General features: G+C 59.2%; 54 protein-coding genes (2 of these 54 running past the window's edge). 20 read left to right on the top strand and 34 right to left on the bottom strand.

All coding sequences use genetic code 11. The features are described from left to right. From AC1Q6D_RS17370 to AC1Q6D_RS17355, 4 genes are all read right to left on the bottom strand, one after another. On the bottom strand, positions 1–476 hold the 5' portion of the coding sequence (locus AC1Q6D_RS17370) for a C40 family peptidase (protein WP_047531836.1). The gene continues 172 nt to the left of window position 1, outside the view; only the first 476 of its 648 coding nucleotides appear in the window; the start codon lies at positions 474–476; its stop codon lies beyond the left edge, outside the window. A gap of 228 nt (positions 477–704) precedes the next feature. Beyond that, on the bottom strand, positions 705–1,409 hold the full coding sequence (gene hda / locus AC1Q6D_RS17365; protein WP_007898944.1) for a DnaA regulatory inactivator Hda: 705 nt from the start codon (positions 1,407–1,409) through the stop codon (positions 705–707). 197 nt (positions 1,410–1,606) lie between these two features. Further along, positions 1,607–2,680, bottom strand: coding sequence for an AI-2E family transporter (locus AC1Q6D_RS17360; protein WP_047531846.1), 1,074 nt, complete (start codon positions 2,678–2,680; stop codon positions 1,607–1,609). A 36-nt stretch (positions 2,681–2,716) separates the two neighbouring features. Beyond that, positions 2,717–3,775 carry a DUF2066 domain-containing protein gene (locus tag AC1Q6D_RS17355; protein WP_103402534.1) on the bottom strand — a complete coding sequence of 353 codons (1,059 nt, stop codon included), beginning with the start codon at positions 3,773–3,775 and terminating at the stop codon, positions 2,717–2,719. Between the two features lie 383 nt (positions 3,776–4,158). Here AC1Q6D_RS17355 and purM point away from each other — a divergent pair, with 383 nt between their 5' ends. From purM to AC1Q6D_RS17330, 5 genes are all read left to right on the top strand, one after another. After that, complete coding sequence (gene purM, locus AC1Q6D_RS17350) at positions 4,159–5,217, top strand: phosphoribosylformylglycinamidine cyclo-ligase (protein WP_047531851.1); 1,059 nt, start codon at positions 4,159–4,161, stop codon at positions 5,215–5,217. Then, positions 5,217–5,867, top strand: a complete 651-nt coding sequence (purN, locus tag AC1Q6D_RS17345) for a phosphoribosylglycinamide formyltransferase (RefSeq protein WP_103402533.1) — start codon at positions 5,217–5,219, stop codon at positions 5,865–5,867. Before purM ends, purN begins: the two co-directional genes overlap by 1 nt. Positions 5,868–5,875: 8 nt before the next feature. After that, the gene (locus AC1Q6D_RS17340) at positions 5,876–6,589 is read left to right on the top strand and encodes a DUF3108 domain-containing protein (RefSeq protein WP_047531856.1); all 714 of its coding nucleotides are present in this window, start codon (positions 5,876–5,878) and stop codon (positions 6,587–6,589) included. A gap of 143 nt (positions 6,590–6,732) precedes the next feature. Continuing rightward, entirely contained in the window at positions 6,733–7,149 is a 417-nt protein-coding gene (locus AC1Q6D_RS17335) for an OsmC family protein (protein WP_103402532.1), read from the top strand. A 62-nt stretch (positions 7,150–7,211) separates the two neighbouring features. Continuing rightward, positions 7,212–8,072 (top strand): pirin family protein, encoded by an 861-nt coding sequence (locus tag AC1Q6D_RS17330; RefSeq protein ID WP_103402531.1) that lies wholly within the window; start codon positions 7,212–7,214, stop codon positions 8,070–8,072. Positions 8,073–8,153: 81 nt separating this feature from the next. On the opposite strand, the gene AC1Q6D_RS17325 is transcribed toward AC1Q6D_RS17330, so the two are convergent. From AC1Q6D_RS17325 to AC1Q6D_RS17310, 4 genes are all read right to left on the bottom strand, one after another. Continuing rightward, positions 8,154–8,882 carry a dienelactone hydrolase family protein gene (locus AC1Q6D_RS17325; RefSeq protein WP_090464056.1) on the bottom strand — a complete coding sequence of 243 codons (729 nt, stop codon included), beginning with the start codon at positions 8,880–8,882 and terminating at the stop codon, positions 8,154–8,156. 68 nt (positions 8,883–8,950) lie between these two features. Further along, the gene (gene htpG, locus AC1Q6D_RS17320) at positions 8,951–10,855 is read right to left on the bottom strand and encodes a molecular chaperone HtpG (RefSeq protein ID WP_103402735.1); all 1,905 of its coding nucleotides are present in this window, start codon (positions 10,853–10,855) and stop codon (positions 8,951–8,953) included. An 80-nt stretch (positions 10,856–10,935) separates the two neighbouring features. Beyond that, a complete protein-coding gene (locus AC1Q6D_RS17315; RefSeq protein ID WP_047531865.1) occupies positions 10,936–11,388 on the bottom strand; it encodes a PaaI family thioesterase in 453 nt (150 codons plus the stop codon). Continuing rightward, on the bottom strand, positions 11,385–11,861 hold the full coding sequence (locus AC1Q6D_RS17310) for a PaaI family thioesterase (RefSeq protein ID WP_103402734.1): 477 nt from the start codon (positions 11,859–11,861) through the stop codon (positions 11,385–11,387). Before AC1Q6D_RS17310 ends, AC1Q6D_RS17315 begins: the two co-directional genes overlap by 4 nt. Before the next feature lie 160 nt (positions 11,862–12,021). Here AC1Q6D_RS17310 and AC1Q6D_RS17305 point away from each other — a divergent pair, with 160 nt between their 5' ends. Further along, positions 12,022–12,258, top strand: coding sequence for a hypothetical protein (locus AC1Q6D_RS17305; RefSeq protein WP_047531867.1), 237 nt, complete (start codon positions 12,022–12,024; stop codon positions 12,256–12,258). 78 nt (positions 12,259–12,336) lie between these two features. On the opposite strand, the gene AC1Q6D_RS17300 is transcribed toward AC1Q6D_RS17305, so the two are convergent. The 12 genes from AC1Q6D_RS17300 to sdhC all read right to left on the bottom strand — a co-directional run bounded on the left by AC1Q6D_RS17300 (position 12,337) and on the right by sdhC (position 26,791). Next, on the bottom strand, positions 12,337–12,738 hold the full coding sequence (locus tag AC1Q6D_RS17300) for an MAPEG family protein (protein ID WP_103402530.1): 402 nt from the start codon (positions 12,736–12,738) through the stop codon (positions 12,337–12,339). Next, positions 12,738–13,475, bottom strand: coding sequence for a DUF599 domain-containing protein (locus AC1Q6D_RS17295; protein WP_103402529.1), 738 nt, complete (start codon positions 13,473–13,475; stop codon positions 12,738–12,740). The genes AC1Q6D_RS17300 and AC1Q6D_RS17295 overlap by 1 nt, the downstream gene beginning before the upstream one ends. A 177-nt stretch (positions 13,476–13,652) precedes the next feature. After that, the gene (brnQ, locus tag AC1Q6D_RS17290; protein ID WP_103402528.1) at positions 13,653–14,966 is read right to left on the bottom strand and encodes a branched-chain amino acid transport system II carrier protein; all 1,314 of its coding nucleotides are present in this window, start codon (positions 14,964–14,966) and stop codon (positions 13,653–13,655) included. Positions 14,967–15,303: 337 nt separating this feature from the next. After that, complete coding sequence (sucD, locus tag AC1Q6D_RS17285) at positions 15,304–16,185, bottom strand: succinate--CoA ligase subunit alpha (protein WP_003223019.1); 882 nt, start codon at positions 16,183–16,185, stop codon at positions 15,304–15,306. Continuing rightward, the gene (gene sucC / locus AC1Q6D_RS17280; protein WP_003223015.1) at positions 16,185–17,351 is read right to left on the bottom strand and encodes an ADP-forming succinate--CoA ligase subunit beta; all 1,167 of its coding nucleotides are present in this window, start codon (positions 17,349–17,351) and stop codon (positions 16,185–16,187) included. The genes sucD and sucC overlap by 1 nt, the downstream gene beginning before the upstream one ends. Positions 17,352–17,672: 321 nt before the next feature. Beyond that, positions 17,673–19,109 carry a dihydrolipoyl dehydrogenase gene (gene lpdA, locus AC1Q6D_RS17275; RefSeq protein ID WP_047531878.1) on the bottom strand — a complete coding sequence of 479 codons (1,437 nt, stop codon included), beginning with the start codon at positions 19,107–19,109 and terminating at the stop codon, positions 17,673–17,675. A gap of 97 nt (positions 19,110–19,206) precedes the next feature. Beyond that, positions 19,207–20,427: a 2-oxoglutarate dehydrogenase complex dihydrolipoyllysine-residue succinyltransferase gene (gene odhB / locus AC1Q6D_RS17270; RefSeq protein WP_103402527.1), complete on the bottom strand. Its 1,221-nt coding sequence runs from the start codon at positions 20,425–20,427 to the stop codon at positions 19,207–19,209. A gap of 42 nt (positions 20,428–20,469) precedes the next feature. Continuing rightward, positions 20,470–23,301: a 2-oxoglutarate dehydrogenase E1 component gene (locus AC1Q6D_RS17265; protein ID WP_103402526.1), complete on the bottom strand. Its 2,832-nt coding sequence runs from the start codon at positions 23,299–23,301 to the stop codon at positions 20,470–20,472. Between the two features lie 261 nt (positions 23,302–23,562). Further along, a complete protein-coding gene (locus tag AC1Q6D_RS17260; RefSeq protein WP_047538970.1) occupies positions 23,563–24,267 on the bottom strand; it encodes a succinate dehydrogenase iron-sulfur subunit in 705 nt (234 codons plus the stop codon). Between the two features lie 11 nt (positions 24,268–24,278). Beyond that, positions 24,279–26,051: a succinate dehydrogenase flavoprotein subunit gene (gene sdhA / locus AC1Q6D_RS17255; protein ID WP_103402525.1), complete on the bottom strand. Its 1,773-nt coding sequence runs from the start codon at positions 26,049–26,051 to the stop codon at positions 24,279–24,281. Positions 26,052–26,054: 3 nt separating this feature from the next. Next, on the bottom strand, positions 26,055–26,423 hold the full coding sequence (sdhD, locus tag AC1Q6D_RS17250; protein WP_047531886.1) for a succinate dehydrogenase, hydrophobic membrane anchor protein: 369 nt from the start codon (positions 26,421–26,423) through the stop codon (positions 26,055–26,057). Beyond that, the gene (sdhC, locus tag AC1Q6D_RS17245) at positions 26,417–26,791 is read right to left on the bottom strand and encodes a succinate dehydrogenase, cytochrome b556 subunit (RefSeq protein WP_103402524.1); all 375 of its coding nucleotides are present in this window, start codon (positions 26,789–26,791) and stop codon (positions 26,417–26,419) included. The genes sdhD and sdhC overlap by 7 nt, the downstream gene beginning before the upstream one ends. Positions 26,792–27,154: 363 nt before the next feature. Here sdhC and gltA point away from each other — a divergent pair, with 363 nt between their 5' ends. Then, positions 27,155–28,444, top strand: coding sequence for a citrate synthase (gltA, locus tag AC1Q6D_RS17240; RefSeq protein WP_008032658.1), 1,290 nt, complete (start codon positions 27,155–27,157; stop codon positions 28,442–28,444). Positions 28,445–28,900: 456 nt separating this feature from the next. Here the strand turns inward: gltA and AC1Q6D_RS17235 are convergent, their stop codons facing one another. The 3 genes from AC1Q6D_RS17235 to AC1Q6D_RS17225 all read right to left on the bottom strand — a co-directional run bounded on the left by AC1Q6D_RS17235 (position 28,901) and on the right by AC1Q6D_RS17225 (position 31,945). Then, complete coding sequence (locus tag AC1Q6D_RS17235) at positions 28,901–30,559, bottom strand: cation acetate symporter (protein WP_103402523.1); 1,659 nt, start codon at positions 30,557–30,559, stop codon at positions 28,901–28,903. Continuing rightward, a complete protein-coding gene (locus AC1Q6D_RS17230) occupies positions 30,556–30,867 on the bottom strand; it encodes a DUF485 domain-containing protein (RefSeq protein WP_007939152.1) in 312 nt (103 codons plus the stop codon). The genes AC1Q6D_RS17235 and AC1Q6D_RS17230 overlap by 4 nt, the downstream gene beginning before the upstream one ends. A gap of 226 nt (positions 30,868–31,093) precedes the next feature. Further along, entirely contained in the window at positions 31,094–31,945 is an 852-nt protein-coding gene (locus AC1Q6D_RS17225; RefSeq protein ID WP_103402522.1) for a glycine betaine ABC transporter substrate-binding protein, read from the bottom strand. Between the two features lie 300 nt (positions 31,946–32,245). Here AC1Q6D_RS17225 and AC1Q6D_RS17220 point away from each other — a divergent pair, with 300 nt between their 5' ends. Further along, on the top strand, positions 32,246–33,841 hold the full coding sequence (locus AC1Q6D_RS17220; RefSeq protein WP_103402520.1) for a glycoside hydrolase family 17 protein: 1,596 nt from the start codon (positions 32,246–32,248) through the stop codon (positions 33,839–33,841). Between the two features lie 124 nt (positions 33,842–33,965). Here the strand turns inward: AC1Q6D_RS17220 and AC1Q6D_RS17215 are convergent, their stop codons facing one another. Continuing rightward, positions 33,966–34,334, bottom strand: a complete 369-nt coding sequence (locus tag AC1Q6D_RS17215) for a hypothetical protein (protein WP_047531899.1) — start codon at positions 34,332–34,334, stop codon at positions 33,966–33,968. A gap of 224 nt (positions 34,335–34,558) precedes the next feature. Here AC1Q6D_RS17215 and AC1Q6D_RS17210 point away from each other — a divergent pair, with 224 nt between their 5' ends. Both AC1Q6D_RS17210 and AC1Q6D_RS17205 read left to right on the top strand, forming a co-directional pair. Beyond that, the gene (locus AC1Q6D_RS17210) at positions 34,559–35,857 is read left to right on the top strand and encodes a serine/threonine protein kinase (RefSeq protein WP_103402519.1); all 1,299 of its coding nucleotides are present in this window, start codon (positions 34,559–34,561) and stop codon (positions 35,855–35,857) included. Further along, on the top strand, positions 35,850–36,638 hold the full coding sequence (locus AC1Q6D_RS17205) for an MlaA family lipoprotein (protein WP_103402518.1): 789 nt from the start codon (positions 35,850–35,852) through the stop codon (positions 36,636–36,638). Before AC1Q6D_RS17210 ends, AC1Q6D_RS17205 begins: the two co-directional genes overlap by 8 nt. Positions 36,639–36,715: 77 nt before the next feature. Here the strand turns inward: AC1Q6D_RS17205 and AC1Q6D_RS17200 are convergent, their stop codons facing one another. Next, positions 36,716–37,630 (bottom strand): DUF808 domain-containing protein, encoded by a 915-nt coding sequence (locus tag AC1Q6D_RS17200; protein ID WP_103402517.1) that lies wholly within the window; start codon positions 37,628–37,630, stop codon positions 36,716–36,718. Positions 37,631–37,764: 134 nt separating this feature from the next. Here AC1Q6D_RS17200 and AC1Q6D_RS17195 point away from each other — a divergent pair, with 134 nt between their 5' ends. Next, complete coding sequence (locus tag AC1Q6D_RS17195; RefSeq protein ID WP_090464078.1) at positions 37,765–38,370, top strand: TetR/AcrR family transcriptional regulator; 606 nt, start codon at positions 37,765–37,767, stop codon at positions 38,368–38,370. Positions 38,371–38,480: 110 nt separating this feature from the next. On the opposite strand, the gene AC1Q6D_RS17190 is transcribed toward AC1Q6D_RS17195, so the two are convergent. Next, positions 38,481–38,921, bottom strand: coding sequence for a GlcG/HbpS family heme-binding protein (locus AC1Q6D_RS17190; RefSeq protein ID WP_103402516.1), 441 nt, complete (start codon positions 38,919–38,921; stop codon positions 38,481–38,483). Positions 38,922–39,189: 268 nt separating this feature from the next. Between AC1Q6D_RS17190 and gcl the strand changes: the two genes are divergently transcribed. The 8 genes from gcl (at position 39,190) to AC1Q6D_RS17150 (ending at position 48,708) form a co-directional block, all read left to right on the top strand. Then, complete coding sequence (gene gcl / locus AC1Q6D_RS17185; RefSeq protein ID WP_047531913.1) at positions 39,190–40,965, top strand: glyoxylate carboligase; 1,776 nt, start codon at positions 39,190–39,192, stop codon at positions 40,963–40,965. Positions 40,966–41,039: 74 nt separating this feature from the next. Further along, positions 41,040–41,822 (top strand): hydroxypyruvate isomerase, encoded by a 783-nt coding sequence (gene hyi, locus AC1Q6D_RS17180; protein ID WP_103402515.1) that lies wholly within the window; start codon positions 41,040–41,042, stop codon positions 41,820–41,822. 150 nt (positions 41,823–41,972) lie between these two features. Continuing rightward, positions 41,973–42,863, top strand: a complete 891-nt coding sequence (locus tag AC1Q6D_RS17175) for a 2-hydroxy-3-oxopropionate reductase (RefSeq protein WP_103402514.1) — start codon at positions 41,973–41,975, stop codon at positions 42,861–42,863. Positions 42,864–42,996: 133 nt separating this feature from the next. Next, entirely contained in the window at positions 42,997–44,271 is a 1,275-nt protein-coding gene (locus AC1Q6D_RS17170; RefSeq protein WP_103402513.1) for a glycerate kinase type-2 family protein, read from the top strand. Continuing rightward, positions 44,268–45,683: a pyruvate kinase gene (gene pyk, locus AC1Q6D_RS17165; RefSeq protein WP_103402512.1), complete on the top strand. Its 1,416-nt coding sequence runs from the start codon at positions 44,268–44,270 to the stop codon at positions 45,681–45,683. The genes AC1Q6D_RS17170 and pyk overlap by 4 nt, the downstream gene beginning before the upstream one ends. 162 nt (positions 45,684–45,845) lie before the next feature. Beyond that, complete coding sequence (locus AC1Q6D_RS17160; protein WP_103402511.1) at positions 45,846–46,760, top strand: urea transporter; 915 nt, start codon at positions 45,846–45,848, stop codon at positions 46,758–46,760. 21 nt (positions 46,761–46,781) lie between these two features. Further along, positions 46,782–47,609 (top strand): ion transporter, encoded by an 828-nt coding sequence (locus tag AC1Q6D_RS17155; protein ID WP_103402510.1) that lies wholly within the window; start codon positions 46,782–46,784, stop codon positions 47,607–47,609. A gap of 103 nt (positions 47,610–47,712) precedes the next feature. Beyond that, positions 47,713–48,708 carry a sulfate ABC transporter substrate-binding protein gene (locus tag AC1Q6D_RS17150; protein ID WP_103402509.1) on the top strand — a complete coding sequence of 332 codons (996 nt, stop codon included), beginning with the start codon at positions 47,713–47,715 and terminating at the stop codon, positions 48,706–48,708. Positions 48,709–48,889: 181 nt separating this feature from the next. Here the strand turns inward: AC1Q6D_RS17150 and AC1Q6D_RS17145 are convergent, their stop codons facing one another. Together AC1Q6D_RS17145 and AC1Q6D_RS17140 are read right to left on the bottom strand one after the other, a co-directional pair. Then, positions 48,890–49,333 carry a hypothetical protein gene (locus tag AC1Q6D_RS17145; RefSeq protein WP_103402508.1) on the bottom strand — a complete coding sequence of 148 codons (444 nt, stop codon included), beginning with the start codon at positions 49,331–49,333 and terminating at the stop codon, positions 48,890–48,892. A 99-nt stretch (positions 49,334–49,432) separates the two neighbouring features. Beyond that, complete coding sequence (locus tag AC1Q6D_RS17140; protein WP_178083083.1) at positions 49,433–50,062, bottom strand: DUF5666 domain-containing protein; 630 nt, start codon at positions 50,060–50,062, stop codon at positions 49,433–49,435. Positions 50,063–50,305: 243 nt separating this feature from the next. Here AC1Q6D_RS17140 and AC1Q6D_RS17135 point away from each other — a divergent pair, with 243 nt between their 5' ends. Next, the gene (locus AC1Q6D_RS17135; protein ID WP_103402506.1) at positions 50,306–51,511 is read left to right on the top strand and encodes an MFS transporter; all 1,206 of its coding nucleotides are present in this window, start codon (positions 50,306–50,308) and stop codon (positions 51,509–51,511) included. 87 nt (positions 51,512–51,598) lie between these two features. Here the strand turns inward: AC1Q6D_RS17135 and phnN are convergent, their stop codons facing one another. From phnN to AC1Q6D_RS17105, 6 genes are all read right to left on the bottom strand, one after another. After that, the gene (phnN, locus tag AC1Q6D_RS17130; protein WP_103402733.1) at positions 51,599–52,162 is read right to left on the bottom strand and encodes a phosphonate metabolism protein/1,5-bisphosphokinase (PRPP-forming) PhnN; all 564 of its coding nucleotides are present in this window, start codon (positions 52,160–52,162) and stop codon (positions 51,599–51,601) included. A 257-nt stretch (positions 52,163–52,419) separates the two neighbouring features. Further along, positions 52,420–52,827, bottom strand: coding sequence for a hypothetical protein (locus AC1Q6D_RS17125; protein WP_103402505.1), 408 nt, complete (start codon positions 52,825–52,827; stop codon positions 52,420–52,422). Between the two features lie 14 nt (positions 52,828–52,841). Further along, positions 52,842–54,044 carry a c-type cytochrome biogenesis protein CcmI gene (gene ccmI / locus AC1Q6D_RS17120; protein ID WP_103402504.1) on the bottom strand — a complete coding sequence of 401 codons (1,203 nt, stop codon included), beginning with the start codon at positions 54,042–54,044 and terminating at the stop codon, positions 52,842–52,844. Further along, positions 54,041–54,511 carry a cytochrome c-type biogenesis protein gene (locus tag AC1Q6D_RS17115; RefSeq protein WP_047531936.1) on the bottom strand — a complete coding sequence of 157 codons (471 nt, stop codon included), beginning with the start codon at positions 54,509–54,511 and terminating at the stop codon, positions 54,041–54,043. The genes ccmI and AC1Q6D_RS17115 overlap by 4 nt, the downstream gene beginning before the upstream one ends. Next, positions 54,508–55,044 (bottom strand): DsbE family thiol:disulfide interchange protein, encoded by a 537-nt coding sequence (locus tag AC1Q6D_RS17110; RefSeq protein ID WP_047531938.1) that lies wholly within the window; start codon positions 55,042–55,044, stop codon positions 54,508–54,510. The genes AC1Q6D_RS17115 and AC1Q6D_RS17110 overlap by 4 nt, the downstream gene beginning before the upstream one ends. Continuing rightward, positions 55,041–55,500: the 3' end of a heme lyase CcmF/NrfE family subunit gene (locus AC1Q6D_RS17105; protein ID WP_103402503.1), read on the bottom strand. Its footprint extends 1,529 nt past the window's final position; 460 of the gene's 1,989 nt are visible here — the last part of the coding sequence; its start codon lies beyond the right edge, outside the window; the stop codon is at positions 55,041–55,043. Before AC1Q6D_RS17105 ends, AC1Q6D_RS17110 begins: the two co-directional genes overlap by 4 nt.

Here is a 55,500-nt window from a genome sequence, read left to right as displayed (position 1 = left end):
TGACTGACACGACCGCGACGACCGTTGGTGGCGAAGAACAGCAGATCGCCAGGCTTGAGCTTGCTGCGAGACACCAGTGGCGCATCCACGTTGATCATTTCGCGAGTGGAGCGTGGCAGGTTCATGCCGGCTTGTTCACGGAACAGATAGCCAATAAACCCACTGCAATCGAAACCGGCTTCAGAAGTACCGCCAAAACGGTAACGGGTACCGATCAGGGACATGCCGCGTTCGAGGATGCTGTCAGCCAGCGCCGGAAGTTGATACGACTTGCCATCGGCGAAGTCAGCCAGCTCTTTTTCAGTGGCCTTCTCTTCCTGGTAAAAAGCGTCCTGGTAAAGAGCGGACGACTGTGCGGTAACAGAATTTTTAACCTGTTGCTGCTGCTCTTGCTGGGACACTGGAGAGTGAGCAGCGCAACCGAACAACAGGGTGACGAGTGCGAGAGGCACGAGGGGTGCGAAGCGCTTTAGCATGGGCACGACCGTGGCTGATAGTTGTAAAGAAGTCGAGACTATGCCCGCTATCATCCTCATTTGCAAATTCAATCGAACTTTTTGTGACTTATCGGTTTCTTGCCAACATCTAAGCGCTTAAGCCCATATTAAACACTTGCGCAGCCTGCAGCCCTGCAGGAAAGCGTATTTCCTGGCGCCTGAAATATGCCGAAAGCCCCGCCGGCCTTGGCATTCCCGGCTTTTTTTCTACCAGCCGAGCGTCTCTTTCAGGAAGGGAATAGTCAGCTTGCGCTGTGCTTGAAGGGAGGCCTGATCGAGCCGCTCGAGCAATTCGAAAAGCGCACTCATGCTGCGGGTTCCACGGGTCAAAATAAAATGCCCGACCTCGTCGGTCAGATGCAGTCCCCGCCGCGATGCGCGAAGTTGCAGGGCACGCAATTTGTCTTCGTCCGAAAGCGGACGCATCTGGAAGATCAGCGCCAGGGTCAGGCGGGATTTGAGGTCTGCCAGCTTCACCGGCAGCTCACGCGGGGAAGTCGATGCGGCAATCAACAGCCGTCGGCCACTGTCGCGCAGGCGATTGAACAGATGGAACAGCGCTTCTTCCCAGTCGGCCTTGCCGGCCACCGCTTGAAGATCATCCAGGCAGACCAGTTCGTACTGTTCAAGGTTGTCGAGAATTTCGATACCGCGGTCCAGCAATTCGGCCAACGGCAAATACACCGCCGGCTCGCCCAACTGCTCGAAGCGCAGGCAGGCCGCCTGCAACAGATGCGTACGCCCTACCCCGTCCTTGCCCCATAGGTAAATCAGGCTTTCGGTCCAGCCGGCGTCGGCTTCGCATAGACGCTCGACATAGCCGAGTGCAGCGGCATTGGCGCCTGGGTAGTAGTTGATAAAGGTGGCGTCATCACGCAGACGCACACCTAGGGGCAGCTGAATCGGTTTCATGCTGACTGAACAGTTCCAAAGGAACCGTTAGTGGCCTCTGTGTAAAGTTTGCGAAGTTTATACCCGTGACGCCGACCGCACAATGCGACAGACCACAAGCAAAATCAAAGGTTTGCGTTGGCGCCCTGATTTTATGACAGTTTCTTTGGCGGAGCCGGCGATAACCCGGCGCCGAGCCGGGCTACCCATGACAAGGCCTAGAGCTCAGGTTCATCAACACCCGAGTACATATCAGAATCCTTATACAAATCATGCACATGGCGCACCAGCACCATAATCACCGCCGCGACCGGCAGCGCCAGCAAAACGCCAGTAAACCCGAACAACTCACCACCGGCCAGAATGGCGAAAATCACCGCCACCGGGTGCAGGCCAATCCGGTCACCCACCAGCAAAGGCGTCAGCACCATGCCTTCGAGCGCTTGCCCCACCATGAACACCGCGACGATGCCGACCATGGGATACAGATCGCCACCAAACTGAAACAGGCCCGCGATCAAGGCGGCGCCGATACCAATGACGAAGCCCATGTAAGGCACGATGGCGGCCAGACCGGCAATCAGGCCGATCAACAGCCCCAACTCCAGCCCCACCAGCATCAGGCCCGCGGCATAGATCACACCCAACGCCACCATCACCAGCAATTGGCCACGGACAAACGCTCCCAGCACCTCATGACATTCACCGGCCAGCGACACCACGCGCTCTTCACGGTCGCGCGGCAGCAGGCTGCGGATCTTGGCCATCATCAGGTCCCAGTCCCGCAGCAGGTAAAAACTCACGACCGGAATCAACACCAGGTTGGCCAGCCAGCCAATCACCGCCAGGCCGGAAGCCGTCGCCTGACTCAGTACCACGCCGACGATATCGGAGGTCTGGCCCATGTGCTCGCTGATCGCAGCCTTGAGTTTGTCGAATTTCCAGAAACCCTCTGACAACCCGAACTTCGATTGCGCCCACGGCAATGCGGTGTGCTGCAGCCAATCGAGCATCTGTGGCGCCAGCTCATACAACCGGAACAACTGCTTGGCGAGCATCGGCACCAGCACCAGCAGCAGCGCGGTGAAGATCAAGGTGAAGAGCGCGAACACCGCGACCACACCCAAGGTCCGAGACAACCCGGCCTTTTCCAGCCGATCCACCAATGGATCAAACAGATAGGCCAGCAGCAACGCCACCAGGAACGGCGTAAGGATCGGATGCAACAGCCAGACAAACGCGCAGAGCAGGACTACTCCACCCAACCAGAACCAACGCCGCGTATCGACCATGAACCACTCCATTGCTTCTATATAAAGAAAGATAATCTACCAGCGGAAATGCAATTGCGGCGTCGCAACCGGAGCTGGCGCTACAGCCGGGGTCGAACCGTCCGCTACGGGCTGGACAGGGAGTGCCGGTGCCGGGGTTGGCGCCGCCGCCACCTCCTGCAACTTCGCCAGTGACAACTGCGCGCGCAATTGATCGGTACTGCCATTGACCCGATACAGAATCCGGTCACCGTCGACACTTTGCGGACGCCCGCCAAAGGGTTCCAGTAAACGTCCGAGCGTCGCGTAGCGCTCAAGGTTCATGCCTTGCACTTCCAGCAACTGCTGCGTCGAAGCCCCCGGCCTGGCGACGAATCGCGGCGCCAGACGCTCATTGACCGCGAGCATCACTGCATCCGCCACGGCAGCCTGATCGGCTCCCTGCACACTGCCGGCTTCTTTCTGGTCACCCAGCCATAAATGCCATTTGGCCTGCCATTGACCGCCCTCTTCGCGGGCATGCACCGCCAGCACGGCGTCGGCGTTGTAACGTTCCGAGGCGGCGCGCAACGCAGCCGGATCGGTACTTTCCAGATTCGGCGCCGTGGCGACGACTTGCTCATTCAGGTCCGCAAGCGGCAGGCGCAACGGCAAACCACGGTGCTGCGCTGCCCGGCGCAACGGCATCGCACTGGCCTGGCCATCGCCCACCAGGCTTGACCCCTCCGTGGAGTCGTTCAACCACCAGCCGAGGATCGACGGCCGATTGGCGCCCCACATGGCCAACCCGGCGCGACGTAACGCCTGCTCGGTGGTTGTCGGGTCGAAATCGACCTTCAACACTTCCGGCGGCCCTGCGTCAAAGCCGTACTGACTGATGATTTGCTGGGGATCTTTGCGAATCGCCGCCAACCCCGGACTCTGCGCTGCCTTGGGGTCACCGGTCAGGCGCAATACCAGGGTGTCCAGCGCGCGCTGAGTCGCTTGATCACGCTCCTCCTGCGTCTGGCTGCTGACGGGCTCGCGTACTTGATAGAGGCCTTTGACGGTTTCGGCATGAGTGACCAGACTGGTCAGGGATAAACAGCCCACAAACAAGAATTTAGAAAAACGCATGGAAGATTCCTGGCGACAAGAGCGGCTGGAACAGACCGCATGAAGACGATCGAGCAAGGCTGTGACCATCGCCCGGCGCAAAACATTCACACGTCCCGAGTAAGTTTTCGCACTGTCATAACGATAGACGCTTAATGGCGGTACCTTGAGCAGGCGTGAAGGATGCCACCAAACGGAACAAATACGGTTTTTTTAGGCGGATATGCCCCTGCCGTCGGCCTGAGGATGGCCGCTGCCCTTCAAGCCTGATAAAATCGCGCGCCTTCGCAGACCGGCAACAGCCGGGCACCTTCGAATATCGCGTGAGGCAATCGCCCTCGTCGATTTCGGCGGCCCCGCTGGACCCGGTCGTTACCCCTGAATCCCCCCTAAAGGCCTGGATCATGAGCAAGCAACCCTCCCTGAGCTACAAGGACGCCGGTGTAGACATCGACGCCGGTGAAGCATTGGTCGAACGCATCAAGAGCGTCGCCAAGCGCACTGCGCGCCCGGAAGTCATGGGCGGCCTGGGCGGTTTTGGCGCCCTCTGCGAAATCCCGGCCGGCTACAGACAGCCTGTGCTGGTTTCCGGTACCGACGGCGTCGGCACCAAACTGCGCCTGGCGCTGAACCTGAACAAACACGACAGCATCGGCATCGACCTGGTTGCCATGTGCGTCAACGACCTGGTGGTCTGCGGCGCCGAGCCGCTGTTCTTCCTCGACTACTACGCCACCGGCAAACTGAACGTCGACACTGCGGCCCAGGTCGTGACCGGCATCGGTGCTGGCTGCGAGCTGTCCGGCTGCTCCCTGGTGGGCGGCGAAACCGCTGAAATGCCTGGCATGTACGAAGGCGAAGACTATGACCTGGCCGGTTTCTGCGTCGGCGTCGTGGAGAAATCCGAAATCATCGACGGCTCCAAAGTCGCAGCCGGCGATGCCCTGCTCGCCCTGCCGTCGTCCGGCCCGCACTCCAACGGTTACTCGCTGATCCGCAAGATCATCGAAGTGTCCGGTGCCGACATCGAAAACACCCAGCTCGACGGCAAGCCGCTGACCGACCTGCTGATGGCCCCGACCCGTATCTACGTCAAGCCGCTGCTCAAGCTGATCAAGGAAACCGGCGCCGTCAAAGCCATGGCCCACATCACCGGTGGCGGCCTGCTGGACAACATTCCACGCGTGCTGCCAAAAGGCGCCCAAGCAGTGGTTGACGTGGCAAGCTGGACCCGCCCGGCGGTGTTCGACTGGCTGCAAGAGAAAGGCAACGTCGACGAGAACGAAATGCACCGCGTCCTGAACTGCGGCGTAGGCATGGTCATCTGCGTGGCGCAAGAGCACGTGGACGCTGCCCTGAAGGTCCTGCGCGAAGCTGGCGAGCAACCTTGGGTCATCGGTCAGATCTCCACCGCTGCCGAAGGCGCGGCCCAGGTTGAACTGAAGAACCTCAAGGCTCACTGATGCCTAGGACCTGTGATGTGGTGGTGCTGCTGTCCGGCACCGGCAGTAACTTGCAGGCCTTGATCGACAGCACGCGGACCGGCGACAGCCCGGTCCGCATCGCTGCGGTGATCTCCAACCGCGCCGACGCCTACGGCCTGCAACGCGCCAGGGATGCGGGCATCGACACCCGCTTCCTGGATCACAAGGCTTTCGACGGCCGCGAGGCCTTCGATGCCGCTCTGATTGAACTGATCGACGCCTTCAATCCCAAACTCGTGGTCCTGGCCGGTTTCATGCGCATCCTCAGCGCTGACTTCGTTCGCCACTATCAGGGCCGCCTGCTCAATATCCATCCTTCGCTGCTGCCCAAATACAAAGGGTTACACACTCATCAGCGAGCGCTGGAAGCCGGGGACACCGAACACGGCTGCTCCGTGCACTTCGTCACCGAGGAACTCGATGGCGGACCACTGGTCGTACAGGCTGTAATACCGGTAGAGTTGCACGACTCGCCGCAGAGTCTGGCGCAGCGGGTCCATGTTCAGGAACACCTGATTTACCCGATGGCCGTCCGCTGGTTTGCAGAAGGCCGGTTATCGCTCGGCGAGCATGGTGCTTTACTGGATGGACAGTTACTCGCGGCCAGCGGCCACTTGATTCGAACCTAGGAGATTTTATGCGTCGTGCCCTGCTCTTCGCTTGCGCTCTGCTCGCCTTGCCCTTCGCGCAGGCTGCAGACCTTCAACCTTTCTCCGCCAGCTACACCGCCGACTGGAAGCAGTTGCCCATGAGCGGCACCGCCGAACGCAGCCTGACCAAGGAAGCCAATGGCGTCTGGAAACTCAGCTTCAAGGCTTCGATGATGATCGCCAGCCTGTCCGAAGAAAGCACGCTGACCGTCGACAAAGACACTCTGCTGCCGCAGTCCTACCACTTCGCACGCGGCGGTCTGGGCAAGGCCAAGAAAGCTGATCTGGACTTCGACTGGACGGCCAAGAAGGTCACCGGCACCGATCGTGGCGACGCGGTCAATATTCCGCTCAATCGCGGCATGGTCGACAAATCCACCTATCAACTGGCGCTGCAGCACGACGTGGCCGCCGGCAAAAAGAGCATGAGCTATCAGGTTGTCGATGATGGCGAAGTCGATACCTATGACTTCCGCGTGCTGGGTTCGGAAAAAGTCGACACCAAGGCTGGCCAGATCGATGCGATCAAGGTCGAGCGCGTGCGTGACCCGACTCAAAGCAAGCGCACCACCGTGCTGTGGTTCGCCAAGGACTGGGATTACCTGCTGGTCCGTCTGCAACAGGTCGAAACCGACGGCAAGGAGTACAACATCATGCTCCTGGACGGCAAGGTCAACGGCAAGACCGTCAAAGGCAGCTGAGCCTGATCAAGACAAAGAGCCCCGCAATCGCGGGGCTTTTTCATGCAGGAACAAAAAACCGGAACGCGTCGCCGCGCGCATGCTCTATACCTTCAAGGTCTTTTTTGATCGAATGACTTTTCCTGTCGCTTGCGAGGTTTCCCATGACTGTCACCGTCAACACCGTTTCCGCCGAAGGTTTGCGTCACAGCGTCCAGATCGACGACCATGAACTCTTTGCCGATGCGCCCACCACCACCGGTGGCGAGGGTTCGGCGCCAGAGCCACACGACTACTTCGACGCCGCCCTCGGTGCCTGCAAGGCCCTGACACTGAAAATGTACGCGAAGAAAAAAGACATCCCGCTCACCGGTGTCGGCGTCGAGGTCAAGCGCGACAACAGCCAGGAGCAGAAAGGCAAGTACGCGCTGCACGTCAAACTGACCCTCAAGGGCGTGCTGACCGATGCCCAGCGCGAAGAACTGCATCGCGTGGCGGATCGTTGCCCGATCCACAAATTGATGACCACCAGCGAAGTCAGCATCGAAACCCATTTGTCCGAAGGCGCTTTCAGCCAATAGCGGCAAGGGCTGCGCAAGCGGGTTATGCTCGAATGCATCACCCGCTCAGTCTGGAATGCACAATGAACACTCCGCTCGTGATCCGCCCCCGCGCCGAAGATGTCGAGGGCCAGCCGATTCTTCGCCCACTGCCGTCCGCCAAATGCCGCAGCGTCGGACCCTTCGTATTTTTCGACCACATGCTGGAAACCCGCTACCCGCCGGGCAAAGGCATGAACATCCGCCAGCATCCACATATAGGCCTCTCCACCCTCACCTACCTGTTCCAGGGGCAGATCCAGCACAAGGACAGCCTCGGTTCAGATCAGGTCGTGGATACCGGTGATGTCAGCTGGATGACCGCCGGCAGCGCCATTGCCCACGTCGAGCGCACGCCAGAGGCGCTCAAGGAAAACGGCTTTACGATGCACGGCCTGCAAATCTGGCTGGCCTCGCCCAAGGATCATGAGCAAGGCCCGGGACATTACAGCCATCACCCCGCCGCCACACTGCCGGTCAGCGAGAACCTGGGGGTGAAAATCCGCATGATTGCCGGGACGGGCTTCTGCCTGGAATCGCCAGTCCCCGTACTGTCTCCGACGCTCTATGCGGAGTTGACCCTGCAAACGGCGACGACGCTACTGATTCCAACCGAACATGAAGAACGTGCGCTATATGTCTTGAGCGGCGAGGTGCAACTGGACGGTGAGCCTGTGGAGCCCAATGCACTGGTGGTATTGCCTGAAGGGGAAGAAATGACTTTGTTCGCCGAAAGCGACTGTCATGCCGTGTTGTTTGGCGGCGCACCGCTGGATGGTCCGCGACGAATCAACTGGAATTTTGTGGCGAGCAATCCGGCGGCTATCGATGAAGCGCGCCGACGCTGGGTGGCCGGGGATTGGCCAACCGTACCGGGGGAAAGCGAGCGGATCGAATTGCCTTAGGTGTCAATGAAATCGCCATCGCGAGCAGGCTCGCGATGGGGCCGGCACAAATGCCGGCCAATTTCAGATCAAGAGTCGCAATCAGCCCTTGAACACTTCATCCAACAAGTTATGCATCGAGGTAAATGCCCGAGCGGCAACCTTGGCGTCGTACATCATCATGCCAGGCACATTCGCATGCGGGTCGGTGAACGAATGGAACGCTCCGCCGTAGCTCAGCAGTTGCCAATCCACGCCAGCGGCATTCATTTCCTCTTCAAACGCCGGCAGTTGCTCTTTCGGCACCAATGGATCGGAAGCGCCGTGCAGGACCAACACCTTACCCTTGATGTTTTTCGCATCGTTGACGTCCGGTGTATCCAGCGTGCCGTGGAATGAGACCGCAGCCTTCACCGGCGCACCGGTACGGGCCAACTCCAGCGCGCAGCAACCCCCAAAGCAGAAACCGAACGTGGCCAGCTTCGAGGTATCGACGGCCACTTCGCCCTGGCTTTGCAGCTGCTCGAACGCCACTTTCATGCGCTTACGCAGCAATGGGCGGTCATTCTTCAACGGCATCATCGCCGCGCCCGCTTCATCGTTATTTTGTGGACGAACCGATTGGCCGTAGAGATCAGCGATCAGGACCACGTATCCCTTGGCCGCCACCGACTTGGCGATTTCCTCGGCGCCAGCGCTGACGCCCATCCAGTTCGGCGCCATCAACAGGCCCGGACGCGGGCCCTTATGGTCGGCATCAAAGGCCACACGGCTTTCGTAGGGCTGACCGTCAATCTGATAGGCAACGGAACGTACAGTGATTTGGCTCATTTCTAACTCCTGATTTTTTAAACACCAGAATGAAAAAACCCGCCGAAGCGGGTTTTTCTACAACGCTGTTAAGCCGACAGCTCAACCAATAGCTTGTTCAGACGACGCACATAGGCCGCCGGATCCTTCAAGCTGTCGCCGGCCGCCAGGGCCGCTTGATCGAAGAGGATGTGCGACAGGTCGCCGAAGCGTTCGTCACTTTGCTCTTTATCGAGCTTCTCGATCAGCGGGTGAGCCGGGTTGAATTCGAAGATCGGCTTCGAATCCGGGACCTTCTGCCCACTGGCTTCCAGGATCTGACGCATTTGCAGGCCCAGGTCCTGCTCGCCGATGGCCAGAATCGCCGGGGAATCGGTCAGGCGATGGGAAACCCGGACTTCGGCGACGGATTCGCCCAGTGCGGTTTTCAGACGCTCAACCAGACCTTCTTTGGACTTGGCGACTTCTTCCGCGGCCTTCTTGTCCTCTTCCGAGTCCAGGTTGCCCAGGTCCAGGTCACCGCGTGCCACGTCAACAAAGCTCTTGCCGTCGAAATCGTTGAGGTAGCTCATCAGCCACTCGTCGATACGGTCGGTCAGCAGCAGCACTTCGATGCCTTTCTTGCGGAAGACTTCCAGGTGCGGGCTGTTTTTGACTTGCGCGTAGGTTTCGCCAGTCAGGTAGTAGATCTTGTCCTGACCTTCCTTGGCGCGCGCCAGGTAATCGGCCAGACCGACCACTTGTTCGCCGTCGTCACCGTTGGTCGACGCGAAACGCAGCAGGCCAGCGATTTTCTCTTTGTTGGCGAAGTCTTCCGCCGGGCCTTCTTTCATGACCTGACCGAAGTTTTTCCAGAAGCCCTTGTATTGCTCAGGCTCGTTTTTCGCCAGTTTTTCCAGCATGTCCAGAACGCGCTTGGTCAGCGCCGACTTCATGGAGTCGATGATCGGGTCTTTCTGCAGGATTTCCCGCGACACGTTCAGCGACAGGTCGTTGGAGTCAACCACGCCCTTGATGAAACGCAGGTACAGCGGCAGGAACGACTCCGCCTGATCCATGACGAACACGCGCTGCACGTAAAGCTTCAAGCCTTTCGGCGCTTCACGCTGGTACAGGTCGAACGGCGCACGAGCCGGCACGTACAGCAGCGAGCTGTACTCCAGCTTGCCTTCAACCTTGTTGTGGCTCCAGCTCAGCGGGTTTTCGAAGTCGTGAGCGATGTGCTTGTAGAACTCCTGGTATTCCTCGTCCTTGACCTCGGTACGCGGACGGGTCCACAGGGCGCTGGCGCGGTTGACGGTTTCCCATTCGGCGGCCGGCTTCTCTTCGCCTTCGACGGCCGCCACTTCTTTCGGCAACTCGATCGGCAAGGCGATGTGGTCGGAATACTTCTTGATGATGTTGCGCAGGCGCCAGCCATCGGCGAACTCGTCTTCACCGGATTTCAGGTGCAGGACGATACGGGTACCGCGCTCGGCTTTCTCGATGGTTGCAACTTCAAAGTCACCTTCGCCCTTGGACGACCAGTGCACGCCTTCGCTGGCGGCGCTGCCGGCACGACGGCTGAACACGTCAACTTTGTCGGCGACGATGAATGCAGAGTAGAAGCCGACACCGAACTGACCGATCAGGTGCGAATCTTTCTTCTGGTCACCGGTCAGGTGCTTCATGAAATCGGCGGTGCCGGATTTGGCGATGGTGCCCAGGTGCGTGATCGCATCCTCACGGCTCATGCCAATGCCGTTGTCTTCGAGGGTGACGGTCTTGGCGTCCTTGTCGAAGCTCACACGGATCTTCAGCTCGGCGCCACCTTCCAGCAGTTCCGGCTTGGACAGCGCTTCGAAACGTAATTTGTCTACAGCGTCAGAGGCGTTCGAGATCAGTTCGCGAAGGAAAATTTCCTTGTTGGAATACAGCGAATGGATCATGAGGTGCAGCAGTTGCTTCACCTCGGTCTGGAAGCCCAGGGTTTCCTTTTGAGTTTCCACACTCATGGTCATCAAACTCCAATCAGATGGCTAAGCCGCGACCTTGAAGGCCGGCGGCGGGATGTCATCAGAGTTGGGGGCTGTGTTCAGGATTTCAAGGGCTCCTCGAGTTTGAAATGCGCCCGGGCCGTGGCGATGGGTTCCGCTTCCGTGCTTTGCCAGGCTGTAATCGCCACGTTGGCGACGCGACGTCCCTGGCGACACACCTGGCATCGGGCCCAGGTATCGCGAAACTGCCCGGCGCGCAGGTAGTCGAGGGAGAAATCGATAATCTTCGGCACACCTGGCGAGCCGGTGGACACCAGCAGGTGCAACGCGGCGGCCAGCTCCATAAAACCGGCAATGACACCGCCATGAATAGCCGGCAATAAAGGGTTACCAATGTTGTCCTTGTTGGCCGGCAGACGAAACAGCAGTTCATCCCCCACCCGTGAGCATTCGACGCCGATCAGCGCGGCGTAGGGAATCCGCTGCAGCAATACGCCATAGTCGCCCCGCTCATGAGCCTGTTGCAGCTGCTGCTTGAATGAGTCAGTCATTTCGCATCTCCGGCGATCGCGCCACCAAAGCCTTTTGCGCCCTTGATGCCTTTGCCCATCCGCATGAAGGTGCCCACCACGTGGGCAATGGGTTGCTCGGGATCGTCCTGATAGGCGAAGCCGCGGGCAAAGATCACATCGGTGGTCACGCGGTAGCACTGGGCGAAACCGAAGACGTCTTTATTCGGCTCGGCGGCGTGCATGTAGTCGATGCGCAGGTCGAGGGTCGGGCAGACCTCGAACTCCGACAGCACACAGAGGGTGGACATGCCGCAGGCGGTGTCCATCAGCGTGGTCAGCGCACCGCCATGGATGACGCCGGTTTGCGGATTTCCGACGATTTGCGGGCTATAGGGCAGCACCACCGTGAGCCCTTCGCTGCTGGCGCTGTGAACACGCAGCCCAAGGACCTGGCAATGGCGCAGTGCCGACAGAAATCGTATAGCTCGCTCAAAAACGGGGTTTTCGGCCATTTGATAGAAACTCATATTTAAAAATTCGTGCCGTGAAGTAACGGTCCCGGCAAAAGTTCCGCGTTAGAACAAACTTATATATCTGAACGATTTGAGGAACTTAACCCTGATGGCTGTGCTCGAAAGGCCAGTAGATATTTTCCATAAGGAGAAACACCCCATGCGTAAGACTTTAGCTATTGCCTTGATGTTGACCGCTTCCCTCGGTCTCGCTGCCTGCGATAAAAAATCCGAGGACAAAGCTCAAGATGCCAACAAACATGCTGAGCAAGCTCAGCAAGACATGAACAAAGCTCAGGATAAAGTGAACGACGCTGCGAAAGAAAACGCTGAAGCTGCCAAAGCTCAGGCTGAATCGAACGAAGCAGCGGCAAAAGAAGCCGCGCCTAAAAACTGAAACGGTTTTTAGTGTGATAAGGAAAACCCGCCAAATGCGGGTTTTCTTTTGCCTGCAATTTGATTGGCCGTAACCTCGTTAGAGCAAAATCGTTCGAAAAGTCGGACTAATCATCAACAACAATGAACAGATTAAACCCACCAGCCAAACCAGACTGCGCTGCCATGTCAGGTCTTTCCAGTAGCACAGCAAATAGATAATTCGCGCGATCACAAAGATGATCGCCAACAAGTCAATGAGCCAGCCCGCTGTCTGCGTGGTATGCGCCATCAACACACCCACGGCAAACAATATGAACGCTTCGAAACTGTTCTGGTGCGCGGCCACTGCGCGGGCCCCCAGGCCCGTAAGTTGCGCCTGCTGTTGGCGCGGCAGGTGATTGTTGTAACCGCCCTGCTCTTTCATGGCCTTGGTCACGGGCATACGCGCCACGTAAATCAGCAACGCACTGATAAACACACACCAGAACGGGATACTCATCAAGCCGCCTCTTTGTTCACGTCAGGCAATGGTGCCTCTGTAGGGGTATAGACCATCACGTCGAGAACGTCGGAGTGAAATTCCCGGCGATACAACACAAACACGACACCGGCACTCATCAACATGAACAACCAGGGACTGACGAACCACGCCAGCATGGTCATGCCGAAGTAATAGGAACGCAGACCAAAGTTGAACTGGTTGGCCGCCATGGAGATAACCCGGGCAGCCCGGGACGCGAAGGCTTTGCGCTCCTGCTCGGACACATGGCGTTCACCGACCATGGGTGCGGAACCCACCAGAACGGCCGCGAAGTTGTATTGGCGCATGCACCAGCTGAACGTGAAGAACGCGTAGACGAACACTAGCGCCAGGCACAGCAACTTGATTTCCGACATCCCCTGGGAAGCCTGTTGCACCATCGGGATATCCGCCAGCAGCGACACCGCTCTTTCCGACGCGCCAAGTACCGTGAGGATACCGGCCAGGATAATCAGCGTGCTGGAGGCGAAGAACGATGCATTGCGCTCCAGATTTCCAATCACGCTGGCATCGGCAATGCGGTTGTCACGCAGCAACATGCGGCGCATCCAGTCTTCACGGTACAGGTGCAACACGCTGGCCAGGCACGCGGTGTCGCGGCCCTTCCATGTTGCGTAACGGGTGTAGCCACCCCAGCAGATAACGAACCAGAGGGCGGCGAGAATGTGGATCAGGTTGGCGTGGATGAACGACATGCAGGTCCTTGTGATGTGCAGGAGGAATACCGAAACCCTGTGGGGTTCTGCAATGCTTCGACGTTGTGTCGGGGAAAAAGACACTGCCTCAAACCCATAAAAAATGCCCCGTATCGATTGATACGGGGCATTTCGGTTTCATGCTCGATCGGCCTGCTCGTGACAGGCCGGATAAGCTTAGGCCAAGGCTTCCTCGCGCTTGCCCAACATACGGTCACAGACCACGGCGACCACCAGGGTCATCACCGATGGCACCAGCCAGGCCAGCCCTTGCTCGCTCAGCGGCAAGTGGGCCAATTGGGAGGGCATCCAGTCCGCAAGACCCGCGCCCTTAAGGGCGTCGATCAGGCCGAAGATGAACGACACCAGCATCACCGGGCCGACGATGCGACCTTGCTCGTGCCAGAAGTCCTTGCAGAAGCTCAGTGCCACCAGGGCGATGCACGGCGGGTAGATCGCTGTCAGCACCGGGATCGAAAACGCGATCAGCTTGGTGAGGCCCAGGTTGGACACCAACAGGGAAAACGCAGCCAGGATGATGACCAGCGTTTTGTAGGACAGTGGCAATACACGACTGAAATACTCGGCGCAGGCGCAGGTCAGGCCAACCGCGGTCACCAGGCAAGCCAGAGAAATCAGTACCGCGAGGAAACCGCTGCCGAGGGAGCCAAAGGTGTGTTGTACGTAGGCATGCAGTACCGCCGCACCGTTAGTCGCACCAGCCGCCACTTCATGGCTGCCCGAACCCAGGCGGAACAAGCTGACATAAACCAGCGCCAGACCCACACCGGCAATCAATCCGGCGATGATCGCGTAACGGGTGATCAGGACCGGCGATTCGACACCGCGGGAGCGGATAGCGTTGACGATAACGATGCCGAACACCAGGGCGCCCAGGGTATCCATGGTCAGGTAACCATTGATGAAGCCTTGGGAAAACGGCGCCGCAACGTATTCAGGTGTTGCATGCCCGATATCACCGGCCGGCAAGGCGAATGCCGCGATGCCCAGCACAGCCAGGGCAATGATCTTCAACGGTGCGAGGAAGCGTCCAACCGTGTCCAGCAAGCGGCCCGGGTACAGGGAAATGAAGAACACCAGCAGGAAGTAGACCGAGCTATACAGGAAAAGCGCCAGCGGGCTTTCGCCGGTCAAGGGCGCCAGGCCCACTTCGAACGATACGGTCGCGGTACGTGGCGTCGCGAACAGCGGACCAACGGCCAGATAGCACGCAGCCGCCAACAGTCCACCGGCGACTTTACCGATCGGACTGCTCAATGTATCCATCGCGCCACCAACCTTGGCCAGTGCGACAACGGTGATCACCGGCAGACCAACGGCGGTGATCAGGAAACCCAGCGCCGCCATCCAGACATTAGGCCCGGACTGCAAACCGACGATAGGCGGGAAGATGATGTTGCCAGCCCCGACAAACAGGGCGAACGTCATAAAACCAAGTGCCAGGATGTCCTGGCCTTTCAACACTTTCATTAAGGAAATACCACACTACTGAATCGGAATTTAGAGAGGGATTTCCCTATGGGTGAGGGAAATGCTGTCGGTCCGTATGAGACTGACCCGTTTAGCGCGTCGCTGCCTTGTGGGCCGCAGACGCAAAAATGGCGCGTATCCTAACGAATTTGAGCGTCAAGCGCACTGTTAAGGGGCGAACTATCCGATACACGACACTCCCGTGTCGTGTTCACGTATCTAAATTTCATGAACCTCCTCGTCACAAAAAAGCCTCAAGCGTTTCCAAAGAACCAGAAACGACAAAGGCCACCCGAAGGTAGCCTTTGTTTGGTAAAGCGTCAGCTAAGCGCGAAGCTTACTTGACTGCCCAACCAGTCAGCTCGGCCAGGGCCTTGCCGATGTCTGCCAGCGAACGCACGGTTTTAACGCCTGCGTCTTGCAGCGCAGCGAATTTCTCGTCTGCAGTGCCTTTGCCGCCAGAGATGATTGCACCAGCATGGCCCATGCGCTTGCCCGGAGGAGCAGTCACACCAGCGATGTAGGAAACAACCGGCTTGGTCACGTGTGCCTTGATGTAGGCAGCCGCTTCTTCTTCAGCCGAACCGCCGATCTCACCGATCATCACGATCGCTTCGGTCTTCGGGTCTTCCTGGAACAGCTTCAGGATGTCGATGAAGTTCGAACCCGGGATCGGGTCACCACCGATGCCGACGCAAGTCGACTGGCCGAAACCGGCGTCAGTCGTTTGCTTCACAGCTTCGTAGGTCAGGGTGCCGGAACGGGAAACGATACCGACCTTGCCTGGCAAGTGAATGTGACCAGGCATGATGCCGATCTTGCATTCGCCTGGAGTGATCACGCCTGGGCAGTTAGGGCCGATCAGGGTAACACCCAGCTCGTCGCACTTAACTTTAGCGTCCAGCATGTCCAGGGTAGGAATGCCTTCGGTGATGCACACGATCAGCTTGATACCGCCGAAAGCAGCTTCCAGGATCGAGTCCTTGCAGAAAGGAGCCGGAACGTAGATCACGCTGGCGGTGGCGCCAGTGGCAGCTACAGCGTCTTTCACGGTGTTGAACACTGGCAGACCCAGGTGCTCGGTGCCGCCTTTACCAGGAGTTACACCACCAACCATCTTGGTGCCGTACTCGATGGCTTGCTGGGTGTGGAAACTACCTTGCGAACCGGTAATACCCTGGCAGATAACTTTGGTGTCTTTATTGATCAGGACGCTCATTATTTGCCCTCCGCAGCTTTGACAACTTGTTGAGCAGCGTCGGTCAGGCTGGTAGCAGCGATGATGTTCAAACCGCTTTCTGCCAGTACTTTAGCGCCCAGCTCAGCGTTGTTGCCTTCAAGGCGAACAACAACCGGGATTTTCACGCCGACTTCTTTCACGGCGCCGATGATGCCTTCGGCAATCATGTCGCAACGAACGATGCCGCCGAAGATGTTGACCAGTACTGCAGCGACGTTGGTGTCGGACAGGATGATCTTGAATGCTTCGGTCACGCGCTCTTTGGTAGCACCACCACCTACGTCGAGGAAGTTGGCTGGCTTGCCGCCGTGCAGGTTGACGATGTCCATGGTACCCATGGCCAGGCCGGCACCGTTGACCATGCAACCGATGTTGCCTTCCAGTGCTACGTAGTTCAGTTCGAACTTGGCAGCGTGCGCTTCGCGCGGATCGTCTTGCGACGGATCGTGGAAAGTCTTCAGCTTAGGCTGACGGTACATCGCGTTGGCGTCGATGTTGATCTTGGCGTCCAGGCAGTGCAGATCGCCGTCAGCCTTGATCACCAGCGGGTTCACTTCCAGCAGGGCCAGATCGTGATCCTGGAACAGTTTGGCCAGACCTACGAAGATCTTGGCGAACTGGGCAACTTGCTTGCCTTCCAGACCCAACTGGAATGCCAGCTCGCGACCCTGGAATGGCTGAGCGCCAACCAGTGGATCGATAGTGGCTTTCAGAATTTTTTCTGGAGTGTCGTGAGCGATTTTCTCGATGTCCACGCCACCTTCGGTGGAAGCCATGAACACGATGCGACGGCTCGAACGGTCAACGACAGCGCCCAGGTACAGCTCTTTAGCGATATCAGTGCACGATTCAACCAGGATCTTGGTGACTGGCTGACCATTGGCGTCAGTCTGGTAGGTCACCAGACGCTTGCCCAGCCACTGCTGTGCGAAGGCTTTGGCGTCTTCTTTGTTGCGAACCAGCTTGACGCCGCCCGCTTTACCGCGACCACCGGCGTGAACCTGGGCTTTTACAACCCACTCGCTGCCGCCGATTTTATCGCAAGCTTCTGCTGCTGCTTCCGGGGTGTCTACCGCGTAACCGGTGGATACCGGCAGGCCGTACTCAGCGAACAGCTGCTTACCCTGATACTCGTGAAGATTCATGCTTTTTACCGTCTTCGTTAGGTACTGCGCATTCGGTGCTGCACTTGTTGAAGTGCCGCACCACCTGTGACTGCTGCTTGCGTAGCTGAGCTACGCAAGACTGCGTCCGGCGGACATTCCGCGGTGAGTCTTGCATGCAAGGCTCACGACGGGCCGCAACCGCCGTGGTTTCTTATTGTCTTTTCAGACATTTGAAAACTGCTGTGCTAGGAAATACTGCGTTAAAAACAGGCTCGGAATGCTCATTGACTGACGTCAACTCCGCTTCCTCACCTGTTTTTGCCTTGTCTTTCCTTCGCTCGCTACGTTTTCAAATTGCCTTCAACGCTTCTTGCGGTTGGCGATGTGGATGGCGCCGCCATTCACTGCCAGAGCTGCTTCGTGCAAGGCTTCAGACAGGGTCGGATGGGAGAAAACCATCATGCCCAGGTCTTCAGCGCTGGTGCCGAATTCCATACCGATTGCGCCCTGTTGAACCAGTTCTGCAGCACTCGGGCCAATCACGTGGACGCCCAACACGCGGTCAGTCTTGGCATCTGCGATGACCTTGACGAAACCACCGGTATCGTTGGCAGCCATGGCACGGCCAGAGGCTGCGAACGGGAAGGTGCCGACGTTAACTTCAACGCCTTCAGCTTTCAAGGCCTGCTCGGTTTTACCCACCCATGCAATTTCCGGGTGAGTATAAATAACCGAAGGGATCAGGTCATAGTTCATCTGGGCTTTGTGGCCCTTGATGCGCTCGACAACCATGATGCCCTCTTCCGAGGCCTTGTGAGCCAGCATCATGCCACGAACCACGTCGCCGATGGCGTAGACGCCCGGTACGGTGGTAGCGCAGTGATCATCAACGTGCACGAAACCGCGCTCGTCGAGGGTCACGCCGCAATCGGCGGCCAGCAGATCAGTGGTCACTGGACGGCGACCAACGGCTACGATCAGCTTGTCGAACGTGATGTTCTGTTCGCCGTTGGCATCGGTGTAGTTCACAACGACTTCGTCGCCGTTCACTTTGGAACCGGTAACGCGCGCGCCCAGCTTGATGTCCAGACCTTGTTTGGTCAGGGTTTTCAGCGCTTCCTTGGAAACAGCGGTGTCCGCTGCCATCAGGAAAGTGTCCAGCGCTTCAAGGACAGTCACTTGCGCGCCCAGACGCGACCAGACCGAACCCAGTTCCAGACCGATCACGCCAGCGCCGATCACGCCCAGACGCTTGGGTACGGATTGGAATTCCAGGGCACCGGTGGAATCGACGATCACATTCTGGTCGACCGGAGCCGGCGGAATGTCGATCGGACGCGAGCCAGGAGCCAGGATCACGTTTTCGGCTTCGATGACTTCAACCGAACCGTCAGGCTTGGTGACTTCGACTTTCTTGCCGGCCAGCAGCTTGCCGTGACCCTGGATAGAGGTCACACCGTTGGCTTTGAACAGGGTCGCAACGCCGGAAGTCAGGCCTTTGACGATGTTTGCCTTGCGGCCGACCATCGCTGGCACGTCCATGGTCACGCCGGCGTGATTGATGCCGTGGATCGCGAAACCGTCTTGCGCTTCGTGGAACTTCCAGGAGCTGTCCAGCAGCGCCTTGGATGGAATGCAGCCGACGTTCAGGCAAGTACCGCCGAGGGCCAGTTTGCCTTCCTTGTCGGTGTACTTCTCGATGCAGGCAGTGCTGAGGCCCAGTTGAGCGGCCTTGATGGCAGCCACGTAGCCGCCAGGGCCCGCACCGATCACTACTACGTCAAATTTCTGCGACATTCAAAAAATCCTCTTTAGCGAAAAGCTTGAAGCCGCAAGCTGCAAGCCAAACTGCCTTTACCAGCAGCTTGAAACTTGCAGCTCGCGACTGCTTCTATCAGATATCCAGCAGCAAACGAGCCGGGTCTTCCAGCAGGTTCTTGATGGTCACCAGGAAGGTCACAGCTTCTTTGCCATCGATCAGACGGTGATCGTAGGACAGAGCCAGGTACATCATCGGACGGATAACGACCTGACCGTTGATCGCCATTGGACGCTGCAGAATATTGTGCATGCCCAGAATAGCTGCTTGCGGCGGGTTGACGATCGGAGTCGACATCATCGAACCGAAGGTACCACCGTTGGTGATGGTGAACGTACCACCGGTCATCTCTTCCATCGACAGTTTGCCGTCACGGGCTTTCTTGCCGAAAGTGGCGATGCCGCCTTCGATTTCAGCCAGGCTCATCAGTTCGGCGTTACGCAGAACCGGCACAACCAGACCGCGGTCGCTGGAAACAGCCACACCGACGTCAGCATAGCCGTGATAAACGATGTCGGAGCCGTCGATCGACGCGTTGACTGCCGGGAAGCGCTTCAGCGCTTCGGTGGCCGCTTTCACGAAGAACGACATGAAGCCCAGGCGCACGCCGTTGTGAGACTTCTCGAACAGATCCTTGTACTTCGAACGCAGCGCCATGACTTCGGTCATGTCGACTTCGTTGAAAGTGGTCAGCATCGCCATGTTCGATTGAGCTTCAACCAGACGCTCGGCAACCTTGGCACGCAGACGGGTCATCGGAACGCGTTTTTCAACGCGGTCACCGGCAGCAAACACCGGAGCAGCAGCGGCAGGTGCGGCAGCCTTGGCAGGCGCGGCGGCTGGAGCGGCTTTCTTGGCAGCAACGGCTGCAACCACGTCTTCCTTGGTCACACGACCGCCTTTGCCAGTACCGGCAACGGACGCGATGTTGATGCCGTTCTCTTCAGCCAGCTTGCGAGCGGCTGGAGCAGCGACCGGATCGTCTTCGCCTTCGGCAGCTGGAGCAGCAGCCTGGGCAGCGGCCGGAGCGGCAGCGGCTGGAGCAGCGGCAGCAGCGCCGCCTTCAACGATGGAGCCCAGGACTTCGTCGGACAGAACGGTGTCGCCTTCGTTCTTGACGATAGCGCCCAGCACGCCGTCGGCAGTGGCCAGCACTTCCAGTACGACTTTGTCGGTTTCGATGTCGACGATCAGTTCGTCACGTTTGACGGCGTCGCCCGGTTTTTTGTGCCAGGTGGCAACGGTGCCATCGGCAACCGATTCCGGGAAAGTGGGGGCTTTGATCTCGATAGCCATTATCTGTGGTTCCTTAAATTCGGTTTCAGGTGCGCGAAGGCGTTAAACGGTAAACGCGTCTTGCAGCAGTTTTTCCTGCTGCTCGGCGTGCATCGAAGCGTAACCACATGCTGGGGCAGCAGAAGCCTCGCGGCCCGCGTACTCGAGTACGAGAGACTTGTTGAGGTTGCTGATGCTGCGACGCAAGTGGTGCTGGCTGCAGTACCAGGCGCCCTGGTTCATCGGCTCTTCCTGACACCAGACGGCATGCTTGGCGTTGGTGTAAGGAGCCAGGACTTCTTTCAAGTCGTCCTCAGGGAATGGGTACAGCTGCTCGATACGCACGATGGCGATATCGTCACGGCCTTCGGCACGACGTTTTTCCAGCAGGTCGTAGTAGACCTTGCCGCTACACAGAACAATGCGCTCGACCTTTTTCGGGTCCAGGGCATCGATTTCCGGGATCACGGTCTGGAACGAACCTTCGGCCAGATCTTCCAGAGTCGAGATGGCCAGCTTGTGACGCAGCAGCGACTTCGGCGTCAGGACGACCAGTGGCTTGCGCAGCGGGCGAATCACCTGACGGCGCAGCAAGTGGTAGATCTGAGCCGGGGTGGTCGGCATGCACACCTGAATGTTGTGCTCGGCGCACAGCTGCAGGTAACGCTCAAGACGCGCAGAGGAGTGCTCCGGCCCCTGACCTTCGTAGCCGTGTGGCAACAGCATGGTCAGACCACAGAGACGGCCCCACTTGTGCTCGCCGCTGGTGATGAACTGGTCGATAACAACCTGCGCACCGTTGGCGAAGTCACCGAACTGGGCTTCCCAGATCACCAGCGCGTTCGGCGTGGTGGTCGAGTAGCCGTATTCGAATGCCAGTACCGCTTCTTCCGACAGGAACGAGTCGTACAGGTCGAAGCGTGGCTGACCTTCGTACAGGTTTTTCAGCGGAATGTAGGTGCCGGCGTCTTTCTGGTTGTGCAGAACAGCGTGACGGTGCGAGAACGTACCGCGGCCGATGTCCTGACCGGTCATGCGAATCGGGTGACCTTCGAACGCCAGGGTCGCGTACGCCATGGTTTCAGCGTAACCCCAGTTGATCGGCAGGCCGCCGGCTTGCATCTTCTGACGGTCTTCGTAGATCTTCGCAACCTGGCGCTGAACCACGAAGCCTTCCGGAATTTCCAGCAGCTTGGCGGACAGTTCCTGCAGGGTTTTCAGGTCGAAGCGAGTGTCGTGACGCGCAGTCCAGGCGTGACCCAGGTACGGGCGCCAGTCCACGAACAACTCTTTGTTCGGCTCTTTGACCAGGCTCTTAACTACGTGCAGACCGTTGTCCAGCGCGTTGCGGTATTCGTCGACCTTCGCCTGAACACGCTCTGCGTCCAGCACACCGCTCTGGGTCAGACGATCAGCGTACAGCTCACGGGTGGTGCGCTGCTTGGTGATCTGCTGATACATCATCGGCTGGGTGCCGCTTGGCTCGTCCGCCTCGTTGTGGCCGCGACGACGGTAGCAGAACATGTCGATCACCACGTCGCGCTTGAACTGCATGCGGTAATCGATGGCCAGCTGGGTCACGAACAATACGGCTTCCGGATCATCACCATTCACATGGAGGATCGGCGCCTGAATCATTTTCGCAACATCGGTGGCGTACTCGGTGGAGCGCGAGTCCAGCGGGTTGCTGATGGTGAAACCAACCTGGTTGTTGATCACGATGTGCACGGTACCGCCGGTCTTGAAACCGCGGGTCTGCGACATCTGGAAGGTTTCCATGACCACGCCCTGACCTGCAATTGCAGCGTCACCGTGGATGGAGATCGGCAGAACCTTCTCGCCGGTAGGGTCGTTGCGACGATCCTGACGGGCACGGACCGAACCTTCGACCACTGGAGAAACAATTTCCAGGTGGGACGGGTTGAAGGCCATGGCCAGGTGAACTTCACCACCGGTGGTCATCACGTTGGACGAGAAGCCCTGGTGGTATTTAACGTCACCGGAACCCAGCTCGACCTTCTTCTTGCCTTCGAACTCGTCGAACAGCTCGCGCGGGTTCTTGCCGAAGGTATTGACCAGCACGTTCAGACGGCCACGGTGGGCCATGCCGATGACGATTTCCTTGGTGCCGTAGGAACCGGAACGCTGGATCAGCTCGTCAAGCATCGGAATCAGGCTCTCGCCGCCTTCCAGACCGAAACGCTTGGTGCCCGGGTATTTGGTGCCCAGGTATTTTTCCAGGCCTTCACCGGCAGTCACGCGCTCAAGCAAGTGGCTCTTGATGTCAGCGGAGTACGTTGGACGGCCGCGTACGCTTTCCAGACGCTGCTGGAACCACTGGCGCTGCTCGGAATCGGTAATATGCGTAAATTCAGCGCCGATGGTGCGGCAATATGTCTGCTGCAACGCTTCGTGAATTTCGCGTAGGCTCGCCTCCTCTTTGCCGATGAACAGGTCGCCGGCACGGAAGGTCGTATCAAGATCGGCATTGGTCAAGCCGTAATGATTGATCGACAGGTCTGCAGGTGCAGGACGCTGCCACAGCCCCAGCGGGTCAAGCTGGGCTGCCTGGTGGCCACGCATACGGTAGGCCTGGATCAATCGCAGCACTTCAACTTGCTTCTTCTCGTGCTCACTGCTCACGCTGCCGGCGGAAACCGGTTGAGCGCGGCGCTGGTTCTTTGCCAGCAAGACGAAATGATCGCGAATTGTGGAGTGCGAAACATCGGTGGAAGAGTTGCCGTCAGCAGGCAACTTCTGGAAGTAGGTGCGCCACTCTTCTGGCACAGCGTTAGGGTCGTGCAGGTAAAGCTCGTAGAGCTCTTCCACATAGGCAGCGTTACTACCGGATAGGTAGGCACTGTTCCACATGCGCTGCATCACGCTTTCTTGCATGCTTGGTCACCCTCGGTTAGGGGAACACCATCGGTGTCGACGCCGAGCAAACTTGCAGAAGTCCGAATGCAGCGACCAAAACAAGCCACTAGGATCACACTGATAGTCCGGGTACCAGCCCGGATGCCCCTGCTTGTCTCATTTCTTCAAAATAAGAGCGGCAGCTTTATGAGCTGCTGCTCAGGTTAAAACTACGGTGCCGGTTGAAGCCTGCACCGTAGCATCCACGGGTACAGCGGTCCTACGGGTACAGCAGCTGAATCACACGCCGCTGGAAAGCAGCATGTTACGAATGTGACCGATGGCCTTAGTCGGGTTCAGGCCCTTCGGACAAACGTTGACGCAGTTCATGATCCCGCGGCAGCGGAATACGCTGAACGGGTCATCCAGCGAAGCCAGACGCTCGGACGTCTTGGTGTCACGGCTGTCTGCCAGGAAGCGATACGCTTGCAGCAGTGCAGCTGGACCCAGGAACTTGTCCGGGTTCCACCAGAAGGACGGGCAAGAGGTCGAGCAGCAAGCGCACAGGATGCACTCGTACAGACCGTCGAGCTTTTCACGCTCTTCAGGGGACTGCAGACGTTCGATGGCCGGAGCCGGCGTGTCGTTCTGCAGGTAAGGCTTAACCTTCTCGTATTGCTTGTAGAAGATGCTCATATCGACGACCAGGTCACGGATAACCGGCAAACCTGGCAGAGGACGAATGATCAACTTGTTACCTTTTACAACGGCAGACAGCGGCGTGATGCACGCCAGACCGTTTTTGCCGTTGATGTTCATGCCGTCGGAACCGCAAACACCTTCACGGCAAGAGCGACGATAGGAGAAACCTTCGTCCTGCTCTTTGATCAGGGCCAGTACGTCCAGCACCATCAGGTCTTTACCACCGGTATCAACCTGGAAATCCTGCATGAACGGCGCAGCGTCCTGATCAGGGTTGTAACGATAAACACTGACTTGCAACATGGCGGCCACCCTTAATAAGTCCGAATCTTAGGTTCAAAAGTCGGAACAGTTTTCGGCGAGAAGTTTACGGCACGCTTGGCGACGCGTTTCTCACCCGGGAAGTACAGGGTGTGGCACAGCCAGTTTTCGTCGTCACGGTCTTCGAAGTCTTCACGGGCGTGAGCACCGCGGGACTCTTTACGCACTTCGGCAGCGATGGCGGTAGCTTCAGCCACTTCCAGAAGGTTTTGCAGTTCCAGAGCTTCGATACGCGCAGTGTTGAACGCCTGCGACTTGTCGTTGATCTTGACGTTGGCGATGCGCTTGCGCAGATCAGCCAGCTGGGCAATACCCTTCTGCATGTATTCGCCAGTACGGAATACACCGAAGTAGTTCTGCATGCAGCTTTGCAGCTCGCGACGCAGGGTTGCCACGTCTTCGCCATCGGTACGCGCGTTCAGAGCGGACAGACGAGCCAGGGCCGCATTGATGTCGGCGTCGGTGGCGTCGTCGTAGTCGATACCGTCGGTCAGCGCTTTTTCCAGGTGCAGACCGGCCGCACGGCCGAAGACCACCAGGTCGAGCAACGAGTTACCGCCCAGGCGGTTGGCACCGTGAACCGATACGCAAGCCACTTCGCCGACAGCGAACAGACCAGGGATGATGGTATCTACGCCGTTGGCGTCCTGAGTCATCGCCTGACCGTGAATGTTGGTGGCAACGCCGCCCATCATGTAGTGGCAGGTCGGAACAACCGGAACCGGAGCAACCACCGGGTCAACGTGAGCAAACGTTTTCGACAGTTCGCAGATGCCTGGCAGACGGCTGTGCAGCACTTCCTCGCCCAGGTGGTCGAGTTTGAGCATCACGTGGTCGCCGTTCGGGCCACAGCCGTTGCCGGCAATGATCTCTTTAACCATCGAACGGGCAACAACGTCACGACCCGCCAGGTCTTTGGCGTTTGGAGCATAACGCTCCATGAAACGCTCGCCGTGCTTGTTGATCAGGTAACCACCTTCACCACGGCAACCTTCGGTCACCAGTACACCGGCGCCGGCAATGCCGGTCGGGTGGAACTGCCACATTTCGATGTCTTGCACCGGAACGCCAGCACGCAGAGCCATGCCGACGCCGTCACCGGTGTTGATCAGGGCGTTGGTGGTGGACGCGTAGATACGACCTGCACCGCCAGTGGCCAGAACGGTAGCCTTGGCACGGATGTAGGTGGTTTCACCGGTTTCGATGCAGATGGCGATAACGCCGACGAACTCGCCTTTCTGGTTTCTGACCAAATCGACAGCGTAGTACTCGTTCAGGAACGTGGTACCGGCTTTCAGGTTGCCCTGATAAAGGGTGTGCAGCAGGGCGTGACCGGTACGGTCGGATGCCGCGCAGGTACGTGCAGCCTGGCCGCCCTTACCGTAGTCCTTGGACTGACCGCCGAACGGACGCTGGTAGATGCGGCCGGTTTCGGTACGGGAGAACGGCAGACCCATGTGGTCCAGTTCGAAAACCGCAGCCGGGCCTTCCTGACACATGTATTCGATAGCGTCCTGGTCACCGATATAGTCGGAACCCTTGACGGTATCGTACATGTGCCAGCGCCAGTCATCGTTCGGATCCGCAGACGCGATGGCGCAGGTGATGCCACCCTGTGCCGATACGGTGTGCGAACGCGTCGGGAAAACCTTGGTGATTACGGCAGTCTTGTGACCGCCTTGTGCCAGTTGCAGCGCAGCGCGCATGCCAGCACCGCCACCACCAATGATGATGGCGTCGAAAGAAATCGTTGGAATGTTAGCCATGACTCAGATACCCCAGAGAATCTGCACACCCCAGACGAAGTAAGCGAACATCGCAACGCCGCATACTGCCTGGAAAAGGAAACGTATAGCAGTCGCGGACTTGCCGAACGCCATTGGCGTCAGGTAGTCGGTCGCGATGGTCCACATGCCGACCCAGGCGTGAGCGCCAAGGGCAACGAGGGCCAGGAGACTGAAGATACGCATCCAGTTGTTGGCGAACAGTTCATGCCACTGGGCATAGCCGAGGCCCGGGTGGGCAACGACGTATCCGATCAGAAAGATGAAGTAAGCCGCGAGAACGACCGCAGACACACGTTGCGCCATCCAGTCATAGAGGCCCGAACGCGACAGGTTCGTGACGTTAGTTACCATATCCAAACTCCTGCCAGAACGATTACCACCACGGAAATGGCGATAACGATTTTCGAGCCCAGCTTGCCGCCTTCCAGCGTCTCACCGATGCCCATGTCCATGATCAAGTGGCGCACACCGGCAACCAAGTGATACAGCAGAGCGGACAGAATGCCCCAAATCACTAGCTTCGCTAGCGGACTGGTCAGACACGCTTTCACCTGACCGAAGCCTTCCTCGGAGCTCAGCGACTTGTCCAATGCGTAAAGCATGATGGCAAGGCACACGAAGAGGATGACGCCGGATATACGGTGAAGAATGGACGTGTAAGCAGTGACTGGGAGTTTGATGGTCCTTAGGTCTAGGTTTACAGGTCGTTGGCTTTTCACGGCTTTTTTTTCACACTGAAGAGCCCCTAACAATCAGGGCAAAGTTGTTGGGGAGTGCACTGGTCAGGTAACCACCACCCAGGGAGGCGACCCCCAATAAAGCAAGCCCAAAAGCCCTTGGCGGTCGGTGGCCGAGTATAGACAGTTAGGCTACTAATGACAACGCAATCGCCTCACCCAAACAGCGGATTGCGCATCTGACATAAAAGGCGTAAATGGCAGGCAATTTCGAGAAAAAAGTCCGGTTAAAGCCTTCTGGAGCAAGACTTTAGGCAAATTGACATTCGAATTTATCTCACTATAGTGGTGCGGGCCCTGCGTGGGGGGTCTGTCTGATGATTTCAAGCATAAATAGGAGGCCACATGGCTGACAAAAAAGCGCAGTTGATCATCGAGGGCGCAGCCCCCGTCGAGCTGCCCATTTTAACCGGCACCGTTGGTCCCGATGTTATCGATGTTCGGGGCCTGACGGCCACGGGCCGTTTCACCTTTGACCCTGGTTTCATGTCGACCGCCTCCTGCGAGTCGAAGATCACCTATATCGACGGCGACAACGGCATTCTGCTGCACCGCGGCTATCCGATCGAGCAGTTGGCTGAAAAGTCGGACTATCTGGAAACCTGCTATCTGCTGCTCAACGGCGAATTGCCGACCGCAGAACAAAAGGCCCAGTTCGTCAGCACCGTCAAGAACCACACCATGGTTCACGAACAGCTGAAGACCTTCTTCAACGGTTTCCGTCGCGACGCTCACCCGATGGCCGTCATGTGCGGTGTAGTCGGCGCCCTCTCGGCCTTCTACCACGACTCCCTGGACATCAATAACCCGCAGCATCGCGAAATTTCCGCGATCCGCCTGGTTGCCAAGATGCCAACCCTGGCAGCGATGGTTTACAAGTACTCCATGGGTCAACCCATGATGTACCCGCGCAACGACCTGACGTACGCGGAAAACTTCCTGCACATGATGTTCAACACTCCGTGCGAGATCAAACCGATCAGCCCGGTACTCGCCAAGGCCATGGACCGGATCTTCATCCTCCACGCCGACCACGAGCAGAACGCATCGACCTCTACCGTACGTCTTGCCGGTTCTTCGGGTGCCAACCCGTTCGCCTGTATCGCCGCCGGTATCGCTGCACTGTGGGGCCCTGCCCACGGCGGCGCCAACGAGGCCGTTCTGACCATGCTCGATGAAATTGGCGATGTTTCCAACATCGACAAGTTCATTGCCAAGGCCAAGGACAAGAACGATCCGTTCAAGTTGATGGGCTTCGGTCACCGCGTTTACAAAAACCGCGACCCACGCGCTACCGTCATGAAGAAAACCTGCGACGAAGTGTTGAAGGAACTGGGTATCCAGAACGATCCGCAACTCGAACTGGCCATGCGCCTGGAAGAGATCGCCCTGACCGACCCGTACTTCATCGAGCGCTCGCTGTACCCGAACGTCGACTTCTACTCGGGGATCATCCTCAAGGCAATCGGCATTCCAACCAGCATGTTCACCGTGATCTTCGCCCTGGCGCGGACTGTCGGCTGGATCTCCCACTGGAAAGAAATGCTCTCCAGCCCGTACAAGATCGGCCGCCCGCGCCAGCTGTACACCGGCTACGAGTCGCGTGACATCACCAAGCTGGAAGACCGCAAGTAAGACCTGTCTTGCTGTAGCGTCTTGACCGTCCCGCAAACGGCCTCTATGAAAATAGAGGCCGTTTTTGTTTGTGCGCTTGTTGTGTACATATCCATTTCTTCGGCGACGGCCACCCCGGGTTCCACCCTTACAACAGGCGCCCCAGTCACCAGGCACTCTTGCTCCCGCCCTTGCCGTAACGTCACCTCCGTGGGAACTGACTCGCCAGCAATGATGGGACAGCCCGGGAAATTAACCGCCCCCTGCAGGAGCGAACCTGCTCGCGATGCATACCAACGATAACTCGCCCTGTCTGACCGCCCGAGCTACCCGCACGTTTTCGCGAGCAAGTTCGCACCTACATTCCTATTGGGAGAATATTCACGGAATCGTGCGATCACCGCCCAATAAAAATGCCCCGATCTTTCGACCGGGGCATCTTTTACAACTGCGTTACTTATATAAAAGCATCAAGCCTTAGTGCGAAACCGCCCCACTCGCGCCCAGACCGGTCTGCGAGCGAACGAATTGCGGGAAGAACAGCGCCCGTTCGTTGTCCGCCGCTGCCGACTTGTCGGTAATCGAGAAGAACCAGATGCCGACGAAGGCAATGATCATCGAGAACAACGCCGGGTACTCGTAAGGGAAGATGGCCTTCTCGTGGTGCAGGATCTGCACCCAAATGGTTGGACCGAGCACCATCAAACCAACTGCACTGATCAGCCCCAACCAGCCACCGACCATCGCACCCCGAGTGGTCAACTTCTTCCAGTACATCGAAAGCAGCAGAACAGGGAAGTTACAGCTCGCCGCAATGGAGAACGCCAGGCCTACCATGAATGCGATGTTCTGGCTTTCGAACAGAATACCCAGACCGATCGCCAGCACGCCCAAAATGACGGTGGTGATTTTCGAGACCCGGATTTCGTCCTTGTCGTTGGCCTTGCCCTTCTTGATCACACTGGCGTACAGGTCATGAGACACCGCCGAAGCACCTGCCAGTGTCAAACCGGCCACCACTGCCAAAATGGTCGCGAAGGCTACCGCCGAGATGAAGCCCAGGAAAATACTGCCACCGACCGCGTTGGCCAGGTGCACCGCCGCCATGTTGTTGCCGCCCAACAGCGCACCAGCCGCATCTTTAAACGCAGGATTGGTGCTGACCAACAGGATCGCGCCGAAGCCAATGATGAAGGTCAGGATGTAGAAGTAGCCAATGAAGCCCGTTGCGTACAGCACGCTCTTGCGAGCTTCTTTCGCGTCACTCACGGTGAAGAAGCGCATCAGGATGTGCGGCAGGCCAGCGGTACCGAACATCAGTGCCAGGCCGAGGGAGAACGCGGAGATCGGATCCTTCACCAGTCCGCCCGGGCTCATGATCGCTTCACCTTTAGGGTGAACCTTGATCGCCTCGGAGAACAGAATGTTGAAGTCGAAATTGACGTGCTTCATCACCATCAGTGCCATGAATGAGGCGCCGGACAGCAGCAACACTGCCTTGATGATTTGTACCCAGGTGGTCGCCAGCATGCCGCCAAACAGCACGTACATGCACATCAGGATGCCCACCAGGATCACTGCAACGTAGTAGTCGAGACCGAACAGCAACTGAATCAGCTTGCCGGCACCGACCATTTGCGCGATCAGGTAAAACGCCACCACCACCAGCGAACCACAAGCAGACAGCGTGCGGATCTGGGTTTGCCCAAGGCGGTAGGACGCCACGTCGGCAAAGGTGTACTTACCCAGGTTACGCAGGCGCTCGGCGATCAGGAACAGAATGATCGGCCAGCCCACCAGAAAACCGATCGAGTAGATCAGGCCATCGTAGCCGGAGGCGAACACCAGGGCGGAAATACCCAGGAAGGACGCTGCGGACATGTAGTCACCGGCAATCGCCAGACCATTCTGCAAACCGGTGATATTGCCACCCGCCGCATAGTAGTCAGCCGCCGACTTGTTGCGCTTGGAAGCCCAGTAGGTGATGCACAGGGTCGCGCCGACGAACACCACGAACATCAGAATCGCGGGAACGTTCAGCGGTTGTTTATGCACTTCGCCGGTCAGGGCTTCGGCTGCCCAGGCGCCAGGTGCAAAAGCTGCGATGCTCAATAGAGCCATTAGACGCCGGATCATTGCTGAGCCTCCTTGAGAATCGCATTGTTCAGGTCGTCGAATTCGCCATTGGCGCGTCGTACGTAAATGCCGGTCAGGACAAAGGCCGAAACAATCAGCCCGACGCCAATCGGTATGCCCCAGGTAATCGAAGATTCCGGGCTGATTTTCGCACCCAGAATATGCGGCCCATAGGCAATCAAAAGGATGAATCCGGAGTAAAGCCCTAGCATGATCGCCGAAAGAATCCAGGCGAATCGTTCTCTCTTGCTAACCAGCTCCTTGAATCGCGGGCTGTTTTGAATCGAGAGGTAAATGCTGTCGTTCATTGTTTTTATCCTCGCAGCACAGATTTAGTTGGAACGATATCCACTGTAAGCGGCTGCGAGCCAGGTTCCAGACGACCTTAGTCTTAGAACGACATGACGTTTTCGCCAATTTCCGGCCGATAAAAAACAGCCGTCACACAACGTCAGTCCCTCAGAAATAAAAAGGGCCGCCCGACATGGATATCGGGCGACCCTGCAATGCGCGGATTAGACGCTTGCTTGGCTATTACTTGGTCCAGTCGGCAACACGCTCCGGGTGTTTCGCCACCCATTCTTTTGCGGCGACTTCTGGCTTGGCACCATCCTGGATCGCCAACATCACTTCACCGATTTCGTCTTTCGAGGCCCATTGGAAGTTCTTCAGGAACTTGGCCACTTCAGGTGCTTTAGTTGCCAGTTCCTTGCTGCCGATGCTGTTCACGGTTTCAGCCGCGCCATAAACACCCTTCGGGTCTTCCAGGAAGCGCAGCTTCCATTTGGCGAACATCCAGTGCGGCACCCAACCGGTGACGGCGATGGATTCGTTTTTCTTCTCGGCACGGGTCAGTTCGGCAATCATGCCGGCGCCGGAACTGGCCTTGAGTTGATAGCCCGTCAGCTCGTAGTCCTTGATCGCCTGCTCGGTCTTGAGCATGACACCCGATCCTGCATCGATGCCGACGATGCGATTCTTGAAGCTTTCATCGGTTTTCAAATCAGCCAGCGACTTGGCCTTGACGTACTCCGGCACGATCAGACCGATTTTCGCGTCCTTGAAGTTCGGACCGTAGTCGACCACTTGATCTTTGTTCTTGGCCCAGTAATCGCCATGGGTCACCGGTAGCCAGGCCGACAGCATGGCGTCGAGTTTGCCGGTTGCCACGCCCTGCCACATGATCCCGGTCGCGACGGCTTGCAGCTTCACGTCATAACCGAGTTTCTGCTTGATCACTTCTGCCGCTACGTGAGTGGTCGCGACGCTGTCGGACCAACCGTCAACGTAACCGATGCTCAGGGTCTTGCTCTCGGCATTGGCGAATGTGGAGCCAATCGCAAGTACCAGAGCGGCACTTGCACCTAAAAGTCGTCGCATCTTCATCGTTACTTCCCCGAAAGTGCTGCGCTCGACGGGTGCCGAGTCGCGTCAACGTATTGTTATGGTGCACAGCGCCCCCATCACGCCCACCGCAAACCCGTTCGATCATCAGCGCGTTTATCAACGAGGGTACTGACGCCTCCGATAATCAACCTGACGACAAGGGCGACCTGCTCTGCCAGCGACCTCAAGACATCGAGAAACGACATCAGAAAGCCATTAATCCGTGGCACCGCACACTCGCCGATCAATCCGCCCGAACTTTGCATGTCAAAATCATGCGGGCCACCAAGCACACGGCAAATGCAGGTAACATGCGCCGCTTTGCTCCCAGACGGCCTGATCATGCCTGCGACATCCCGCTTCCCTTTTTTCGCTTATCTATTCGCCTGCCTGCTGGGCATCTTTGCCCTCTGTGGTTTCTGGTACGGCCTCGGCAAACCGGTGATTCTGCCGGACGTCGCCAGCGCGACGCACAAGCTGCAATGCGCTTCCTACACCCCCTTCGACAAGGACCAGTCGCCGTTCGATCAGCCGTTCAAACTGCGCCCCGAGCGCATGGACGCCGACCTCGCCCTGCTGGCGACCCGTTTCGAGTGCATTCGCACCTACTCGATGACCGGTCTTGAGGCGCTGCCGGACCTGGCGCGCAAGCACGGGTTGAAGCTGATGATCGGCGCCTGGGTCAACAGCAATCCGGTGGACACCGAAAAAGAAGTCGACCTGTTGATCGCCTCGGCCAACGCCAACGCGGACGTGGTCACGGCGGTGATCGTCGGCAACGAAACCCTGCTGCGCAAGGAAGTCACCGGTGCGCAGCTGGCGAAGCTTATTAATAAAGTCAAAAGCCAGGTCAAACAGCCTGTCACTTATGCCGACGTTTGGGAGTTCTGGCTCAAGCACCCGGAAATCGCGCCAGCCGTGGATTTCCTCACCATCCATTTGCTGCCCTATTGGGAGGACGATCCTTCGAACATCGACGCCGCCCTGCAACATGTGGCCGAGGTGCGCCAGGTGTTCGGCAACAAATTCGCGCCCAAGGACGTGATGATTGGCGAGACGGGCTGGCCAAGCGAAGGCCGCCAGCGTGAAACCGCCTTACCGAGCCGGGTCAATGAAGCCAAGTTCATTCGCGGTTTCGTCGCCATGGCCGAACAACAGGGCTGGCACTACAACCTGATCGAAGCCTTCGACCAACCGTGGAAGCGCGCCAGCGAAGGAGCGGTCGGCGGCTACTGGGGACTGTTCGATGCCGATCGCCAGGACAAGGGCGTGCTGGCCGGGCCGGTGACGAACGTGCCGTACTGGTCGCAGTGGCTGGTGGTGGGTGGCTTGATCTTCCTCGGTACGCTGATCCTTGGCGGTCGCGTGCGCAGCACTCGCGCTGCGCTGGTATTGCCGCTGCTGGGGGCCCTGGCCGCTTGCGCGATAGGTGCCTGGGGTGACCTGGCGCGGGTTACCACGCGCTTTGGCAGTGAATGGCTTTGGGTTGCCTTGCTGACAGCGTTGAATCTGTTGGCGCTGGCCCATGCGGCGCTGACGCTGAGCCCGCGCACCGGTTGGCGTGGATGGGCGTTCAATGCGCTGGAACGACGAGCGGGTTGGTGGGTGGCGTCCACAGGGTTTGCTGCTGCAGTAATGATGCTGGAAATGGTGTTCGACCCACGCTATCGAAGCTTCCCGAGCGTCGCATTCATCGTGCCAGCATTGGTTTATCTGTGCCGTCCAGTCAATGTGCCGCGCCGCGAAATCGCCCTGCTGACCTTCATCATCGGTGCCGGTATTGCGCCACAACTGTATCGCGAGGGTTTGCAGAACCAGCAGGCCTGGGGCTGGGCGCTGGTGAGCGTGTTGATGGTAGCCGCGTTGTGGCGCTGCTTGCGCGTACGCAAACGCTGATCTTTAGCGCCTTTATTGGCCTCATCGCGGGCAAGCCACGCTCCCACAGGAATCTTTGTCTTACGTAGACTCTGTATTCACTGAAACCCACTGTGGAAGCGGGCTTGCCCGCGCTGACGATTTATCAGGCAGTGCGCGATGCACGCACCAACCGCAACCCGGCAATCACTACCGCAAAAACCGCCAGGGTCGTGTTGTACAGCGCCAGCGCCGGAAACCCGAACACCAGCGCCAGCACCGCCAACCACCACCCTGCCCGCCCCGGCAGCAAGAAGCCGATCACCGCAGCCGCCAGCGCACTCCAGCCCAATACGTTGAAGTGAATCATCAGACCCAGATTCGAACGGACCTGGCATTCCCAACGACTCGCCTCATCCACGCAGATGCCTACCCATTGCGCATCCTCCATGAAGCCGTAACGCGCGCCATAACTGGCGGCCAGCCATACAGGCAGCAAAACAAGCAGCAAAATCACGGGCAGACGACGGGACATGAAGCACTCCAATAAGCGAAAAACGGCGGCCAGCTTAATCGCCCGACAGCCTTACGCAAGCGCTAACAACAGTTAACTGGCCATTCAATCGCTGCAAAGTGTATCGTCCGACTACTATTACTTCGAAATCAGGCCTGTTTGGTGCCGATGCGTGGCACTTTGGCGCAAATTCAATGGTCATAGCCTGCGAACTTCATTCGACACCTTTTTTAAGGGATCCAGTCATGCTCCGTTCCTTGCGCTTCGCTGCCCTGTTTGGCGGCCTGATATTAAGTGCGTCCGCAATGGCGGTCGATATCGACGCCGCCAGTTATGGCTACCCCTTGACCAACCCGTTCGAGGCGACCATCGCCACGACGCCTCCGGACTTGCGTCCCGAGCTGCCGCTGGACGACGACATCCATCAGTCGGATCGCAGCATGACCTTGCGCCCGGAGCGGGCATTCAATTTGCCGGACAACTTCTGGGCGGTAAAGAAACTCACTTACCGCATTGCCACCCAGGATAAAGCCGCACCGCTGATCTTCCTGATCGCCGGCACCGGCGCACGCTATGACAGCAGCATTAACGAGTACCTGAAAAAGCTCTACTACAAGGCCGGCTATCACGTGGTGCAACTGTCGTCGCCCACCAGCTTCGACTTCATCAGTGCCGCCTCACGCTTCGCGACGCCGGGCATCACCAAGGAAGATGCCGAAGATATGTACCGGGTGATGCAAGCCGTTCGTGCACAAAACCCCGGCGTCCCCGTCACCGATTACTACCTGAGCGGCTACAGCCTGGGCGCCCTGGATGCGGCCTTCGTCGCGCACCTGGACGAGACCCGCCGCAGCTTCAACTTCAAGAAAGTCCTTCTGCTCAATCCGCCGGTGAATCTCTACACCTCGATCACCAACCTCGACAAGCTGGTGCAGACCGAGGTCAAGGGCATCAACAACACCACCACGTTCTACGAGCTGGTGCTGAACAAACTGACCCGCTACTTCCAGCAGAAAGGCTACATCGATCTCAACGATGCACTGCTCTACGACTTCCAGCAGTCCAAGCAGCACCTGAGCAATGAACAGATGGCCATGTTGATCGGCACTTCGTTCCGCTTCTCGGCGGCCGACATCGCCTTTACCTCTGACCTGATCAACCGCCGCGGCCTGATTACCCCACCCAAGTACCCGATCACCGAGGGCACCAGCCTTACGCCGTTCCTTAAGCGCGCACTGCAGTGCGACTTCGACTGCTACATCACCGAGCAGGTGATTCCGATGTGGCGTGCCCGCACCGATGGCGGCAGCCTGCTGCAACTGATCGATCAGGTCAGTCTGTACGCGCTGAAGGACTACCTGCACGACAGCCCGAAAATCGCCGTCATGCATAACGCCGACGACGTGATCCTCGGCCCTGGCGACCTCGGCTTCCTGCGCAAGACCTTTGGCGATCGCCTGACGCTCTATCCGCTGGGCGGCCACTGCGGCAACCTTAACTACCGCGTCAACAGCGACGCCATGCTGGAGTTCTTCCGTGGCTAAATACCTCCTGCTTATCGCTGCGTTACTCTGTGCAGGCGTGGCCAACGCCGACAACAGCAAAGCCAACGCCCCGGTGGTGGTCGACAGTGACGGCTTCAAAGAGCCCCTGAGCAAACTCAAGATCAACCCAGGCCTGGATCAGCGCGAGTTCGAACGATCCACGCTCAGCGCATTGAGCGTGTATGACCCGCTGGAAGAGTGGAACCGCCGCGTCTACCACTTCAACTATCGGTTCGATCAGTGGGTGTTCCTGCCAGTGGTCAACGGCTATCGCTACGTCACACCAGGTTTCTTGCGCACGGGTGTCAGCAACTTCTTCAACAACCTCGGTGATGTACCGAACCTGCTGAACAGCCTGTTGCAGTTCAAGGGCCAACGTTCGATGGAAATCACCGGGCGACTGCTGCTCAACACTACCATCGGCATCGCCGGCCTGTGGGATCCAGCCACCGCCATGGGGCTACCTCGCAAGAACGAAGACTTTGGTCAGACCCTGGGCTTCTATGGCGTGCCAGGCGGTGCGTATTTCGTATTGCCGATCCTTGGCCCGTCGAACCTGCGTGATACCGGCGGACTGGTGGTGGACTTCAGTGCGGAGTCGGCGATCAACTACCTGAACGTCTCAGAAGTCAGCTCCAACCATCCGGAAATCTGGGTGCTGCGCGCCATCGACAAGCGCTATCAGACCAGTTTCCGCTATGGCCAACTGAACTCGCCGTTCGAATACGAGAAGGTACGCTACGTGTACACCGAGTCGCGCAAGTTGCAGATTGCCGAGTAATCCAGGCGCTACAAACGACTGAGGGAGCGAGCTCGCTCCCTCAGTCGTAGATGTTTCTGGTGAAAGGAATCCTGGCTTCAGCCCTTCAGCCATTTCCAGATTTTGCTGACAGCCATCACACCCGCCAACACCACCACCCCTGCCACGATCCCTGCCGCCGCATTGAGCAACGCTGGCACGATAAAACCGGCACCGCCCGCCCCCGCGCCGACCTCCTCGATCCAGTGATGCACCACCGGCACACCATGGGTCAGGATGCCGCCACCGACGAGAAACATCGCCGCCGTGCCGATCACCGACAGACTTTTCATCATGTACGGCGCCGCGCGCAGAATACCGCCACCGATGCGTCTGGCCATCTGCCCGGGCTTTTGCGTCAGCCACAGGCCCAGATCATCGAGCTTGACGATGCCCGCCACGAGCCCGTAGACGCCAATGGTCATGACGATGGCAATGCCCGAGAGCACGATCACTTGCTGGGTCAGCGGCGCACCGGCCACGGTGCCGAGGGTGATGGCAATGATTTCCGCCGACAGAATGAAGTCGGTACGAACGGCGCCCTTGATCTTGTCCTTTTCGAACGCCACCAGGTCGACCGCAGGGTCTGCCACCGCCTCAACCATTTCGGCGTGCTCGGCCTGGTCTTCAGACGTGCTGTGGAGGAACTTATGGGCGAGTTTCTCGAAACCTTCGAAACACAGGTAAGCACCGCCCACCATCAACAATGGCGTGACCAGCCAGGGAATGAACGCGCTGATGGCCAGCGCCGATGGCACCAGGATCAGCTTGTTGATGAACGAGCCCTTGGCAACCGCCCATACCACCGGAATTTCCCGCTCGGCACGCACACCGCTGACCTGCTGGGCATTGAGCGCCAGATCGTCCCCGAGCACGCCGGCGGTCTTCTTGGCGGCCATCTTGGTCATCAACGCCACGTCATCGAGTACGGCGGCGATGTCGTCGATCAGCACCAGCAAACTGCTTCCTGCCATGAATCGGGTTTCCTTCTTGAATGAATGGCGTGCAGCATAGCGCGGCCCAGTGCCACACGGCGCATTCTTGAGCGTCGCCAAAGGCCGGTGCTACCATGCGCAACCGCCAGAACAGGCAAGGAACCACCTGGTTTATGAGCACTATCCGCGAGCGCAACAAACAACTGATCCTGCGTGCCGCCAGTGAAGAGTTTGCCGACAAAGGCTTCGCTGCGACCAAAACCAGCGACATCGCAGCCAAGGCGGGATTGCCCAAGCCCAACGTCTACTACTATTTCAAATCCAAGGAAAACCTCTACCGCGAGGTGCTGGAAAGCATCATCGAGCCAATCCTGCAGGCTTCGACCCCCTTCAACCCCGAAGGCGTGCCCAGCGAAGTGCTGAGCAACTACATCCGCTCGAAAATCCGCATCTCCCGCGACCTGCCGTTTGCTTCCAAAGTGTTCGCCAGCGAAATCATGCACGGCGCCCCGCACCTGAGCGCTGATTTGGTCGAACAACTCAACAGCCAGGCCAAACACAACATCGACTGCATCCAGACCTGGATCGACCGCGGCCAGATCGCCCCGATCGACCCCAACCACCTGATGTTCAGCATCTGGGCCGCAACCCAGACCTACGCCGACTTCGACTGGCAAATCACCGCCATCACCGGCAAGGCCAAGCTGGATGAAGAAGATTATGAAGCGGCGGCGCAGACGATCATCCGCTTGGTGCTCAAAGGGTGTGAGCCGGACTAGACCGCAGTGCATTTATCGCTAGCAGGCTAGCTCCCATAGGGGATTTGTGAACGCCACAGAATCCGTGGGAGCTGGCTTGCCAGCGATGACTTTCGATCAAACGCTGAAGATCAAGCCACTACCCCCGCATCCGCCCTCAACCCCACCGCCTCAATCGCAGTGATCGCACACTGCTCATCGACATCCGACAGATCGCCGCTGATCCCTACCGCCCCCAGCACTTTCCCTTCCTGATCCCGAACCAGCACCCCCCCCGGTGCCGGCACGACGCTGCCTTGCCCCAGGCTGTTCAACGCAGCGATAAACGCCGGGCGTTGTTGCGCGTCCAGCGCCAGCAGGCGCGAGCCTTTGCCCAGCGCAATGGCGCCCCAGGCTTTGCCGATGGCAACGTGTGGGCGCAGCAGGCTGGCGCCGTCTTCGCGTTGCAGGGTGATCAGATGCCCACCGGCATCCAGTACCGCAATGGTCAACGGTGCCGCGCTGATTGCACGCCCCGCGGTGATGGCCTCGTTGACCAGGTTGACTGCGACTTTCAAGGTTAAAGCGCTCATGGTGCCGTCCTCATTTTGTTTTTCGGAAAGCCGTTGGACTGCTTCGATGTGCTGCAGCCCGATGCAACAAATAGAACACAATGAGTTATATTTTTGTATACAATAATTATCGAAAAGCGCGACATGCGACGAAAAGCCACACTGATTAGGGCTTCCGACGAATGAAACAACCGCTTGAGAAAATGGATTGACCTGCGCCGTCCGCCGTGAATACACTCTGCGCAAAGCCACTTGTATACAATTACAAAACGTAAAGAGGCACAAAACCATGAGCAAAATGAGAGCAATCGAAGCCGCCGTTCTGGTGATGCGCCGCGAAGGGGTTGATACCGCTTTTGGCATCCCCGGTGCCGCCATCAACCCGCTGTACTCCGCCCTGCAAAAGGTCGGCGGCATCGATCACGTCCTCGCCCGCCACGTTGAAGGCGCGTCGCACATGGCCGAGGGCTACACCCGCACCAAGGCCGGCAATATCGGCGTGTGCATCGGCACTTCCGGCCCTGCCGGCACCGACATGGTCACCGGGCTCTACAGCGCCTCGGCCGACTCGATTCCAATCCTGTGCATCACAGGGCAAGCACCCCGTGCCCGTATGCACAAGGAAGACTTCCAGGCTGTCGACATCACCAGCATCGTCAAGCCAGTCACCAAGTGGGCAACCACGGTCCTGGAGCCGGGCCAAGTGCCTTACGCGTTCCAGAAAGCGTTCTATGAAATGCGTTCCGGCCGTCCTGGCCCGGTGCTGATCGACCTGCCGTTCGACGTACAGATGGCCGAAATCGAATTCGATATCGACGCCTACCAGCCACTGCCGCTGGCCAAGCCGACGGCGACCCGTGTTCAGGTTGAGAAAGCGTTGGCCCTGCTCGATCAGGCCGAGCGTCCATTGCTGGTGGCCGGTGGCGGCATCATCAACGCCGATGCCAGCGATCTGTTGGTTGAGTTCGCTGAACTGACCGGCATCCCGGTCATCCCGACCCTGATGGGCTGGGGCACCATCCCGGACGATCACCCGCTGATGGTCGGCATGGTTGGCTTGCAGACTTCGCACCGCTACGGCAACGCCACGATGTTGAAATCCGACGTGGTGCTGGGTATCGGTAACCGCTGGGCCAACCGTCACACCGGTTCGGTGGATGTCTACACCGAAGGCCGCAAGTTCATTCACGTCGATATCGAAGGCACGCAGATCGGCCGCGTGTTCACCCCGGACCTGGGCATCGTTTCCGACGCCGCTGCCGCGCTGACCGTATTCATCGAAGTCGCTCGCGAATGGCAAGCCGCCGGCAAGCTGAAAAACCGCAGCGCCTGGTTGCAGGATTGCCAGCAGCGCAAGGCCAGCCTGCAGCGCAAGACTCACTTCGACAACGTGCCGGTCAAACCGCAGCGCGTGTATGAAGAGATGAACCAGGTGTTCGGCAAGGACACTTGCTACGTCAGCACCATCGGTCTGTCGCAGATTGCCGGCGCGCAGTTCCTGCACGTCTACAAGCCGCGTCACTGGATCAACTGCGGTCAGGCCGGCCCGTTGGGCTGGACCATTCCGGCGGCGCTGGGCGTGGTCAAGGCCGACCCGGACCGCAAGGTTGTCGCACTGTCGGGCGACTATGATTTCCAGTTCATGATCGAAGAACTGGCCGTGGGCGCGCAGTTCAAGCTGCCCTACATCCACGTCGTGGTGAACAACTCGTACCTGGGGCTGATCCGTCAGGCGCAGCGCGGCTTCGACATGGACTACTGCGTGCAGCTGTCCTTCGATAACCTGAACGCGCCGGAACTCAACGGCTACGGTGTCGATCACGTCGCGGTTGCCGAAGGCCTTGGCTGCAAGGCGCTGCGCGTATTCGAACCGGCTCAGATCCAGCCTGCCCTGCGCAAGGCCCAAGAGCTGATCGAAGAGTTCAAGGTGCCGGTTATCGTTGAGATTATCCTGGAGCGCGTGACCAACATTTCCATGGGTACAGAGATCAACGCCGTCAACGAATTCGAAGACCTGGCGCTGGTCGGCAACGACGCACCGACGGCGATTTCGTTGCTTGATTGACTATTGATCGTTCCATTGTAGGAGCCAGCAAGCCGGCTCCTACAGGGGGCACTCACAGATTTACGGAGACCACCATGCCGCGTTTCGCAGCCAACCTGTCCATGCTGTTCACTGAACAGGATTTCCTCGCCCGCTTCGAAGCCGCCGCCAAGGCCGGTTTCACTGGCGTGGAATACCTGTTTCCGTACGACTTCAGCTCCGCCGAAATCAAGGCCAAGCTCGACGCAAACGGGCTGACCCAAGTGCTGTTCAACCTGCCGGCCGGTGACTGGGCCAAGGGTGAACGCGGCATTGCCTGCCTGCCGGACCGGGTCGAAGAGTTCCGCGCCGGCGTCGACCTGGCGATCGCGTACGCACAAGTACTGGGCAACACCCAGGTCAACTGCCTGGCCGGGATTCGCCCACAAGGCATCGACGATGCCACCGTGGAAAAAACCTTCGTCGCCAACCTCAAGTACGCGGCCGACAAACTGCAGGCGGCGGGCATCAAACTGGTGATGGAAGCGATCAACACCCGCGACATCCCGGGCTTCTACCTGAACAACACGGCGCAAGCCCTGTCGATTCGCGAACAGGTCGGCAGCGCCAACCTGTTCCTGCAATACGACATCTATCACATGCAAATCATGGAAGGCGATCTGGCCCGCACCCTGCAATCGCACCTGGCCGAGATCAACCACGTGCAGCTCGCGGACAACCCGGGGCGCAACGAACCAGGCACCGGTGAAATCAACTACCGCTTCCTGTTCGAACACCTGGACCGTATCGGCTATCAGGGCTGGGTCGGCTGCGAATACAAACCGCTGACCACCACTGAAGCGGGCCTGGGCTGGTTGAAAACCCATAACGCAATTTGACCTATTACCTGTAGGAGCGAGCCTGCTCGCGAAGCGGCCGGCACATTCAACATCTATGTTGCCTGGCACACCGCTGTCGCGAGCAGGCTCACTCCCACAAAAAGCAGTTCCCTATTTGCTTGAGCAAGACAAAAACAAGAGGATTTTCTCATGGCTAAAATCGGATTTATCGGCACCGGCATCATGGGCCACCCAATGGCGGCGAACCTGCAGAAAGCCGGTCACAGCCTGTTCCTGTCGGCGCACCACGACGCCGCGCCTGCCGACCTGGTCGCCGCTGGCGCCGTTGCCCTGGCGAACCCGAAAGAAGTGGCCCAGGAAGCCGAATTCATCATCGTCATGGTGCCGGATACCCCACAGGTCGATGACGTGCTATTCCGCGCCGATGGCGTTGCCGCCGGCGTTGGCAAAGGCAAAATCGTGATCGACATGAGCTCGATCTCGCCGACCGCCACCAAGGCTTTCGCTGCCAAGGTCAACGAGAAAGGCGCCCAGTATCTCGACGCGCCGGTGTCCGGCGGTGAAGTCGGCGCCAAGGCGGCGACCCTGAGCATCATGGTCGGTGGCGACGCCGATGCCTTCGAACGCGCCTTGCCGCTGTTCCAGGCTATGGGCAAGAACATCACCCTGGTCGGTGGCAATGGCGACGGTCAAACCGCGAAAGTGGCCAACCAGATCATCGTGGCGCTGAACATCCAGGCCGTGGCCGAAGCCCTGCTGTTCGCTTCGAAAAACGGTGCCGATCCAGCCAAGGTGCGTGAAGCGCTGATGGGCGGTTTTGCCTCGTCGAAAATCCTCGAAGTGCACGGCGAGCGCATGATCAAGGGTACCTTCGATCCGGGCTTCCGCATCAGCCTGCACCAGAAGGACCTGAACCTGGCCCTGCAAGGCGCCAAGGAGCTGAACATCAACCTGCCGAACACCGCCAACACCCAGCAAGTGTTCAGCACCTGCGCAGCCATCGGTGGCAGCAACTGGGATCACTCGGCACTGATCAAAGGCCTGGAGCACATGGCGAACTTCTCGATTCGCGATAAGTAACATTCGCCGCAATACCTGTGGGAGCGGGCTCGCCCGCGGCGCCTGCATCGCTGGCAAGCCAGCTCCCACAGGGACCGAGTCGAAACACCTGCTTTCGCCCTACTCCAAAAACAAGAAAATCCGGGAGCCCGCCATGTCGGTCGATCCGCAACAATTCCTGCGCGAGCTGTTCGCCACAGCCATCGACGCCGCCCATCCGCAGCAAGTCCTCGAAGCCCATTTGCCCAAAGATCGCAGCGGTCGGGTGATCGTCATCGGCGCCGGCAAAGCCGCGGCTGCCATGGCCCAGGTGGTCGAACGCTGCTGGCAGGGTGAAGTGTCCGGCCTGGTCGTGACGCGTTACGGCCATGGCGCGCCCTGTGAAAAAATCGAAGTGGTCGAAGCCGCGCACCCGGTACCGGATGCAGCCGGTCAGGCCGTAGCCAAACGGGTATTCGAACTGGTCAGCAACCTGACCGAAGCCGACCGGGTGATTTTCCTGCTCTCGGGCGGGGGGTCGGCGTTGCTCGCGCTACCCGCCGCCGGCATCACCCTGGCCGACAAGCAGTCGATCAACAAAGCCCTGCTCAAATCCGGCGCGACCATCGGCGAAATGAACTGCGTGCGCAAGCACCTCTCGGCGATCAAGGGCGGTCGCCTGGGCAAGGCCTGCTGGCCCGCCACGGTCTATACCTACGCGATTTCCGATGTACCGGGCGACCTCGCCACGGTCATCGCTTCCGGCCCCACCGTGGCCGATCCGAGCACGTCGGCCGAGGCCCTGGCGATTCTCAAGCGCTACGCCATCGAAGTGCCGGCGTCCGTGCGCACCTGGCTGCAAAGCCCGGAATCGGAGACGGTCAAGCCCGGCGATCCCAGCCTGGCCCGCAGTCATTTCCAGTTGATCGCCCGCCCGCAACAATCGCTGGAGGCAGCGGCCGTGAAATGCCGTCAGGCCGGCTTCAGCCCGTTGATTCTGGGCGACCTGGAAGGCGAATCCCGCGAAGTGGCCAAAGTCCACGCCGGCATCGCCCGCCAAGTGGTCCTGCACGGCCAGCCATTGCCGGCGCCGTGCGTGATTCTCTCGGGTGGCGAAACCACCGTGACCGTGCGCGGCAATGGCCGGGGCGGACGCAACGCCGAATTCCTGCTCAGCCTGACCGACAGCCTCAAGGGCCTGCCCGGTGTCTACGCGCTGGCCGGTGACACCGACGGCATCGACGGTTCCGAAGACAACGCCGGCGCGATCATGACCCCGGACAGTTACGAGCGTGCCGCTGCCCTGGGCTTGAGCGCCAGCGACGAGTTGGACAACAACAATGGTTACGGCTACTTCGAGGCGCTGGATGCACTGATCGTCACCGAGCCGACCCGCACCAACGTCAACGACTTCCGCGCCATTCTGATTCTCGAGAGCCCAAAACCATGACGCCTGACAAAAAGGTCAAAATCCTCGCCACCCTCGGCCCTGCCACCGACGGAATCGACGACATCCGCGAGCTGGTGCAGGCCGGGGTCAATATCTTCCGCCTGAACTTCAGCCACGGCGATCACGCCGACCACGCCCAGCGCTATCAGTGGATCCGTGAAGTCGAGCGCCAGCTGAATTACCCGCTGGGCATCCTGATGGACCTGCAAGGCCCGAAACTGCGGGTCGGCAAGTTCGCCGAGGGCAAGGTGCAACTGGTACGCGGTCAGGCCCTGCGCCTGGACCTCGACACCACGCCGGGCGATGAGCGCCGGGTCAACCTGCCGCATCCGGAGATCATCGCCGCGCTGGAGCCGGGCATGGACCTGCTGCTGGACGACGGCAAGCTGCGCCTGCGCGTGGTCACCCAATACGCCGACGCCATCGACACCACCGTGCTCAATGGCGGCGAACTGTCGGATCGCAAAGGGGTGAACGTGCCGCAAGCGGTACTCGATCTCAGCCCGTTGACCGCCAAGGATCGCCGCGACTTGAGCTTCGGTCTCGAACTCGGTGTGGACTGGGTGGCACTGTCGTTCGTGCAACGGCCGGAAGACATCCGTGAAGCCCGCGCGCTGATCGGCGACAGAGCGTTCTTGATGGCCAAGATCGAGAAACCGTCGGCGGTCACCCAACTGCGGGAAATCGCCGAGTTAAGCGACGCGATCATGGTTGCCCGCGGCGACCTCGGCGTGGAGGTGCCGGCCGAAAGCGTGCCGCAGATCCAGAAAAACATCATCAGCACGTGTCGCCAGCTCGGTAAACCGGTGGTGGTAGCAACGCAGATGCTCGAGTCGATGCGTTTCTCGCCGGCCCCGACCCGCGCCGAAGTCACAGACGTGGCCAACGCCGTGGCCGAAGGTGCGGACGCGGTGATGCTGTCGGCGGAAACCGCCTCTGGCGAATACCCGCTGGAAGCCGTGCAGATGATGAGCAAGATCATCCGCCAGGTGGAAAACGGGCCGGACTACCAAACCCAGCTGGACGTCAGCCGACCGAAAGCCGAAGCGACCGTTTCCGATGCGATCAGCTGCGCGATCCGTCGCATCAGCAATGTGCTGCCGGTGGCGGTGCTGGTCAATTACAGCGAGTCCGGCGCGTCGACCCTGCGAGCGGCACGGGAGCGGCCGACGGTGCCGATCCTCAACCTGACGCCGAACCTGCAAACCGCCCGTCGCCTGAGCGTGGCATGGGGCGTGCACTCGGTGGTCAACGATCGGCTGCGCCAGGTCGATGAAGTCTGCTCGACGGCGCTGGAGATCGCCCAGGCCCAGGGCATGGCCCAGCGTGGCGACACGTTGTTGATCACGGCGGGTGTGCCGTTTGGGCAGCCGGGATCGACTAACTCTTTGCGCATCGAGACGTTGATCTAGAGCGCCCATACCGGCCTCATCGCCAGCAGGCTGGCTCACACATGGGTTTTGTGTCGATCACGAAATCAATACTGAACAGAGATTCAGTGTGGGAGCCAGCCTGCTGGCGATCGGCCGGGGTCGCGCTCGACCGACTCGCTCCCTTTGACTTTCAGAACTGCCATGCCTGCCAACCACTTCAACACCCATTGCCCCGATTGGGCGACAGCCTTGCTCAACGGCTTCAGTCAGATATTCCTTCAGCGTCATCCGCTGTTCGGTCTGCTGTGCCTGCTCGCCATTCTGTTTACCGCACCCGCCCTGCTCGGCGGCGCGCTGCTCGGCGGCGTCGCCGGGTTACTCACCGCGCAACGTCGTGGCTACGCCAAGGCCGATCGCCAGGCCGGGCTGTTCAGTTACAACGGCGTTTTGCTCGGGTTGATGCTGAGCCTCTATTTCCCCTGGTCGGCCATGCTGCCGCTGGTGATCATCGCCTGCGGCGGGCTGAGCGCGATGCTCACTCAACAGTGGCTCAAGCGTGCCCGGTTCAGCCAATGCCTGCCCGCCTACACCGCACCCTTCGTGGTCTTGAGCTGGGTGTTGCTGTGCTTTGCTACGCCCTCGACCCAGGCGCATTTGATCGAAATCAACACGCTGAACATGCTCGCTGCACCACTCAAAGGCTTCGGTCAGGTGATGTTCCTCGGTCAGCCGCTGGCCGGTGCGATCATCGCCGCCGGCTTGCTGATGGCTGACCGTCGTGCATTCTGCTGGGCGTTGTTGGCATCTGTCGCGGGCATGGGCTGGAGCCTGCTGCACCATGACTTCTATACCGCACTGCTCGGCCTCGGTGGCTATAACGCCGTGCTCGTCGCCCTCGCCTTCAGTGCCCAGCGCCAGCAGCCGTGGCTGCCACTGGCCGGCATTGCATTGGCGCTGCTGCTGACGCCGGTGTTCGCCGCGATCGGTCTACCCACGCTGACCGCGCCGTTCATCCTCGCCGGCTGGCTGGTCCGTTCGGTGGCTCAAGTGTTCGGCAACACCATGGATGCCTCGGTGCCTTGCGTTCCCGGGGAGAATCGACCTAGGCTGCGCTGATTCTCGAGTCAGGCGTTATCCATGGACAGCAGCACTAAAAATTGGCGTGAACAACTCTACGTCATGGTTTTCCAGACCGACACCAAGGCCGGTCGGCGTTTCGACGGCATTTTGCTGTTGATCATCCTCGCCAGCCTGGTGGTCGTGATGCTCGACAGCATCGATGCGGTGCACCAGAACTACGCCGATCTACTGGCGTATATCGAATGGGGTTTCACGGTCATCTTCGCCATCGAATATGGCCTGCGCCTGTACTGTTCGCCCAAGCCGCTGCGCTACGCCTTCAGCTTTTATGGCCTGGTGGATTTGCTGGCCATCGTACCCGGCATCCTCGCGCTGTATTACAGCGATGCGCAGTACCTGCTGATTATCCGGATCATCCGGATGCTGCGGATTTTCCGCGTACTCAAGCTCAGCCCTTACCTGAAACAAGCCAACTACCTGATGTCCGCCCTGCGCGGCAGCAAGCAGAAAATCGTGGTGTTCCTGGTCAGCGTCTGCACGCTGGTGACGGTCTTCGGCACCTTGATGTACGTGATCGAAGGCCCGGAACATGGCTTCACCAGCATTCCCAAAGGCATCTATTGGGCTATCGTGACCCTGACCACCGTTGGCTTCGGCGATATCGTGCCGAAGACGCCGCTGGGACAGGTGGTTTCCTCGCTGGTGATGATCACCGGTTACTCGATCATCGCCGTGCCGACCGGTATTTTTACTGCCGAACTGGCCAATGCCATGCGTGGCGACACCCTGCAGCACCCTTGCCCGGTGTGTCGGAAAAACAGCCACGAACCCGACGCCGCGTTCTGCTCTCGTTGCGGCAATGCATTGTTCAAAAAACTGGAATAAGCAAAGCACTTTTTAATCTTTAAAGGTCTATGCGCGCCCGGCTATAGTCGCTGGCAAATGGCCTCACTTTTTAAAAACAAACTTTCAGAACAAGGATTGCGCAGTGAAAAAACTCTTTGGCGCCTCACTTCTGGCCGCTGGCCTGGCACTGACCAGTGTGGCTCAGGCCGCACCGACCCTGCTCAACGTTTCCTACGACGTGATGCGCGATTTCTACAAGGACTACAACACTGCGTTCCAGAAACACTGGCAAGCCGATCACAACGAAAACATCACCCTGCAGATGTCCTTCGGCGGCTCCAGCAAGCAGGCGCGCTCGGTCATCGACGGCCTGCCGGCTGACGTCATCACCATGAACATGGCCACCGACATCAACGCCCTGGCGGACAACGGCAAACTGGTCCCGGACAACTGGGTGACGCGCCTGCCGAATAACAGCGCGCCGTTTACCTCGGCCACCGTGTTCATCGTCCGCAAGGGCAACCCGAAAGCCCTCAAGGATTGGCCGGACCTGCTCAAGGATGGCGTGCAAGTCATCGTCCCTAACCCGAAAACCTCGGGTAACGGTCGCTACACCTACCTGTCGGCGTGGGGCTACGTGCTGAAGAACGGCGGCGACGAGAACAAGGCCAAAGCCTTCGTCGGCAAACTGTTCAAACAGGCACCCGTGCTCGATACCGGTGGTCGTGCCGCGACCACCACCTTCATGACCAACCAGATCGGCGATGTGCTGGTGACCTTCGAAAACGAAGCGGAAATGATCGCCCGCGAGTTCGGCCGCGACCAGTTTGAAGTCATCTACCCGAGCGTCTCCGCCGAAGCCGAGCCGCCGGTGTCGGTGGTCGACAAAACCGTCGACAAGAAAGGCACCCGCGCCGCCGCCGAGGAGTACCTGAAGTACCTGTGGTCGCCGGAAGGACAGGAAATCGCCGCCGCCAACTACCTGCGCCCGCGTGACCCGGCCGTGCTGGCCAAGTACACCGACCGCTTCCCGAAAGTCGACTTCCTGTCGGTGGAGAAGACCTTCGGCGACTGGCGCACCGTGCAGAAAACCCACTTCAATGATGGCGGGGTCTTCGATCAGATTTACGCGCAGTAAACCCTGGCGGTAATGAAAAAGGCGACCTGAAGCGGTCGCCTTTTTCGTCTGTACAACATTAAACCTCTGTAGGAGCGAGCTTGCTCGCGAAGGTCGTTAATGAACGACGTGTAAAGCCATATGCCTGGCGGCGTACCTGGTTTTGTCGCGAGTGGGCTCGCTCCTGCAGGGTGTCGACCGTTCAGCTCAGATTGCCGCAGAAAATTGCCTGATGACCATCGGCCGGACTTTCCCGCACCACCAATGCATAACCGCCCGCTCGAAGCGTCTCGACGGCTACCGGTGCGCTTTTCCAGAAATACTGGTGCGATGCCTGGGAATAGAACCGAGCGTTCGGGCCGTCGTTCATGTCATACGCCGGTTTCGAACCCAGGGTCGCACAGCTTCCCGGATAGATGTAGGCCATCAAACGGCCTGGTAAAGCGCTGCCCATGCTCTCGCCACTGACGGCAAACCAGAACACGGTTTCGTGACCACTGGACATCATGATGGGCCGGGCGATATGCCCGGCGTTGATGGAAGTAGCGTTGAGGGGAACATTGGTGACCTGACGGTCAGGCACTGTTGAGCATCCGCAGATGCACCCGACCGCTACCACCAACGCCAGCGAAGATACGATTTTCATCGTGATGCTCCCGCTTGGTAAGGACGCGTTGAAGTAATCCCCCCGGTAAAGTCTAGCCGTCAGTGAAAAGCAGGTTTTTCTTCGGATGGCCGGCAGGTCTTACATCGGCGGCGTCACCCCGTCCTTGCCGGCCGAAATCGACTGCGCCGTCAGCGTGCCGTCGGTGCTTTGGGTGACGAAGGTGACGATTTTCGTCCCCACCTTGAGCAGGCTGCGATCCCCCGGCAGCACGTTGACGATGGGCACGTCTTCCGGCACCAGAATCTTCTGCTGACCGCCCTTGTAGTTCACGGTCAGGATCCGGCCATTGCTGACCACCAGATCGCCGACGCTGCCATTGGTCATGCTGCTGCCCTTGGCCAGATCAAAGGGGCGATGCCCGTCGCCACTGCCCGCCAGTTCCGGCGGAAAGACGTGGACTTCCAGCGCCTTCAGGCTGCCATCCTCTTGAGGAATGGCTGCCGAACCGATGTAACTGCCGGGTTTGATGTCTTCGATATTGGCCAGGGTGACGGCGCGAATCTTGGTGTCTTTGGTCAGGTTGACGGTCAGGTTTTCGCCACTGTTGGCGTGCACTTTCACCCGCTCGGCGCCGACCTCGGTGATCTCGCCGCGCACGCCGATGCGCATGCCCGGCGCTTCTTCTGCCTGAGCCCAACTGATCGAGAACAAACCAACCAACGTAACCAGAGAAGCGCCGCGAATCAGGTAACGCAACATCGTATTCATGGACGTGACTTCCGCAATGATCGTTAAGGAGGTGGAGTGGCGAACATAAGCATGCTATCGAACAGGATGTAAGTGAATGTATCATCAGCCCTCAAGATTTCGACGCAGGGTTCACGGGCCGACGGCACAGGATCCCGTCACTCATTCCGCAACGGTATGAGTGCTATCACTCCAATCACTCTTCCGCCGTACCGGTCAGGCCATTAGCCTGCGCGCATCCCCTTTTGTTCAGCGAGACACGTTATGAACCAGGCAATTCAAGTGCCCCACGGCACCGCGACAATGACCCGAGGCATGGTGCTGCTGTTCGCTTTCTGTTGTGGCGCCATCGTGGCCAACATTTACTACGCGCAACCCATCATCGGCCTGATCGCCCCGGACATCGGCCTGACCAACACCATGGCCAGCCTGATCGTTTCGTTGACCCAGATCGGTTATGCGCTGGGCCTGTTCTTTTTGGTACCACTGGGTGATTTGCTGGAGAACCGTCGGCTGATGATCATCACTACGGTGGTGGCGATTGCCAGCCTGCTGAGCGCGGCGTTCACCGATCAGCCGAACGTGTTTTTGCTGATTTCGCTGCTGGTGGGCTTCAGTTCGGTGTCGGTGCAGATCCTGATTCCACTGGCCGCGCATTTGGCGCCGGAAGAGTCTCGCGGTCGTGTGGTCGGCGGGATCATGGGCGGTTTGCTGCTGGGGATTCTGCTGGCGCGGCCGGTGTCCAGCGTGGTGGCGGACCATTTCGGCTGGCGGGCGATGTTTGTCATCGCGGCGCTGTTGATGGTCGCCATCAGCGTTGTGCTCGCATTGACCATCCCCAAGCGTCAGCCTGACCACAGTGCTTCTTACGGTCAGTTGCTGGGCTCGCTGTGGACGCTGTTACGTAAACAACCGGTGTTGCGTCAGCGCGCGTTTTACCAGGGATGCATGTTCGCCACGTTCAGCCTGTTCTGGACCGCGGTGCCACTGGAGCTGGCGCGTAACCATGGCCTGTCGCAAAGCCAGATTGCGATCTTTGCGCTGGTCGGTGCCATCGGCGCCATCGCCGCGCCCATCGCCGGTCGCCTGGCCGATGCCGGCCACACCCGCGTCGCGTCCTTGCTGGCCCTGTTGTTTGCCAGCCTGAGCTTCCTGCCGGCCTTCATCCATCCGGCCTACAGCGTGATCGGTCTGGCGGTGACCGGTGTAGTACTCGATTTTTGCGTGCAGATGAACATGGTCCTCGGCCAACGCGCGGTCTACGCTCTCGACGCCAAAAGCCGCAGCCGACTCAATGCGCTGTACATGACCAGCATCTTCATCGGCGGTGCGTTCGGTTCGTCGGTGGCGAGCCTGGTGTACGAACAAGGTGGCTGGTTGTGGATCGTGGTGGTGGGCAGTGCGTTTCCGCTGCTGGCGTTGCTGCGGTTTTTGACGGTGCCAAATCAACCCTCCCTGGCCATGGCCTGAATGGCCACGGAGTTGGCCAATGGCACCGTCAGGGCTTGCTGACAAAGGCGCTCTGAATTGACCCGACCTGCGCCAAGGTCAACGGGCTCACGCGCCTGATTTGTCGATGCAGACCAGCAGGCGTTCAACCGTGGAATCCAGCGGGCCGGAGTTGTCGAGCAGATGCACGGCGGGCTCGCTATCGGCCAGCAAGCGCTCATTGAAACGGGCATTGCGGGCCAGTCGGCGATCGATCTCGACCACCGATTCACGCCCGCGCGCCAGCAGGCGCTGGCGCAACACGGCCAGATCCACGGTCAGCAAGAGCACGATCAGGTCGGGGTAACGCTCGCGAGTGTTCTGCAGGTGCCCGCGAGAGCCATTGACCAGCACGTCCTCCCCTGCCGCCAGCCAGTCGTCGATGTCGCGCGCAATGCCATAGGCCAGGCCGTTAGCGCGCCAGCTAAGGGCAAAGGCGCCCTTGGCCTCCATTTCGGCGAACTGTTGCATGCTGACACCCAGCGCCGATTCCCCCACCGATTCCGCCGAGCGAGTGATGACCCGCTGCACGATTCGGCAGCCACGTTCGGCAAGCCGTTCTCGTGCGGCCTCCAGCAGGCTGTCCTTGCCTGAGCCGGAAGGTCCGATGAGATAGATCAACCTGCCCGCCATCAAAATACCTTCTTGCATGTCGCCTGATTCGTTGTACCCACGGCAGCCCGTCCGGACAAAGGGCTGCACGCGAAACCCGTGCATGCTCGCCACGGCGGTTCAACCCCGGCCGCCACGTCGAAGGCCGCCACATTACTCCAGTGCAATCCGCCGCGCACGGGGTTCGGGGCTCCGTCCATCCGGCGTTGAAGTCGTCTGACGCTCTGTCGTCGCCAGCAGGGCGCACAAAAAAGGCGACCCCTGAGGTCGCCTTTGCGTCACTGTCCGAATTGCCGCCCCAAACCGCCCGGCACACCGTGGATATCCGTCTCTTCCCACGGCCCTTTCGGGCTGATCGAGCGGCTCCAGCCGTTATCCCAGCGGTAGTAGGTGCGCTGGCGATAGAACGTGTTCGGTTGATCATCGAGCACATAGACACCCAGTTTCGGGTCCCAATGACTGTTGCCACCCGGCGGTGGCGCGAAGCTGGCCGAGGTACGTGGCAGCGGTTTCGCGGGTTTGGCCGGGGTGGTCGATTTACCCGGCGCGGTCGAAGGCGCCGGCTTGGTGCCCGGCTGCGACGACGGGATCGGTGGCGGGGCCTGATGTTCGGGTGGCCGTTGGACCGCACAAGCGCTCAGCCCCAAAATAACGCTGAGCAAGGTGATACGAGCGGTGACGGTCATGGTGGCGTTTCCTGTTATTTGTCCGGGCTGTCGATGGTCAGTGTCTGCGGCGCGGTGGTGCTGCTGGCCAAAGGCTGGCTGCGACCGACCCACTCACCTGCCGTCGGTTGACCGGCACGGGAGATGCGCGCAACCAGTTGGACTTCAGGGAAGTTCGACAGTTTCAACTGCGGCATCATTGCATCGGCATCGCCGAGTTCGACGGTTACCGGCAAGTCGGCCACGGTCAGGCGCTTGGCCGCCAACGGCGCGGGTGGGCCTGAAGTGGCGCGAGCAAAGATGAAGACGCTGTCGCCCGGCTGGACCTTGCCCTTCAGCTCGGCCGCCAGGTCCACATGAACCTTGAGCCGCGCAGCCGGTTTGGCTGCGGGCGCCTCGGCCACCTTGCCGCCGCTGGCCACCAGTTTCTCGGTGGCGCGGGTAATGCCGCCCTGCAGCGCCACGCGGGATTGGTCGTCCGGCGGCAATTGCTCCAACAGGCGATTCCAGTAATCGATGGCTTGCTGATAACGCTGACCTTCGAAAGCCGCGATGCCCAGCAGCCCGAGGCTGGTGACTTCTTTCGGATCAGCCTTTAGCGCTTCGTCAGTCAGTGCCTGAATTTTCTCCGACCACTGCTTGCCATCGGCGAAATACTGGGCCTGAGCCCATTGCCCGAGCAGTTCCGGCTGACGACCGGCCAGGTTCACCGTGCGCTCGAAAATCTTCGCGGCATCGGCTGGACGATCCTGGGTCATGTAAGTACGACCGAGGAAATACAAGGCTTCAGCGGAATCGGGCTGCGCCGCGACCGCACGCTCCAGACGCCGGGTCATCTCTTCCATCGACTGCGGTGGCTGGGAGAATTCCCGGGTCAGCTCGACCTTGTCGCTGGCACCGAAATGCAGGTACAAACCCAGACCCAGCACCGGCACCAGCACGGCTGCCAGCAACGGTGCCGGCTTGCCCAGGCGCGACACCCGTGGCGCGGCGACGCCTTCGGTGTCGGCGAGCAATTCACGGGCCGCTTCGGCGCGACCGGCGTCCATTTGCGCCGCATCGAGCACGCCCTCTTCCTGCTGAGTCTGCAACTCAGCCACGCGCTCTTGATACAGCGCCACGTTCAGGGCGGTACGATCCTCTTCGAGCTGGGCGCGACGACTGCGCAGAACGGGGATCAGCAGAAAACTCAGGGCCACCAGAAGCAGCAGACCTGCAGCGAGCCAGAAATCAATCATTCTTGGTTTTTATCCAACAGGTGGTCGAGGCGCTCGCGCTCCTCGGCAGAAAGCGAGCCCGGGGTGGCGGCGCGTTGCACGCGACGACGGCGGACGATCACCGCGATGATCACAAAACCGCCCAGCAGCAGACCGGCCGGGCCGAACCAGAGCAGTGCAGTCTTGGCGTTGAGAGCGGGTTTGTAGCGGACGAAGTCACCGTAGCGATCAACCATGAAATCGATGATCTGCTGGTTGTCCTTGCCCTCGCCGAGCATGCGGAAAATCTCTTTGCGCAGGTCGGCGGCGATGGGGGCGTTAGAGTCGGCGATGTCCTGATTCTGACATTTGGGGCAACGCAACTCCTTGGTCAGCTCGCGAAAACGCTCGCGATCGCCTTCCTTGGCGAACTCATAGGTGTCGATGGCCGCCTGCGCCACACCGACCAGGCTCAAACCCAAAATGACGGCAGCGATCCAGCGCTTCATGGCTTGGCCTCGTCGACCAGCGCCTGATATTTGGCCGCCAGTTTTTCGCGCCAGACCTGCTCGTCGATCACGCCGACGAACTTGTCACGGATGATGCCCTTGGCGTCGATGAAGAAGGTTTCCGGCGCGCCGTAGACGCCGAGGTTCAAGCCCAGGGTGCCTTCGTCATCGCGGATGTCGAGCTGGTAAGGGTTGTGGTACTCGCTCAGCCACTTCAGGGCATCGGCATTGACGTCCTTGTAGTTGATGCCGTAGATCACCACGCCCTTCTCGGCGAGTTTGTTAAGCACCGGGTGCTCGACCCGGCAGGAAATGCACCAGGTGCCCCACACATTGACCAGCGCCGGTTTACCCAGAATGTCGGCGCGGGTCAGGGTCTTGTCGCCCTGCACCGCGGGCAGGGAAAACTCCGGGAATGGCTTGTCGATCATGGCCGAGGGCAACTCGGCCGGGTCCAGGTACAGACCGCGATACAGGAAAACAGCGACCACCAGAAAAATCACCAGTGGCAACAGCATCAACCAGCGTCTCATGCAGTGGCTCCCGACAGGCCCAGTGCTTCACGCACTCGGCTTTTCACCTTGACCCGATACCGTCGATCCAGCGCCGCCAGCACACCGCCCAGGCCGGTGAGCAAGCCGCCGAACCAGATCCAGCGCACGAACGGTTTGACGTGCACGCGCACGGCCCAGGCGCCATCGCCCAGCGGCTCACCCAGTGCGACATAGAGGTCGCGGGTGAAGCCGGCGTCGATCCCGGCTTCGGTCATGACCGAGTTCTGCACGGTGTAAAGGCGTTTTTCCGGGTGCAGCACGCTGACTTCGCGACCGTCGCGGATGACCCGGATGGTGCCCTTGTCAGACGTGAAGTTCGGGCCTTCGAAGTGCTTGGCGCCTTCGAAGATGAAGTGATAACCGGCCAGGTCCATCGACTCGCCGGGCGCCAGGCGCAGGTCGCGCTCGGCACTGTTCTGACTCGACAGCACCACG

This window comes from Pseudomonas sp. MT92, assembly GCF_058792515.1.
Note: the sequence above shows the minus strand (reverse complement) of the source record. Positions and strands in the feature narration are given on the sequence as shown.

What these genes read in the sequence shown, in the direction of transcription:
- pyk (WP_103402512.1), top strand. Translation starts at nt 44,268, where the DNA reads ATGACGCCTGACAAAAAGGTCAAAATCCTCGCCACCCTCGGCCCTGCC.
- AC1Q6D_RS17360 (WP_047531846.1), bottom strand. Translation starts at nt 2,680, where the DNA reads ATGGTCGATACGCGGCGTTGGTTCTGGTTGGGTGGAGTAGTCCTGCTC.
- lpdA (WP_047531878.1), bottom strand. Translation starts at nt 19,109, where the DNA reads ATGTCGCAGAAATTTGACGTAGTAGTGATCGGTGCGGGCCCTGGCGGC.
- sdhA (WP_103402525.1), bottom strand. Translation starts at nt 26,051, where the DNA reads ATGGCTAACATTCCAACGATTTCTTTCGACGCCATCATCATTGGTGGT.
- AC1Q6D_RS17315 (WP_047531865.1), bottom strand. Translation starts at nt 11,388, where the DNA reads ATGACTGACTCATTCAAGCAGCAGCTGCAACAGGCTCATGAGCGGGGC.
- gcl (WP_047531913.1), top strand. Translation starts at nt 39,190, where the DNA reads ATGAGCAAAATGAGAGCAATCGAAGCCGCCGTTCTGGTGATGCGCCGC.
- sucC (WP_003223015.1), bottom strand. Translation starts at nt 17,351, where the DNA reads ATGAATCTTCACGAGTATCAGGGTAAGCAGCTGTTCGCTGAGTACGGC.
- AC1Q6D_RS17235 (WP_103402523.1), bottom strand. Translation starts at nt 30,559, where the DNA reads ATGATCCGGCGTCTAATGGCTCTATTGAGCATCGCAGCTTTTGCACCT.
- AC1Q6D_RS17145 (WP_103402508.1), bottom strand. Translation starts at nt 49,333, where the DNA reads ATGAAAATCGTATCTTCGCTGGCGTTGGTGGTAGCGGTCGGGTGCATC.
- AC1Q6D_RS17125 (WP_103402505.1), bottom strand. Translation starts at nt 52,827, where the DNA reads ATGACCGTCACCGCTCGTATCACCTTGCTCAGCGTTATTTTGGGGCTG.
- AC1Q6D_RS17260 (WP_047538970.1), bottom strand. Translation starts at nt 24,267, where the DNA reads ATGTTGCAAGTCAGTGTTTATCGTTACAACCCTGATCAGGACGCTGCG.
- purM (WP_047531851.1), top strand. Translation starts at nt 4,159, where the DNA reads ATGAGCAAGCAACCCTCCCTGAGCTACAAGGACGCCGGTGTAGACATC.
- ccmI (WP_103402504.1), bottom strand. Translation starts at nt 54,044, where the DNA reads ATGATTGATTTCTGGCTCGCTGCAGGTCTGCTGCTTCTGGTGGCCCTG.
- sdhD (WP_047531886.1), bottom strand. Translation starts at nt 26,423, where the DNA reads ATGGTAACTAACGTCACGAACCTGTCGCGTTCGGGCCTCTATGACTGG.
- AC1Q6D_RS17330 (WP_103402531.1), top strand. Translation starts at nt 7,212, where the DNA reads ATGAACACTCCGCTCGTGATCCGCCCCCGCGCCGAAGATGTCGAGGGC.
- gltA (WP_008032658.1), top strand. Translation starts at nt 27,155, where the DNA reads ATGGCTGACAAAAAAGCGCAGTTGATCATCGAGGGCGCAGCCCCCGTC.
- hyi (WP_103402515.1), top strand. Translation starts at nt 41,040, where the DNA reads ATGCCGCGTTTCGCAGCCAACCTGTCCATGCTGTTCACTGAACAGGAT.
- AC1Q6D_RS17160 (WP_103402511.1), top strand. Translation starts at nt 45,846, where the DNA reads ATGCCTGCCAACCACTTCAACACCCATTGCCCCGATTGGGCGACAGCC.
- sucD (WP_003223019.1), bottom strand. Translation starts at nt 16,185, where the DNA reads ATGAGCGTCCTGATCAATAAAGACACCAAAGTTATCTGCCAGGGTATT.
- odhB (WP_103402527.1), bottom strand. Translation starts at nt 20,427, where the DNA reads ATGGCTATCGAGATCAAAGCCCCCACTTTCCCGGAATCGGTTGCCGAT.
- AC1Q6D_RS17220 (WP_103402520.1), top strand. Translation starts at nt 32,246, where the DNA reads ATGCAGGTAACATGCGCCGCTTTGCTCCCAGACGGCCTGATCATGCCT.
- AC1Q6D_RS17210 (WP_103402519.1), top strand. Translation starts at nt 34,559, where the DNA reads ATGCTCCGTTCCTTGCGCTTCGCTGCCCTGTTTGGCGGCCTGATATTA.
- phnN (WP_103402733.1), bottom strand. Translation starts at nt 52,162, where the DNA reads ATGGCGGGCAGGTTGATCTATCTCATCGGACCTTCCGGCTCAGGCAAG.
- AC1Q6D_RS17190 (WP_103402516.1), bottom strand. Translation starts at nt 38,921, where the DNA reads ATGAGCGCTTTAACCTTGAAAGTCGCAGTCAACCTGGTCAACGAGGCC.
- AC1Q6D_RS17355 (WP_103402534.1), bottom strand. Translation starts at nt 3,775, where the DNA reads ATGCGTTTTTCTAAATTCTTGTTTGTGGGCTGTTTATCCCTGACCAGT.
- AC1Q6D_RS17340 (WP_047531856.1), top strand. Translation starts at nt 5,876, where the DNA reads ATGCGTCGTGCCCTGCTCTTCGCTTGCGCTCTGCTCGCCTTGCCCTTC.
- AC1Q6D_RS17115 (WP_047531936.1), bottom strand. Translation starts at nt 54,511, where the DNA reads ATGAAGCGCTGGATCGCTGCCGTCATTTTGGGTTTGAGCCTGGTCGGT.
- htpG (WP_103402735.1), bottom strand. Translation starts at nt 10,855, where the DNA reads ATGAGTGTGGAAACTCAAAAGGAAACCCTGGGCTTCCAGACCGAGGTG.
- AC1Q6D_RS17295 (WP_103402529.1), bottom strand. Translation starts at nt 13,475, where the DNA reads ATGTCGTTCATCCACGCCAACCTGATCCACATTCTCGCCGCCCTCTGG.
- AC1Q6D_RS17170 (WP_103402513.1), top strand. Translation starts at nt 42,997, where the DNA reads ATGTCGGTCGATCCGCAACAATTCCTGCGCGAGCTGTTCGCCACAGCC.
- AC1Q6D_RS17195 (WP_090464078.1), top strand. Translation starts at nt 37,765, where the DNA reads ATGAGCACTATCCGCGAGCGCAACAAACAACTGATCCTGCGTGCCGCC.
- AC1Q6D_RS17140 (WP_178083083.1), bottom strand. Translation starts at nt 50,062, where the DNA reads ATGAATACGATGTTGCGTTACCTGATTCGCGGCGCTTCTCTGGTTACG.
- AC1Q6D_RS17155 (WP_103402510.1), top strand. Translation starts at nt 46,782, where the DNA reads ATGGACAGCAGCACTAAAAATTGGCGTGAACAACTCTACGTCATGGTT.
- AC1Q6D_RS17335 (WP_103402532.1), top strand. Translation starts at nt 6,733, where the DNA reads ATGACTGTCACCGTCAACACCGTTTCCGCCGAAGGTTTGCGTCACAGC.
- AC1Q6D_RS17225 (WP_103402522.1), bottom strand. Translation starts at nt 31,945, where the DNA reads ATGAAGATGCGACGACTTTTAGGTGCAAGTGCCGCTCTGGTACTTGCG.
- AC1Q6D_RS17230 (WP_007939152.1), bottom strand. Translation starts at nt 30,867, where the DNA reads ATGAACGACAGCATTTACCTCTCGATTCAAAACAGCCCGCGATTCAAG.
- AC1Q6D_RS17265 (WP_103402526.1), bottom strand. Translation starts at nt 23,301, where the DNA reads ATGCAAGAAAGCGTGATGCAGCGCATGTGGAACAGTGCCTACCTATCC.
- AC1Q6D_RS17175 (WP_103402514.1), top strand. Translation starts at nt 41,973, where the DNA reads ATGGCTAAAATCGGATTTATCGGCACCGGCATCATGGGCCACCCAATG.
- purN (WP_103402533.1), top strand. Translation starts at nt 5,217, where the DNA reads ATGCCTAGGACCTGTGATGTGGTGGTGCTGCTGTCCGGCACCGGCAGT.
- AC1Q6D_RS17310 (WP_103402734.1), bottom strand. Translation starts at nt 11,861, where the DNA reads ATGGCCGAAAACCCCGTTTTTGAGCGAGCTATACGATTTCTGTCGGCA.
- AC1Q6D_RS17110 (WP_047531938.1), bottom strand. Translation starts at nt 55,044, where the DNA reads ATGAGACGCTGGTTGATGCTGTTGCCACTGGTGATTTTTCTGGTGGTC.
- hda (WP_007898944.1), bottom strand. Translation starts at nt 1,409, where the DNA reads ATGAAACCGATTCAGCTGCCCCTAGGTGTGCGTCTGCGTGATGACGCC.
- AC1Q6D_RS17200 (WP_103402517.1), bottom strand. Translation starts at nt 37,630, where the DNA reads ATGGCAGGAAGCAGTTTGCTGGTGCTGATCGACGACATCGCCGCCGTA.
- AC1Q6D_RS17305 (WP_047531867.1), top strand. Translation starts at nt 12,022, where the DNA reads ATGCGTAAGACTTTAGCTATTGCCTTGATGTTGACCGCTTCCCTCGGT.
- AC1Q6D_RS17135 (WP_103402506.1), top strand. Translation starts at nt 50,306, where the DNA reads ATGAACCAGGCAATTCAAGTGCCCCACGGCACCGCGACAATGACCCGA.
- AC1Q6D_RS17325 (WP_090464056.1), bottom strand. Translation starts at nt 8,882, where the DNA reads ATGAGCCAAATCACTGTACGTTCCGTTGCCTATCAGATTGACGGTCAG.
- AC1Q6D_RS17215 (WP_047531899.1), bottom strand. Translation starts at nt 34,334, where the DNA reads ATGTCCCGTCGTCTGCCCGTGATTTTGCTGCTTGTTTTGCTGCCTGTA.
- AC1Q6D_RS17300 (WP_103402530.1), bottom strand. Translation starts at nt 12,738, where the DNA reads ATGAGTATCCCGTTCTGGTGTGTGTTTATCAGTGCGTTGCTGATTTAC.
- brnQ (WP_103402528.1), bottom strand. Translation starts at nt 14,966, where the DNA reads ATGAAAGTGTTGAAAGGCCAGGACATCCTGGCACTTGGTTTTATGACG.